The following is a 57671-nucleotide window of genomic DNA, read 5'->3' as shown; positions in this document are numbered from 1 at the left end:
TCGGCGAGACCCCGGCGGTCTACGACCCGGTGCCGTACTTCTGGTCCGAGCAGTTCGGCCGCTTCGTGCAGTACGCCGGCCACCACGCCGCCGCCGACCGGCTGGTGTGGCGGGGCGACCCGAGGGGTCCGGCCTGGTCGGTGTGCTGGCTGCGCGGCGACCGCCTGGTGGCCCTGCTGGCGGTGGGCCGACCGCGTGATCTGGCGCAGGGGCGGCGCCTGATCGAGTCCGGCCGGAGCATGGACCCGCAGGCTCTGGCGGACCCGGCCCGCCCGCTGAAGGACGCCACGGCCGGCTAGTGTCCCGAAGGGGCGCGGGGAACCGCGCCACCAGCCACGACGCACCCGCAGCGGAACGACGGCGCATCCCCGGTACTACCCTGTTGCCGTGACCGAGATTGACGCAAAGATCGATGCTCTCGTCCCCGCCTGGCTCACCCTCCCCGACATCGCCGAACAGCTCGGCGTCGAGGTGACGCGCGTGCGGCAGCTGGTCAAGGAGGGCCAGCTCATCGCCGTACGCCGAGGTGAGAACCGCGCGCTGCACGTCCCCGCCGCCTTCATCGACGGGGACAAGGTCGTCAAGGGCCTGTCCGGCACCCTGACGCTCCTGCGGGACGACGGCTTCACGGACGAAGAGATGATCGAATGGCTCTTCACCCCTGACCCGACCCTGCCCGGCACCCCCGCGCAGGCCCTGAGCGAGAATCGCGGCACGGAGGTGAAGCGCCGGGCCCAGGCGCTCGCCGTCTGAGCCGACCCGCAGCACGCGCGGGGGCGGGCGGGCCGGTGTGCCCGCACGCCCCCGCGCCGGCCGCCCGCACACCCTTCAGGGGGGACCACGTATGTCCGACACCGCACGCGCCGCGCTCGCCGACGCCCGTCTGTACCTCTGCACGGACGCGCGCACGCGCCAGGGCGACCTGCCCGAGTTCCTGGACGCGGTCCTGGCCGGCGGTGTCGACATCGTCCAGCTGCGCGACAAGGGCCTGGAGGCCGCCGAGGAACTGCGGCACCTGGAGGTCTTCGCGGACGCCTGCGCCCGGCACGGCAAGCTCCTCGCGGTGAACGACCGCGCGGACGTCGCCCACGCCGCCCGCGCCGATGTGCTGCACCTCGGACAGGGCGACCTGCCGGTCCCCGCGGCCCGCGCCATCCTCGGCGAGGAGGTGCTCGTCGGCCGCTCCACGCACGCCGAGTCCGAGGCCGCCGCGGCCGCCGTGCAGGACGGCGTGGACTACTTCTGCACCGGCCCGTGCTGGCCCACCCCCACCAAGCCCGGCCGCCACGCCCCGGGCCTCGACCTGGTCCGGTACACCGCCGGCCTGGGGACCGACCGCCCCTGGTTCGCGATCGGCGGCATCGACCTGCCCCGCCTCGACCAGGTGCTGGACGCGGGCGCCCGCAGAGTGGTCGTGGTCCGCGCGATCACCGAGGCCGACGACCCGGGAGCGGCCGCCGCGGAGTTCGCGAAGCGGCTGCGGCAGGCCTAGCGGCGCCTGCCGCGCCGTCCTGTCCACGCTGTTGTCCAAGGAGTGGACAGAGAAGCGGCAATTCGGGCAAATTTCCGGCATTCGGTTGGGGGACCGCCCACCCCTGGCTAACCTGCCCGTATGGCCCTCGGAACCGCATCCACCAGGACTGATCGCGCACGCACCGTGCGCGAGATCCTCGCCACCGGCAAGACGACGTACTCGTTCGAGTTCTCGGCGCCGAAGACCCCGAAGGGCGAGCGGAACCTGTGGAGCGCGCTCCGGCGGGTCGAGGCGGTCGCGCCCGACTTCGTCTCCGTGACCTACGGCGCCGGCGGCTCCACCCGCGCCGGCACGGTCAAGGAGACCGAGCAGATCGTCGCCGACACCACGCTCACCCCGGTCGCCCACCTCACCGCGGTCGACCACTCCATCGCCGAACTGCGCAACATCATCGGCCAGTACGCGGACGCCGGGATCCGCAACATGCTGGCCGTGCGCGGCGACCCGCCCGGCGACCCCATGGGCGAGTGGGTCCCGCACCCGCGGGGCCTGACCTATGCCGCCGAACTCGTCCGGCTCATCAAGGAGTCGGGCGACTTCTGCGTGGGCGTCGCCGCGTTCCCGGAGATGCACCCCCGCTCCACGGAGTGGGACACCGACGTCGCCCACTTCGTGGACAAGTGCCGTGCGGGCGCCGACTACGCCATCACACAGATGTTCTTCCAGCCGGAGTCGTATCTCAGGCTGCGCGACCGTGTGGCGGCCGCGGGCTGTGACACCCCGGTGATCCCGGAGGTCCTGCCGGTCACCAGCGTGAAGATGCTGGAACGGTTGCCCAGACTCAGCAACGCCGTCTTCCCGGACGCCCTGAAAGAGCGGATCCTCGCAGCGAAGGACGATCCGGCGGCGGTACGCTCCATCGGTATCGACTTCGCCACGGAGTTCTGCGCTCGGCTGCTCGCCGAGGGGGTGCCCGGACTGCACTTCATCACGCTCAACAACTCCACGGCGACGCTGGAAATCTACGAGAACCTGGGCCTGCACCACCCCCCGCAGGCCTAGACCGGCCGCACCGCGATACGACACACTGCGTAGCGGTCACTGGGAGAGGGGCGTACATGGGCTGGACGGTCCTCTACATCGCGTTCGGCATCGTCGCACTGTGGTTGCTGGGCGAGGTGCTGCTGCAGTACAAGGCACGCCTGCGCTGGCGGCTGCTCGCGTTCACCGGCTTCCTCGGGGTCGTGGTCGGCGTGCTGATGCCGTCCGTGATCGTGATCGGCGTCGGCGCCATCGCCTTCGCGGTCGGCCAGACCTATGTCACGCTCTCGTTCCGCCGGGGCTTCGCCGCGGGCTGGGCGGTCAAGCGCCCGGACGCCGAGACCGCCGGCGCCAGCAAGCGCCGCCGCGGCAAGGCGGTCCGGCACGACCCGCAGCCGGAGGCCCCCGGCCTGGAGCCCGGCGGCCCGGACGACGACCGGGACCTGGGCGAGGCCGTCTACCAGCAGGGTCACGACGACGACTACGACCGCGACGACGTCTTCACCCCGGCCCCCCGGCCCGGGGACCCCACCGCCGCCGAGACCACCGCCGTCTACGAGCCGCAGCCCCTGCCCGAGGAGACCGGCTCCTACGGCGTCTACGGCGACACCGCCTACGCGGGCGCCGCCCAGGCCCAGACCCAGGGCGCGGAGCAGCAGAGCTACGCCTACGACTACTCGGGCTACGGCCAGCAGGGCTACGGCTACGACTCCGGTGGCCAGCAGGCCTACGCCAACTACTCCGACCCGTACATCGGCAGCCAGCCCTACGGCGGCGCCTCGTACGACACCGGCGCCTCGGGGCAGTACGGCCAGCAGGGCTACGCCCAGGACCCGTACGCCGGCGGCGGTTACGGCGAGACCCCGGCGGGCGGGGTGTGGGTACCGCAGCAGCGCACCGACGAGACCTACGGCGGCGAACTCCCGCAGGAGCAGCCCTACCCGTACCAGGGGCAGGGGCACGGCCACGCCCAGCAGCCGCAGCCGGGCGCCGGGTACGACGAGCAGTACCGTTTCTGAGGCCTGAGCCCGCTCGCCCCGGGCCCGCTCACTGGGAGCCGCGGAACCCCGGCCCCTCCACGATCAGACCCGCCACCAGCGCGCCGGACATGCCCGCGTGCGGCAGTCCACCGCCGGGGTGCGACCAGCCGCCGGCGGTGAAGAGGCCGGCCAGCCTCGTGCTGTTGCCCGGGTGCAGCAGGCGCCCGGCACCGGCCGCGAGTGCCGGGGCCGGCACCGCGCCGCCCGCCGCGCCCGTGGCCTCCTCGACGGCGGCAGGGGTGCGCACCTCCTTCCACAGGATGCGGTCCCGCAGCCCGGGTACGGCCCGCTCGGCCACCTCGATCACGGCCTCGGCGTGCTGGTCGAAGACGGCACGCCCGGTCCGGCTCTCCTCCCGGGCCAGGGCGGGGACCACCGAGGACAGCACGACCGACTCATGGCCGGCGTCCGGCACCAGCGCCGGGTCGCCGGGCCGCAGCACGGTGACGGTCGGGCGCGCCGCCGTCCCCTCGAAGCCGCCGAACAGCCGCTCCAGCTCGCTGTCCCGGTCCTCCGCGTGCACCACGGTCCGGTGGGCCGCACCGTGCGGCCGCTCGCCGCGCAACGCCAGCAGCACCGTGAGCCGGCTCGGCGTCCCGCGCTGCGGCGCGACCTCGCCGTCACCGCGGAGGGCCGTGCCGGTCACGAACCGGCCGAGGGCGTCCGGGGCGACACCGGCCACCACGAAGTCCGCCTCGGCCACCGTGCCGTCCGCCAACTCCACGCCCGCCGCACGGCCTTCCTTCTCCAGGATCCGGACGACTTCCGCGCCGAAGACGAACTCGACCCGCCGCTGCACGCACCGCTCGTACACCGCGCGCGCCAGCTCCCGGATGCCGCCGCGCACATACCAGGTGCCGAAGGCGTGCTCCATGTAGGGCAGCACGGCCGCGCTCGCCGGAGCGGTCCGCGGATCGAGGCCGTGGGCGAGTGCGGAACCCTCCAGCAGAGCCGCCAGGCGCTCGTCGCCCAGCTCCAGGGAGCCGATCTCGGACAGCGTGCGCGCGTACCGGGTGCGCAGCAGGCGCCGGTGCGGGACGGCCGGATACGGCTCCTTCTCGGCCAGCACCTGCCAGTTGGGCCACAGCGGCTCCTCCAGCAGCGGTCTGCGCGTGCGGTCCCAGGCCTCCCTGGCCCGCACCAGGAAGCCACCCCAGCGCTCGCCCGCCCCCGCACCCAGCGCCTCGTCCAGGGCCGCCACCACCCCCGCGCGCGAGGCGTTCGGCAGGGACACCTCGGTGCCGTCCGCGAAGACATGCCGCGCGGACGGATCGACCTGGACCAGCTCGACGCAGTCCTCCAGCGGCTCCTTGCCGGTCTTGACGAACAGATCGCGGTACACGGCGGGCAGCGTCAGCAGTCCCGGGCCGGTGTCGAAGGCGAACCCGTCCCGCTCGAACCGGCGCACCGCGCCGCCGTATGTCTCCGTACGCTCGTACACCGCCACCCGGTGGCCCGCGACGGCCAGCCGGGCAGCGGCCGCCATCGCGCCCATCCCGGCGCCGATCACCGCAATCCGTGCCATGCCTGCGACTTTATCGACCGCCACTGACAATCCGGTCCCCGGGCGTGGGGTCGCGTGCGGGCTCCTGAGTATCCGTACTCAGTTCGCGAGATGAGTACGTGCGCGGATGGGCCGCGGCCCGTTCGAACGGGAGAGTGGAGGCACGGCACAGGAGCGAGGTCCGGCACCGCCGACACGGGGCGGCGGAACGGCGCCCGCCACCTGGCCGCTCCTTCCGCCGATCCGTCGGCGGAAGCGAGTCGGGGGACCCGGGGGACGACCACCCACGGGGGACCATCGGGGGAAGACCGTACGGGGGAGTACGGGGGAGTACGGGGAATATGAAGGCGCCGGTCCGGCAGCGGACCGGCGCCTTCCTCGTACGCTCAGCCCTTGCCGCTCACGCGTCCCTGGAGCAGCCGGGACAGGGCCGCGTGAACGTCGTCGAGCGAGCGCTCCGGCTGGAACGACTTCCAGTCCAGCGCGGCCACCAGGACCATGCCGACCAGCGCGGCCGCCGTCAGCTGGACATCGATCTCGTCGCTGAACTCGCCGCCCGCCACGCCCTCGCGCAGCACGCCCTCGACGACCGCGACGGCCTCCTGCCGGACCACCATCAGCGTGGACTGCCAGGCCCGGTTGGTGCGCCACAGCTCGGCCACGTACAGCTGGGTGAAGGCCGGGTAGCGGTCGATGAAGACCAGACCCGCGCGGACCATCGCGTCCAGCGCGTCGACCTTGCCGCCGCCCTCGGCCGCGGTCTGCTCGGCCGCCTCCTTCAGGGAGGCGGTGAGCAGGCCCACACCGTGCCGCAGCAGCTCCTCGAAGAGGACCGACTTGCTCGCGAAGTTGTAGTAGACCGTGCCTTTCGCGACCCCGGCCCGCTCCGCGATCTCGTCCACCGTGGTGGCGGAGAAGCCCTGCTCGGCGATGAGCGTGACGGCCGCCTCGTAGAGCTTCTGCCGGGTGGCCTCGCGGCGCGTGCTGCCGCCTGACCTGGCGCTGCTGCTTTCCATGGCCTTGATTCTCACAGGTACGCGCGCATGCGGTGGCCGCTTGCCGATCACAGGCTCAGCTCGGGGTGCAGCCGGTCCAGCGTCCACACCTGGCGCCGCCGGGCCGCGAGGGCGGTCAGCGCGAGCGCGCCCGCGGTGAACGCGGCGAGCACACCGCACGCCTGCCACACCGGGCCGAGCCCGCCGCCCGTGATCAGCCGGCGCAGCGCCGCCACGATGTAGCTCATCGGCAGGAACGGGTGGATCGCGTTGAAGAAACCCGGGCTGGTCTGCACCGGGTAGGTGCCGCCCGCCGAGGTCAGCTGGAGCATCAGCAGCGCGAGGACCAGGATCCGGCCGGCCGCGCCGAAGCGGGCGTTCAGCCACTGCACGATCGCCGCGAAGCACGCGGTGACCAGGCACAGGAAGCCGATCGTGCCGGCCGCGCGCAGCATCTGCAGACCGATCGCCCAGTGCAGTACGGCCATCAGCGCGACCACCTGGAGCACGCCCACCGCGACCACCGGCAGCCAGCCCGCGAGCGCGATCCGCCAGGCCGGTGAACCGGCCGCCAGGGCGCGCCGGTTGAGCGGCGGGATCAGCATGTAGGCGACCATCGCGCCCACCCACAGCGACAGCGGGATGAAGTACGGGGCGAAACCGGTGCCGTAGTTCGGTGCCTTGTGCAGGTCGTGGGAGGCCAGCTGGACCGGGTCGGCCATCACGCCGGTGTGCTGGTCGCGGTCCTTCTTGCCGTAGTCCGGGATCTTCCCGGCGCCGTCGTGCAGTCCGCCGGCGAGCCTGTCCGAGCCGTCGGACAGCTTGTACAGGCCACCGTTCAGGGTCTGGGCGCCCGAGGCGGCCGTGCCGATGCCCTTGTCCAGCGTGGTCGCGCCGGTCTGGGCGGTGCCGAGTCCGGTGTGCAGCTTCCTGGCGCCGGCGGCGACCTTCTGCGCGCCGTCGTTCAGCTTGTTGATCTTGTTGACGGCGTCGTCGACGTCCTCGTACAGGTGCGGTGCGCGCCTTTCGAGTGCCGTGGCCTGCTTCTGCAGGGTGCCGAGGTTGTCCCGCATGGTCTTGAGGTCGCCGTTCTGGTCGGCGATCAGCGTGTTGAGGTCGTCGGCCACGGTGGCCACCTCGGCGGTGGCCCTCCTGGCCCGCTTGAGGTCGGCGCAGTTCGGGTCGGGGAGCGTGGCGGTCTCGCAGCGCGCCTTGTAGATCGCGTCCAGGATGCCGGCGTTCGCGTGGGCGAGCTTCGCGGCGTCCGGGGCGTGCTCCACCAGCTCGTCGAGGTTGTCCTTGACGGCCCTGGCCGAGTCGGAGACCAGGCGGGCGGTGTCCCCGATGGTCTTCCCGTTGTCCTTCAGGAACGGGCCGGCCGTGCCGTAGACGCCGTTGACCTTGTCGGCGAGCGTCTTCGTGCCGTCGGCGACCCGCCGGGAACCGTCCTGGAGGTCACCGGCCCCCGTGTTCAGCTGCTGCAGGCCCGTGACCAGCTTGCCGCTGCCGCTGCTGGCGTCCCGCAGGCCGTCGGCGAGGTCCTTGGAGCCCTTCTCCGCCTTCCCGATGCCGGTGTTCAGCTTGTCGGCGCCCTCGGCGGCCGTGACGGTCTTGTCGTGGATGTCGGAGAAGGAGACGAAGATCTTGTCCAGGAAGGTGCGCGAGGTCTTGGTGGAGGCGGCCGTGCGGACCTCGTTGAAGACGGTGCGTGAGATCTGGCCGACGATGTAGTTGTTCGCGTCGTTGGTGCGCACCTGGAGGGCGCCGGTCTGCGGGGAGGCGCCGGAACTGGAGGCGATCCGCCGGCTGAGGTCGGACGGCAGGGTCAGCGACAGGTAGTACGTGCCGTCCTCGACGCCCCTGCGGGCCTCCTCGTCGCTCACCCGGTGCCACGCGAAGGTCCGGCTGTCGCGCAGCCCGTCGACGATGTCCGCACCGGCACTGATCCTCTTCCCGCCCGCTGTGGCGCCCTTGTCGTCGTTCACCAGCGCCACCGGAATGCGGTCCAGACGGCCGTACGGGTCCCAGAAGGACCACAGGTACAGGGCGCCGTAGAGCAGGGGCAGCACGAGCAGCGCGACGAGGGCGGCGCGCGGCAGCCTCCCGCGCCCGAAGCGCCTCAGCTCCAGCGCGGCCAGCCTAGGCGAGCGCATCGACGTCCTCCTTCGGGTCGTTGTTCCCGCCGCTCATGTGGGCGTCCGCTCCGGCGTCCGTCCCGCCGCTCCGGCCGGCCTCCGCCCGGCCGTGCCTCTCGCCGCTCCGGCCGGCCTCCGCCTCGGTGTCCGCGGGCCCGGTCGGTACGACGACGCAGTCACCGGGGGCGGTGCGGCAGACGACCGCCACCGTCGTCCCCGCGCGCGTGAGGGACCGCAGCAGGTCCCACAGCTCGGCGCGTTCGGTGTCCGAGAGCTTCATGTCGATGTCGTCGACGCCGAGCAGTCCGGGCCGGCCGAGCAGCGCGAGCGCGATGGACAGGCGCAGTTCCTGCGGCCGTTCCAGGTCACGCACGGCCGTCCGGGAGCCCTTGGGCAGCGTGTCGAGGTCGAGCCGGGCGGTGGCCAGGGCGGCGTCGACGCGCAGCCGTGCCTCGTGCGTGCGCTGGGCGCGGGGGTGCAGCAGGTCGCGCAGGGAGTCCCCGAAGCGGCTCTGCAGCAGGGCCCGTTCGCGCAGGTGCTCGGCGACGGTCAGGGCCGGCTCCAGGTCCGTCACCCCGGTCACGTTGGCGACCGCGCTGACACGGCGCAGCCGGGCCATGTGCCGGGGGAGTTTGAATCCGCCGACGGTGGCCACTCCCTCGGTGGGCTTCATCCGTCCCGTGAGTGCGAGCAGCAGACAGGTACGGCCGGAGCCGGACGGTCCCTCGATCGCGATGAGTGAGCCGGGGGCCGCGTCGAGGGTGATGCCGCGGAAGGCCCACCCCCGCGGCCCCTTGAGCCCGAGGCCCTCGGCCCTGACGTGCACGCCGTCCACAAGTCCCCCTGCGGATTCAGGTTTTTGAACTGACTGGTCAGTTCAAAAATACGCCGAACCTGTGATCGAGGCAAAGCCCCAGGTCAGAACGGATTGTCAGTGCCATACCTCACGATGGGCACATACGGCATTCGTGCCGTCACCCAGACGACAGGAGGTTCGTCATGGCCAATCCCTCCGCAGCCGCCGCCCGCCGGCGCCGCGCCACCGGCCCTGCCCCCTCACTGACCGGCCCGGCGAGCGACGTGCACCCCGTGCTCCGCCGGGCCACGGCCCCGCCCGCCGCCCTCGACCTGCTCGCCCAGGCCCGCGCCGGACTGGAGGAGGCCACCGTCCTGGAAGCGCCGAACGAGCGCTATGCGACGGCCCACCTCGCCGCCCTGCGCACCGCCGCCGCCGTGCTCGCCGCCCGGGGCCGCCCCGAGACCTCCCCGCGCCGTCGCGCCCGGATCCGCAGCGCCTGGGAAGTGCTCCCCGAGATCGTCCCCGAACTGACCGAGTGGAGCGCGCTGTTCGCCTCCGGCGCCGCCCGCCGTGCCCGTGCCGAGGCCGGCATCCGGGGAGCGGCGAGCCGACGGGACGCCGACGACCTGATACGGGACGTGGGGGTGTTCCTGCGCATCGTCGAGCGCATGCTCGTCCTCCAGCCGGTCCTGCCGCAGCCCCGCCAGGATTCCGGTGGATCCGACCGCCCGGGAACACGCGGCGGCCTGCCGGACGCGGGCTGACCACCGGACGGGAGCACGCGTGACCACGAGCGCCGTTCGAGACCCGCCCGGGCGTACCCGTCCGAGGTGACCAGGCAGGGCACCGGAGGCCATAGGGTGGAGTCATCCGAAGCCGTCCAGCCCTGCCGAGGAGTCAACTGCCGTGTCGGACCCGATGCGACCCCGCGCTTCCCTCCGTACCGCCGTGGTCTGGGAGGTCCTCCAGGACGCCCTCGACCGGCGGGTCAAGGCCACGGGACGGGAGTCGCTGGACGTCCTCGACACCGGCGGCGGCAGCGGCAACTTCGCCGTGCCCGTCGCCCGGCTCGGCCACCGTGTCACCGTGGTCGACCCCAGCCCGAACGCCCTGTTCGCGCTGGAGCGCCGGGCCGCCGAGGCCGGCGTCGTCGACCGGGTCCGGGGCGTCCAGGGCGATGCGCACGGGCTGTTCGACGTGGTCGAGCGCGGTGCCTACGACGCCGTGCTGTGCCATGGCGTCCTGGAGTACGTCGACGACCCGGCCGAGGGTGTGCGCAACGCGGTCGCCGCGCTGCGCTCCGAGGGCGTTCTCAGCCTGCTCGCCGCGGGCCTCGGCGGTGCCGTGCTCGCCCGCGCCCTCGCCGGCCACTTCACCGAGGCCCGGCAGGCGCTGACGGACCCCGACGGCCGCTGGGGCGCCGGTGACCCGATGCCCCGCCGGTTCACCGCCGAGCAGCTCACCGCGCTGGTCGAGGGCGCCGGCCTGAAGGTCGGTGCCGTGCACGGCGTGCGGGTCTTCGCCGACCTCGTCCCCGGCGTCCTGGTGGACACCGAGCCCGGCGCCCTCGACGCGCTCCTGAAGCTGGAGGCCGCCGCGGCCGAGCAGCCCGCGTTCCACTCCGTCGCCACCCAGCTGCATGTGCTCGGCGAGACGCGGGGTGCCGCCGAGGCCTGAGCGACTGAGGTGACCCGCCGCTGATCAGGGCCTCGGCAGCGGATGGAGTACGCCACAAGACGCCCGATCGTGGGGTTTGCGCCGTATGATCGAGGTACACCACCCGGCATGACGGGTCGGTCGCCGGGGAATGGAAGCCTCAGCGAGCCGGGACGGCCATGACGGTTCCGGTTGGCCAATTGGCGTAGAGGGGCGGGTTTCACGGGGGCGATTCCCTGCCTATCCTGAAGGGACCCCCCGGGTCGCCCCGGCGACTGCACGATGAGGAGGACTCCGTGCCGCTCTCGGAGCACGAGCAGCGCATGCTCGAGCAGATGGAGCGAGCGCTGTACGCCGAAGATCCCAAGTTCGCGTCGGCGCTTGAGGGAAGCGGGCTGCGTTCGTACACCCGGCGGCGGGTCTACCAGGCGGTCGCAGGCTTCCTCGTGGGTATCGCGCTCCTCATGGCCGGAATGGTCGCGCAGCTGATCTGGGTCAGCGTGGTGGGTTTCCTCGTCATGCTGGGCTGTGCCGTACTCGCCGTCACGGGCTGGCGCAAGGCCCCGAAGCCCGGCGAGCAGCCCGCGGGCGCCGTCGGCCGTCAGGTGCGGCCGAAGCGCTCCATGATGGATCGGATCGAAGAGCGCTGGCAGCGCCGCCGGGACGAACAGGGCCGGTAACCGTCCGGCGGTCTCCGCGGGGCCGCCGACAGACACCGCCGACAGACGACGTCGAGGGGCGACCACCACCGGTGGTCGCCCCTCACCTTGTCTCAGCCCTGCCTTGACCTTTGTCTCAGCCGTTCCCTGCCTTGACCTTTGTCTCAGCCCCGCTGCTGCGACGGCCGGCGCAGGCCGGGCCTCGCAGCCGCCCGTGCCCGGAGCGCCGACCAGCGGGCAGCCACCGCCCAGAGCACCCGCACCGACGAGCGGGGCAGGAACAGCGCCCGCAGCCGGGTGCCGGTGCCCACCGCGCCGCGCAGTCCCTCGATCACCCGGTGCACGTCCTCGGCCATGCCCGCCGCGGGGCGCGGCCGGGGCGCGTACAGCACCTGCTCCACCGCGTCCGCGATCCGGTGCACCGCGGCACCGGCCGCCGGGTCCAGCTGTCCGAGCCCGACGATCCGGTCGGCCGCCCCGCGCGGGGTCAGCGACTCGTCCGGCGGGATGCCGTGATCCCAGGCGCTGTCCGTCAGCTCCTGCCAGGCGGCCAGGGTGTGCGCCGCCGCGCCCTGTTCGGTCCGGGCGTGCCCGCCCAGCCGCACCGACCGCACCCGCAGCCGCCACAGCAGAGGCGCGAACGGCACCGCCAGCACCACCAGCGCGGCCAGGCCGATCAGCAGATACCACCCCGGTCCCGGGCCGCCGTCGCCGCTGCTCGGGGCCGCCGCGGCGGACGCGGTGTCGCACCCCTGGAGCTTGACCAGCTGGGGCGTGCAGCTCTCACTCGCCGAGGGCGCCGCCGAGGGCGCCGTGGACGAGTGGTGCGAGGGCAGGTCCTGGTCCGGCAGCGAGGTGCCGGGCGTGTCCGGCCGGGTGTACGACGGCGTCGTACCGCGGGTCGGGGTCGGCTCGAAGCGGGTCCAGCCGACGCCCTCGAAGTACAGCTCGGGCCAGGCGTGCGCGTCCTTCTGGCTCACCGTGATGCTGCCGTCCGCCTGCGGGGTGCCCGGGGCGAAGCCCACCGCGACCCGGGCCGGGATGCCCAGGGTGCGGGCCATCGCCGCCATGGCGAAGGAGAAGTGGACGCAGAAGCCCTCCTTCCTCTTCAGGAAGTTCGCGATGGCGCCCGGGCCGCGGCCGACCTGCACCTGGGTGTCGTACTGGAAGCCGCCGGTGACGGAGAAGTAGTCCTGGAGCTTGACCGCTTCCTCGTAGTGGCTCCGCGCGCCCGCCGTGATCTGCCTGGCGGTCCTGGCGACGACTTTCGGCAGCGCGGACGGCACCTGGGTGTACTCGCGCTTCAGGGCCGCGGGCGGCTCCGGCGCGGAGGACAGCTGCTCCGCGGTCGGCTGTACATCCAGGCTGGTCACCTGGTAGGCCGCGCCGCGCGTGGTCTGGCCGGGGTCGCCGACGACGGCCATGCCGACGGGCTCGTAGCGCCAGCGTCCGCCGATCTTCACCCCGCTCGGCGGGTACGGCATCGGCAGCCAGTCCTGGGCGTACCAGTCCGCCGCCGTGACCGTGGTCGTCACCGTGCTGCGCCTGACGTCCGCGCCGAGGCCGATGGGTGTGGGGAACCGGTCCGGTACCCCGACGATGTGCCGCTGGGCCGGCTTCCAGGTGGTGCCGTCGAAGTCGTCCAGCGAGGCGATCCGCAGATACAGGTCCGAGGCGTCGTCGCCGCTGGTCTTCAGGGACAGCACCTGACGGTCGTTGTCCGTGTTCAGGTTGTCCCGCAGGGCCACCAGCAGGTTGACCGCGCCGCCCCCGGTTCCCAGGCCGCTGCCCACCCCGACGCCGGTGCCCGCCGTGTCGAGCAGGCCGCCCTGCATCGCGGGCAGGGCCAGCGGGACCATCAGGGCCACGCCCAGCGCGACCGCGCCGATCCGCCGTCCCGTGCGCACCGGGGCCAGCGCGCCGGCCTCGGGGGAGCCCGGAGAAGCGGGCCCGCCGCCGAAGACCCGGCCCCACTGGGCCAGCCGGTCCCGGCCCTCCGCGAGCAGCAGCATCAGATAGCCGGCCGCCGCCACCAGGAACCACAGCCAGTCGGCCGCGCCATGGGACAGCCCGGCGGCCACCGAGTACAGCGCGAGCAGCGGCAGCCCGGCCGGGGCCGCGCTGCGGAAGGTCACCGCGAGCGTGTCCACCAGCAGGCCGATCAGCAGGGCGCCGCCGATCAGCATCAGCTTGATGCCGTCGGTGAGGGGCGCCGGTATCGCGTACTCGCTGACGTCGTTGGAGCCCTGCTGGAGCAGGTCGGCGAAGTGCCGGAAGGCGTCCGGGCCGGGGACCAGTCCGATGATCGCGTGCTGCCGTGCGAAGACCAGGGTCAGCAGCACCAGCGTGGCCAGCGCCTGCGCCGCCACGGTCAGCGGCCGGCCCAGCGGCACCCGGCGGGCCGCCGCGCCCACGCCGGTCTGCACGGCCACCAGCGGCACCAGCTGCAGCAGCCAGGTCGGCTCGGCCACCAGGGGCAGCAGCGCGCAGGAGGCCATCAGCGTGGCCGCGGCCGCGCACAGCGCCAGTCGAGCCCGCCCGCTCATCGCGATGCCTCCCCGCTCACGGCGGTCAGCCCGGAACGACCGCTGATGCCCTTGCCTGCCGCGTTCACGGCGTTCAGCCCGGAACGACCGCTCATCCCCTTGCCTCCCCGCACAAGGCGGTCAGTCCGGAACGGCCGCTCATGCGCTCGCCTCCCCGCTCACGGCGGCCAGACCGGAACGCTCCCGGTCCGCCTGCTGCCACAGTCCGTTCAGCGGGGCGCCGCGCGGCACGCTCAGTGCCGTCCAGCCCGCCTCGCGCAGCAGGCGCAGCCGTTCGTCGTGCCGCTCGCCCGGCCCGGGCACGTCGGTCGACTCGCGCACCCAGGTGTCCGGGTCCAGCACGAAGGCGACGGCACCGCCGCTGCGCCGGCTCATCTTGGCGACCGTCGCGGCCTGCTCCTCGTCCAGATCGCCCAGGAAGGCGACCAGCAGGCCCTCGTTGCCGCCGCGCAGCACGTCGTAGGCGCGGGACAGGCCCGTGCCGTCGGAGTGGTCGATCACCGCGAGGGTGTCCATCATCAGCCCGGCCGCCTCCGCGGTCTCCTGTCCGGTGCCCGCGAACCCGTCGGCCCCCTCGCCGGGCACCACGCTGCCGCCGTCGGTCAGCAGCCGTACCGAGAAGCCGCGTTCGAGCATGTGCGCCAGCACCGAGGCGGCACCGGAGACGGCCCACTCGAAGGCCGAGTCGGGGCCCGCGCCCTCGTAGGCGCCGCCCCGGGTGTCCAGCAGCACGGTGCAGCGCGAGCGCCGGGGCTGCTCCTCGCGGCGCACCATCAGCTCGCCGTAGCGCGCGGTGGACCGCCAGTGCACCCGGCGCAGATCGTCGCCGTAGCGGTAGCCGCGCGGGATCACGTCGTCCTCGCCGGCCAGGGCCAGGGAGCGCTGCCGCCCGTCGCCGTACCCCTGGGCCTCGCCGCTGAAGCGGACCGGGGCGAGCGGTTCCACGCGCGGGACGACCGTGAGGGTGTCGAACGTCGAGAAGGACCGGGTCAGTTCGCACATCCCGAAGGGGTCCGTCAGGCGCAGTTGCAGCGGGCCCAGCGGATAGCGGCCGCGCAGATCGGAACGGACCCGGTAGGACACCTCGCGGCGGCCGCCCGGCTCCACCCGGTCCAGCACGAACCGGGGACGCGGACCCAGGACGTAGGGCACCCGGTCCTGGAGCATCAGCAGGCCGGTGGGCAGCCGGGAGACGTTGTCCATCCGCAGGTGCACCCGGGCCTCGCTGCCCGCCGGCACGCGCGCGGGGGCGAGCCGGCGGGTGCCGGCCACCCGGTAGCGCGTGCGGTACACCACGGTCGCGCAGATCAGCGGCAGCGCGGCCAGCAGCAGGCCGACCCGCAGCAGATCGCTCTGGCCGAGGACATAGGCGCAGATCGAGGCGGCGATGCCGGCCGCCAGGAAGGAACGGCCACGGGTCGTCAGGCCCGCCAGGGCCGTACGGACGCCGCCCGACTCCCCGCGGTCGGCCTCCGCCTGCCCGCTCCCCCCGGCGCTCATCACAGACTCCGCGGAGGCTGCTGGGGATAGGCCGGGACGTTCCGCCCGAGGCCGCCGAAGCCCGGTGCCTGCTGTCCCGGTGCCGCGGGCACGGCGGTGCGCTGCAGGATCTCCTGCACGACCTGCTCGGCCGTGCGGCGGTTCAGCTGGGCCTGGGCGGTGGGCAGCAGGCGGTGTGCGAGCACGGCGACGGCGAGCGCCTGGACGTCGTCCGGCAGTGCGTACTCCCGGCCGGCGAGGGCCGCGGACGCCTTCGCCGCGCGCAGCAGGTGCAGCGTCGCGCGCGGGGAGGCGCCGAGTCTGAGGTCGGGGTGGGTGCGGGTGGCGGCGACCAGCTCCACCGCGTACCGCCGGACCGGCTCGGAGACGTGCACGGAGCGCACCGCCTCGATCAGCTTCACGATCTCGTGGGCGTGCGCCACCGGCTGCAGGTCCTCCAGCGGGCTCACCCCGCCGTGGATGTCGAGCATCTGCAACTCGGCCTCCACACTGGGATAGCCGACGGAGACGCGGGCCATGAAGCGGTCGCGCTGGGCCTCGGGCAGCGGGTAGGTGCCCTCCATCTCGACCGGGTTCTGCGTGGCCACCACCATGAAGGGGCTGGGCAGTTCGTACGTCTGCCCGTCGATGGTGACCTGCCGCTCCTCCATGGACTCCAGCAGCGCCGACTGGGTCTTGGGCGAGGCGCGGTTGATCTCGTCGCCGATCACGATCTGCGCGAAGATGGCGCCCGGCTTGAACTCGAAGTCCCGGCGCTGCTGGTCCCAGATCGACACCCCGGTGATGTCCGAGGGCAGCAGGTCGGGCGTGAACTGGATACGCCGCACCGAGCAGTCGATGGACCGCGCCAGCGCCTTGGCCAGCATCGTCTTGCCGACCCCGGGGACGTCCTCGATCAGCAGGTGGCCCTCGGCGAGCAGCACGGTCAGCGCGAGCCGTACGACCTCGGGCTTGCCCTCGATCACGCCCTCCACCGAACCGCGCACCCGCTCCACCGTGGCGGTCAGATCTTCCCCCACCCTCGAATACGCTCGGGCGGGGGCGCCCCCATGGCTCGCTGGATCGTCATAGGTCGACACCCGGCCCTCCTCGGCCCGTACTTTCCCGGGCCGACGCTGCTTGCGAAACCGGCCCACCCCGAAACACGGACACCACGCCGGAATAGTTCCGCGTGATGTCACACCCCGCATTCTTGCCGCCGTTACCGATTCGTGTCACTCGCCTGTGGACAACTGCCCGCACGATGTCGGTCTTACGGCTTTTTCGACCGCATTTTCGATACGGGGGCGGCGGGGTGTCTCCGGGGCGGCCGGCCGGTGTGCCCGGTCAGGCCGGGTCCACCTCGCGCAGCGCACCGGTGCGCACGTCGAACACAAAACCGCGTACGTCGTCGGTGTGCAGCAGGAACGGCGAGGTGCGCACCCGCTGCATGGACTGGCGCACGTCCTGGTCGACGTCCCGGAACGCCTCGACCGCCCACGCCGGACGCTGGCCGACCTCCATCTCCAGGTCGTGCCGGAAGTCCTCGGTGATGGCCTCCATGCCGCAGCCGGTGTGGTGGATGAGCACGACGCTGCGGGTGCCGAGCGCGCGCTGGCTGATGGTCAGGGACCGGATCACGTCGTCGGTGACGACACCGCCCGCGTTGCGGATGGTGTGACAGTCGCCGAGCTTGAGGCCGAGTGCCTTGTGGAGGTCGAGGCGGGCGTCCATGCAGGCCACCACGGCGACCTTGAGAACGGGACGGGCGTCCATGCCCGGGTCGGCGAACTCGGCGGCGTACCGCTGGTTGGCCTCCACCAGGCGATCCGTCACGGTGCCGCCGTTCGTTATGGCGCCTTCGGATCCAGTGGGAACTGCTGCGGAAGTCGTCATACCTATGACGTTACTGGTCACGCCCGGTCCCGGCCCGCTGTGAGTCGGGACAAAGAACGTCATCGCGGCTTGTTGTGAGCCAACCCACAGGTGGGGCAAACCTGGCCCGGACGGGTGAACACCGTCGAATTGCGGCTCCCGCCGGGATGCGCTAGGCGACGCGCAGGCCGGTTGATTGACCGCGCGACACGGTGGACTAAAGTGGCGCGAAGCGGGAGACGTGGCTCTCCCTGCTGGTGAAACCCCCGGAGACCCCGGCTCACACCGGGCCGTCTCCCCACGTGCGCGGCGCGTACGTACGGCTCGGCCTCCTCCCGCTCCCGGTCCGGCTGACGCTTCCGGCGCCGGCAGGCCTCCCCTTCACGAGCTGGCGGGGACCCGGCGGTGCGTGCGACCGCGTCGGAAGATGAGAGGCCCCCTTGAGCCAACGTCGACACGTCCCGGTGATGCTCCAGCGGTGCCTGGACCTGCTGGCGCCCGCCCTGGAGCGCCCGGGAGCGGTGGTCGTCGACTGCACCCTCGGCCTCGGCGGGCACAGCGAGGCGCTGCTGACCCGGTTTCCCGAGGCGCGGCTGATCGGCCTCGACCGGGACAAGGAGGCGCTGCGGCTGTCCGGCGAGCGGCTGGCGCCCTTCGGCGAGCGCGCCACCCTGGTGCACGCCGTCTACGACGAACTGCCCGACGTCCTGCAAAGGCTCCGCATCGCGCGCGTGCAGGGCGTCCTGTTCGACCTCGGGGTCTCCTCCATGCAGCTGGACGAGGCCGACCGCGGCTTCGCCTACGCCCAGGACGCGCCGCTGGACATGCGGATGGACCAGTCGGCCGGCATCAGCGCCGCCGAGGTCCTCAACACCTATCCGGCGGGCGAACTGGTGCGCATCCTGCGCGCGTACGGCGAGGAGAAGCAGGCCAAGCGGATCGTGGCCGCGATCGTGCGCGAGCGCGAGAAGGAGCCGTTCAGCAACAGCGCGCGGCTGGTCGAGCTGATCCGGGACGCTCTCCCGCAGGCCGCCAAGCGCACCGGCGGCAACCCCGCCAAGCGCACCTTCCAGGCGCTGCGGATCGAGGTCAACGGGGAACTGTCCGTCCTGGAGCGGGCGATCCCGGCGGCGGTGAAGGCCCTGGACGTCGGCGGGCGCGTCGCCGTGCTGTCGTACCACTCGCTGGAGGACCGCCTGGTCAAGCAGGTGTTCGCGGCCGGCGCCGCGACCACCGCGCCGCCCGGGCTGCCGGTCGTGCCCGAGCGCTACCAGCCGCGGCTCAAGCTGCTCACCCGGGGTGCCGAACTTCCCACCGAGGAAGAGGTCGCCGAGAACCGCCGGGCCGCACCGGCCAGGCTGCGCGGCGCGGAGCGCATCAGGGAGGACGTCGAGTGAGCGAGACGGGTCGGTTGGATTCCCGAACTGACCGGGGGAGCCGTGAGTAGGACACCCGCGCTGAGGGGGCGGGCCGCGCGGCTCGCCCGGCTCCTCCCGGCCGGCCGCGCCCGGGCCGCCCGCACCCCGTTCGTCCTTCTCGTCGTCCTGCTGCTCGGCGGCGGCCTCATCGGGCTGCTGGTGCTGAACTCCGCGCTCAGCGAGGGCTCGTTCAAACTGGACGCCCTGCAGAAGGAGACGAGGAGCCTCACCGACGAGGAACAGGCCCTCCAGCGGGACATCGACGCCTACTCGGACCCCGCCGCACTCCAGCGCCGGGCCCGCGAACTCGGCATGGTCCCCGGCGGCGACCCGGCCTTCCTGAACCCCGACGGCACCGTCAAGGGCGTACCGGACGTCGCGAGCCCCGGGCCCGCCGCCCTCACCGCACCGGCCGCCCCCGAGGCCCTCACCCCGGCCGCCGCGTTCTCCGCACCCCCGTCCCCGCTCGCCCCCGCCCCATCGGTGCCGGAACGGCCCCAGCCCGTCCCGGCGCTCTCCGCCCCCGCAGCGGCCGCACCCGCGCCGCCCGCCATCCCCCAGCCCATTGCGACCCCGACCCCCGGCAGGTGACGGAAGTGTCCGACAGGGAAGCGCCGCGCCGTCGTGTGCCCGGGCCGGCCAAGCCGCCGCGGGCGAGGAGTGCCGTGCGGCGGCAGCCCGGGCCCGGCGCGCGTCCGGCCCGGCGGCCGAGCGGCGCACGGCCGCCGGCCCAGCGCCCGCTCCGGCTCGGCAGCGCGCGGCCCCGGCTGCGCATGGTCAGCCTCGCCCTGACCCTGGTGCTGCTCGCCTTCGTCGTACGGCTGCTCCAGGTGCAGGCCTTCGACGCCAGCGCGTACGCCGCGCGGGCCGAGCAGAACCGGTATGTCGTGCACAGGCTGGCCGCCGACCGCGGCGGGATCACCGACCGCAACGGCGTGGCCCTCGCCATCAGCGAGGACGCGTACGACATCACGGCCGACCCCACGATGTTCAGCAGGAAGCAGCTGAAGGTCGACGACGGGCCGGAGCAGGCCGCCGCGCTGCTCTCGCCGATCCTCGGGCAGAGCCAGGCAGAGATCGTGAACAAGCTGCGGCCCAAGGACAGCGGCTCCCGGTACGCCCGGCTCGCCACCCGGCAGACCCCGCAGGTCTGGAAGCAGATCAAGGACCTGAAGAGCGCCCTCGCCAAGAAGGCGGAGACGGACAACAACACCGCCAACGTGCTGGCCGGCGTCTTCGCCGACCCCAGCAGCCAGCGGGTGTACCCCAACGGCGACCTCGCCGCCGGGCTGCTGGGCTGGGTCAACTCCGACGGCCAGGGCGGCGGCGGCATCGAGCAGGAGATGAACAAGCAGCTGGCGGGCAAGGACGGCAAGATCCGCTATGCCCAGTCCGGCGGGCGCGAGGTGCCCACGGCCGGGTCCAACGAGACACCCGCCGTGCCCGGCTCCGACGTCGAGCTGACCATCGACCGCGACATCCAGTGGGCCGCGCAGAGCGCCATCACCGAGCAGGTGAGGAAGTCCGGCGCGGACCGGGGGTACGTCGTCGTCCAGGACACCCGCACCGGTCAGATCCTGGCCATGGCCAACGCACCCGGCTTCGACCCGAACAACCTGTCCAAGGCGGACGCGGAGGCCATGGGCAACGCGGCCCTCCAGGACGCCTACGAGCCCGGTTCCACCGCCAAGGTGATGTCCATGGCGGCCGTGCTGGAGGAGAACGCCGCCACCCCGCTCACCCACGTCGTCGTACCCAACCGGCTGCACCGCGGCGACCGGCTCTTCTCGGACGACGTCGACCACGACACCTGGTACCTCACCCTCAACGGCGTCCTCGCCAAGTCCAGCAACATCGGCACCATCCTGGCCACCGGCCAGCTCGGCAGAACGCAGCCCGAGGCGAACAAGGTCCTCTACTCCTACCTGCGCAAGTTCGGCATCGGCAGCTACACCGGACTCGGCTTCCCCGGCGAGACCCCCGGCATCCTCTCGCCGTACCGCAAGTGGTCCACTTCGCAGCAGTACACGATTCCTTTCGGCCAGGGCTTCTCCCTCAACGCCCTGCAGGCCGCCTCCGTGTACTCGACCATCGCCAACGGCGGGGTCCGGATCCAGCCGACCCTGGTGCGCGGCACCAAGGGTCCCGACGGTCGCTTCACCCCCGCGCCCAAGCCCAAGGAGACCAGGGTCGTCAGCCAGAAGACCGCCACCTCCCTCGCCCAGATGCTGGAGTCCGTCGTGGACGACGAGCAGGGCACCGGCATCAGGGCCCGCATCCCCGGCTACCGGGTGGCGGGCAAGACCGGCACCGCCAACCGTGTGGATCCGGCCACCGGCAGGTACCACGGATACACCTCGTCGTTCGCCGGATTCGCGCCCGCGGACAAACCCCGGATCACCGTCTACTGCGCCATCCAGAACGCCACCTCCGGCAGCTACTACGGCGGCCAGATCTGCGGTCCCATCTACAAGCAGGTGATGGAGTTCGCGCTGAAGACCCTGCAGGTGCCGCCGACCGGGGCGCAGCCCGCCAACCTGCCCGTCGACTACAAGCCCTGATCAGCACCTCGGAAACACCAGGAACCAGCCCGTGACAACGATCACCCCGGAACCCGGGAACCAAGGCGCCCCGCGCCCCTCACTTCGCTCCGGAGCGGGTGCGCCGGGTACGCTCACCGCCGTGCCACACGCTGATCAGTCCCAAACCACCCAGAAGGGCGCTTCCGTGACATATCCGGGACCGCCGCGACCGGTCGAGGTCTCCGCCACACCCCTCGCGGAACTGGCCGATCAGCTGGGTGCCGCCGTCCCGGACGCCGCCGCCGAGATCACGGGGATCACCCACGACTCGCGCGCCGTCCGCCCCGGCGACCTGTACGCCGCCCTCCCGGGTGCCCGTATGCACGGTGCCGACTTCGTCACCCAGGCCGCCGGCCTCGGCGCGGCCGCCGTGCTCACCGACCCGACGGGCGCCGAGCGCGCCGCCGCGACCGGACTGCCGGTCCTCGTCGTGGACGACCCGCGCGCGCGGATGGGCCGGCTCGCGGCCACGATCTACGGCCACCCCGGGCGCGACCTGCTCCAGATCGGCATCACCGGCACCTCGGGCAAGACCACCACGGCCTATCTGGTCGAGGGCGGTCTGCGGACCGCGAAGTCCACCGGTCTCGTCGGCACGGTCGAGATGCGCATCGGCGACGAGCGCATCAAGTCCGAGCGCACCACCCCCGAGGCCACCGACCTGCAGGCACTCTTCGCCGTCATGCGCGAACGCGGCGTCGAGGCGGTCGCCATGGAGGTCTCCAGCCACGCCCTGGTCCTCGGCCGGGTCGACGGCTGCGTCTTCGACATCGCCGTGTTCACCAACCTCAGCCCGGAACACATGGAGTTCCACTCCGACATGGAGGACTACTTCCGGGCCAAGGCGCAGCTGTTCACGCCGCAGCGCAGCAGACTCGGCGTGGTCAACGCCGACGACGAGTACGGCCGCCGGCTCGCCGGGGAGGCGACCGTCCCGGTCGTCACCTTCTCCGCCGAGGGCCACCCCGACGCCGACTGGCGCGCCGAGCACGTCCAGGTCGGCCCCATGGACTCGACGTTCACGGTCGTCGGCCCCCACGGTGAGCGCGTCCACGCCAGGTCGCCGATCGCCGGTCCCTTCAACGTGGCCAACACCCTCGCCGCGATCGTCGCCCTCGCCGTGGCCGGCCTCGACCCGCAGGCCGCCGCCGACGGCATCGCCGCCGTACCGGGCGTCCCCGGCCGCCTGGAGCGCGTGGACGCCGGGCAGCCCTACCTCGCGGTCGTGGACTACGCCCACAAGACCGACGCGGTCGAGTCGGTGCTCAAGGCCCTGCGCAAGGTCACCAAGGGCCGGCTGCACGTGGTCCTCGGCTGCGGCGGCGACCGCGACCGGACCAAGCGCGCCCCGATGGGCGCCGCCGCGGCCCGGCTCGCCGACACCGCCGTACTGACCTCCGACAACCCCCGCTCCGAGGACCCCCTCGCGATCCTCGCGACCATGCTCCAGGGCGCGGCCTCCGTGCCCGCGCACGAGCGCGGCGAGGTAGTCCTCTTCGAGGACCGGGCCGCCGCGATCGCCGCCGCCGTGGGGCGCGCCCAGGCCGGCGACACCGTGCTGGTCGCGGGCAAGGGCCACGAGCAGGGCCAGGACATCGCCGGCGTGGTCCGTCCCTTCGACGACCGCCAGGTGCTCCGCGAAGCCATCCAGAAAACCCAGGGATGAAAATCCAGAAGACCCAGGGGATGAACTTGTGATCGCCCTCTCCCTCGCCGAGATCGCAGCAGTCGTCGGCGGGCAGACGCACGACATACCGGATCCGTCCACGCAGGTCACGGGCCCGGTCGTCCGGGACTCCCGAGAGGTGGAGCCCGGCAGCCTGTTCGCCGCCTTCGTCGGCGAGCGCGTGGACGGCCACGACTTCGCGGCGCGGGTCGTCGAGGCGGGCGCGGTCGCCGTACTGGCGTCACGCCCGGTCGGCGTGCCCGCGATCGTCGTCGAGGACGTCCAGACGGCCCTCGGCGCCCTCGCCCGGCACGTGGTCGAGCGGCTCGGCGCGACCCTCGTCGCCCTGACCGGCTCGGCGGGCAAGACCAGCACCAAGGACCTGATCGCGCAGGTGCTCCAGCGCAAGGCGCCGACCGTGTTCACGCCGCAGTCGCTCAACAACGAGATCGGGCTGCCGCTGACCGCCCTCACCGCCACCGAGGAGACCCAGTTCCTCGTGCTGGAGATGGGCGCCCGCGGTATCGGGCACATCCGCTACCTCACCGGCCTCACCCCGCCGAAGATCGGCCTGGTGCTCAACGTCGGCACCGCCCACATCGGCGAGTTCGGCGGCCGCGAGCAGATCGCCCAGGCGAAGGGCGAGCTCGTCGAAAGCCTTCCACCGGAGGAGGACGGCGGCGCCGCCATCCTCAACGCCGACGACCCGCTGGTCAGGGCCATGGCCTCGCGTACCAAGGCGAAGGTGGTCCTTTTCGGAGAGTCGGCCGAAGCGGACGTACGCGCCGAGAACGTACGACTCACGGACAGCGGACAGCCCTCCTTCAGGCTTCTCACACCCTCCGGTGCATGCGATGTGACCATGCGCCTGTACGGTGAGCACCACGTGTCGAACGCGCTCGCCGCGGCCGCCGTCGCCCATGAGCTGGGCATGTCCGCGGAAGAGATCGCCACCGCGCTCTCCGAGGCGGGCACCCTCTCCCGCTGGCGCATGGAGGTCACCGAGCGCCCGGACGGCGTGACCATCGTCAACGACGCCTACAACGCCAACCCCGAGTCCATGCGGGCCGCCCTCAGGGCGCTCGCGGCCATGGGCAAGGGGCGCCGCACGTGGGCGGTGCTCGGCCAGATGGCCGAGCTGGGGGACGAGGCGCTCGCCGAGCACGACGCCGTCGGACGGCTCGCCGTCCGGCTCAACGTCAGCAAGCTCGTCGCCGTCGGGGGGATCGAAGCCTCCTGGCTGCAACTGGGCGCATATAACGAGGGTTCGTGGGGTGAGGAGTCGGTGCACGTGTCCGACGCACAGGCGGCGATCGACCTGTTGCGCAGCGAGTTGCGCCCGGGGGACGTCGTACTCGTGAAGGCGTCCCGTTCGGTGGGTCTGGAGAGCGTTGCCCAGGCGCTCGTCGAGACCGGTGCCGAGGGTGAGGTTGCCGCCCGATGATGAAGCAGATCCTGTTCTCAGGAGTCATTGGCCTCTTCCTGACGCTGATCGGCACCCCGCTGCTGATCAAGCTCCTCGCCCGCAAGGGCTACGGCCAGTACATCCGTGACGACGGCCCGCGCGAGCACGCCAGCAAGCGCGGTACGCCGACCATGGGCGGCATCGCCTTCATCCTGGCGACGATCGCCGCGTACTTCCTGAGCAAGCTCATCACCGGTTACCCGCCCACCTACTCCGGGATCCTGGTCCTCGGCCTGATGTTCGGCATGGGCCTGGTCGGCTTCCTCGACGACTACATCAAGATCGTCAAGCGGCGTTCGCTGGGTCTGCGGGCCAAGGCGAAGATGGCCGGCCAGCTGATCGTCGGCATCTCCTTCGCCGTGCTGTCGCTGATGTTCGCCGACGCCCGCGGCAACACCCCGGCCTCCGACAAGCTGTCGTTCATCACCGACTTCGGCTGGAAGATCGGCCCGGTCCTGTTCGTGATCTGGGCGCTGTTCATGATCCTCGCGATGTCGAACGGCGTGAACCTCACCGACGGCCTGGACGGTCTGGCCACCGGCGCCTCCGTGCTCGTCTTCGGCGCCTACACCTTCATCGGCACCTGGCAGTTCCAGGAGTCCTGCGCCAACGCGCAGACCCTGACCAACCCGGCCGCCTGCTACGAGGTGCGCGACCCGCTCGACCTCGCGGTGATCGCCTCCGCGCTGATGGGCGCCTGCCTGGGCTTCCTGTGGTGGAACACCTCGCCGGCGAAGATCTTCATGGGCGACACCGGCTCGCTCGCCCTCGGCGGTGTCCTCACCGGTCTGGCCATCCTCTCCCGCACGGAGCTGCTGCTGGCCATCATGGGCGGCCTGTTCGTCCTCATCACCATGTCGGTCGTCATCCAGGTCGGCTCCTTCCGGCTCACCGGAAAGCGCGTCTTCCGGATGGCGCCACTGCAGCACCACTTCGAACTCAAGGGCTGGTCCGAGGTCCTGGTCGTGGTCCGGTTCTGGATCATCCAGGGCATCTGTGTGATCGTCGGACTGGGCCTCTTCTACGCAGGATGGGCAGCGGACAAGTGACCTCCACCTCGGAGCTCTCCGACTTCCAGGGCAAGCACGTCACCGTCGCCGGGCTCGGTGTCTCCGGCGTCCCGGCGGCCAAGGTGCTGCACGCGCGCGGGGCGGTCGTCACGGTCGTCAACGACGGCGACGACGCACGCGCGCGTGAACAGGCCGCGGAGCTTGAGGCGCTCGGCATCAGCGTGCGCCTGGGCGATGGCGCGACCCTGCCGGAGGGCACCGAGCTGATCGTCACCGCGCCCGGCTGGAAGCCCGACAAGCCGCTGTTCCTGGCGGCCGCGGAGGCGGGCGTGCCCGTCTGGGGAGACGTCGAGCTGGCCTGGCGCCTCAGGGGCCCCGACGCGGCGCCCTGGCTGGCCGTCACGGGCACCAACGGCAAGACCACGACCGTGCAGATGCTGGCCTCGATCCTGAAGGCCGCGGGCCTGCGCACGGCCGCCGTCGGCAACATCGGGGTCTCCCTGCTGGACGCGGTCCTCGGCGAGGAGGCGTATGACGTCCTCGCCGTAGAGCTCTCCAGCTACCAGCTCCACTGGGCGCCCTCCCTGCGGGCGCATTCGGCCGCGGTCCTCAACCTCGCGCCGGACCACCTGGACTGGCACGGCTCCATGGAGGCCTACGCCCGCGACAAGGGCCGTGTCTACGAGGGCAATCGCGTCGCCTGCGTCTACAACGTCGAGGACAAGGCCACCGAGGACCTGGTGCGCGAGGCCGACGTGGAGGAGGGCTGCCGGGCCATCGGGTTCACCCTCGGCGCCCCCGCGCCCTCCCAACTCGGCGTCGTCGACGGCATCCTGGTCGACCGCGCCTTCGTGGAGAACCGGCAGAAGAACGCGCAGGAGCTGGCCGAGGTCTCCGACGTCAACCCGCCGGCCCCGCACAACATCGCCAACGCCCTTGCCGCGGCGGCCCTCGCGCGCGCCTTCGGGGTGCCCGCCAAGGCCGTACGCGAGGGCCTCAGGGCCTTCCAGCCGGACGCCCACCGCATCGCACACGTCGCCGACATCGACTCGGTGGCGTACGTCGACGACTCCAAGGCGACCAACACGCATGCCACCGAAGCATCGTTGGCGTCATATGAGTCGATTGTATGGATTGCGGGTGGTCTGGCGAAGGGCGCGACCTTCGACGAGCTCGTCGCCAAGTCGGCGAAGCGACTTCGCGGTGCCGTCCTGATCGGCGCCGATCGCGCCCTGATCCGCGAGGCCCTCGCGCGACACGCGCCGGAAGTACCCGTCGTGGACCTCGACCGGACCGACACTGGGGCGATGCTCCAGGCGGTGACGGAAGCGAAGCGGCTCGCGCAGCCCGGTGACACGGTGCTGCTGGCCCCGGCCTGTGCCTCCATGGACATGTTCACCAACTACAACCAGCGCGGTGACGCGTTCGCGGCGGCGGTCCGCGAACTCGAAGCGGGCGCCTGACGGCGGGTCTCGGCCACACAGGGTGCTTCGGGGCCTTGAGGAACGGGAGACTCGGATGTGGCTGAGGTCGGGAGGAGCCGGTGATGTCCGGTAGCCGTACAGGTCGTCCTCCGGTCCAGGGGGCCGTCAAGCGGCCCCCCGCGCAGCGCCTTCCGCGGGAGAACCCCGTCCAACGGGCCTGTACCCGCGCACGGAAGGCCTGGGACCGCCCGCTGACCGCCTACTACCTGATCCTCGGCGGCAGTGTGCTGATCATCGTGCTGGGCCTGGTGATGGTCTACTCGGCCTCCCAGATCACCGCGCTGCAGATGTCGCTGCCGGGGTCGTACTTCTTCCGCAAGCAGCTGCTGGCCGCCGTGCTGGGCGGGATACTGCTGTTCGCGGCCTCCCGCATGCCGGTGAAACTGCACCGGGCGCTGGCCTACCCCATCCTGGCCGGTGCCGTCTTCATGATGGCCCTGGTGCAGGTGCCGGGGATAGGGATGGCGGTCAACGGCAACCAGAACTGGATCTCCCTGGGCGGTTCCTTCCAGATCCAGCCCAGTGAGTTCGGCAAGCTGGCCCTGGTGCTGTGGGGCGCGGACCTGATCGCGCGCAAGCAGGAGCGGAAGCTGCTGACCCAGTGGAAGCACATGCTGGTGCCGCTGGTACCGGTCGCCTTCCTGCTGCTCGGGCTGATCATGCTCGGCGGCGACATGGGCACCGCGATCATCCTCACGGCGATCCTGTTCGGCCTGCTGTGGCTCGCCGGGGCGCCGACGCGGCTGTTCGCCGTGGTGCTGCAGATCGCCGCCCTGATCGGTTTCGTCCTCATCAAGACCAGCGCCAACCGGATGGCCCGGCTCTCCTGCATCGGGGCGACCGAGCCCAAGGCGGGCGCCGCCGACTGCTGGCAGGCCGTGCACGGCATCTACGCCCTCGCCTCCGGCGGACTCTTCGGTTCCGGGCTCGGCGCAAGTGTGGAAAAATGGGGCCAACTCCCGGAAGCCCACACCGACTTCATCTTCGCGGTCACCGGTGAGGAACTGGGCCTGGCGGGGACGCTGTCGGTGCTCGCCCTGTTCGCGGCTCTAGGCTATGCGGGTATCCGCGTGGCCGGACGCACGGAGGACCCCTTCGTGAGGTATGCCGCGGGAGGCGTGACCACCTGGATCACCGCCCAGGCGGTGATCAACATCGGTGCGGTGCTCGGTCTGCTGCCGATCGCCGGCGTCCCCCTCCCGCTGTTTTCCTACGGAGGGTCCGCCCTGCTGCCGACCATGTTCGCCATCGGGCTGCTGATCGCCTTCGCGCGCGACGAGCCCGCTGCGCGGGCGGCGCTTGCGATGCGGCAACCCCGCTTTGGTAGAAAGCGGGCGGGAGGCCCCGGCTCCGGCCGGAAGCCTCGGAGATGGAACACGATGCGACGGCGTGCCTCAGCGGCGCGTCCGTCCGGAGAGCGGTGAATTTCGGTGCATGTCGTACTCGCCGGCGGGGGCACCGCGGGCCACATCGAGCCCGCGCTCGCCCTCGCGGACGCCCTGCGCAGGCAGGACCCGACCGTGGGGATCACGGCCCTGGGCACGGAACGCGGACTGGAGACCCGGCTCGTCCCGGAGCGCGGCTACGAGCTGGCGCTGATCCCCGCGGTGCCGCTGCCCCGCAAGCCAACCCCCGAGCTGATCACCGTTCCGGGCCGGCTGCGCGGCACGATCAAGGCCGCCGAGCAGATCCTGGAACGCACCAAGGCGGACGTCGTGGTCGGCTTTGGCGGCTATGTCGCCCTGCCCGGCTATCTGGCCGCCAAGCGGCTCGGCGTGCCCATCGTGATCCACGAGGCGAACGCCCGCCCGGGCCTGGCCAACAAGATCGGCTCCCGGTACGCCGCCCGGGTCGCCGTCTCCACGCCGGACAGCAAGCTGCGTGACGCCCGCTACATCGGCATCCCGCTGCGCCGTTCCATCGCCACCCTGGACCGCGCCGCCGCCCGCCCCGAGGGCCGCCACCGGTTCGGCCTCGACCCGAACCTGCCCACGCTGCTCGTCTCCGGCGGCTCCCAGGGCGCCCGGCGGCTGAACGAGGTCGTCCAGCAGGTCGCGCCCTGGCTCCAGCAGGCGGGCATCCAGATCCTGCACGCGGTCGGCCCGAAGAACGAACTGCCACAGGTGCAGCAGATGCCGGGGATGCCCCCCTATGTCCCGGTAAGTTACCTGGACCGGATGGACCTCGCGTACGCCGCGGCCGACATGATGCTCTGCCGCGCGGGCGCGATGACCGTCGCCGAACTCTCCGCCGTCGGACTCCCGGCCGCCTACGTCCCGCTGCCCATCGGCAACGGCGAACAGCGGCTCAACGCCCAGCCGGTGGTCAAGGCCGGCGGCGGACTCCTCGTCGACGACGCGGAGCTGACGCCCGAGTGGGTGCAGCAGAACGTCCTGCCCGTGCTCGCCGACCCGCACCGGCTGTACGAGATGTCCCGCGCGGCAAGCGAGTTCGGCCGCCGGGACGCCGACGAGCTGCTCGTCGGCATGGTGTACGAGGCGATCGCCTCGCGCCGTTAGGACCGTATGACGAAAGGGCAGTGAGGGTGGCCGGACCGACTACCGCCGAGCGCGGTGAACGCCAGCAGAAGTCGTCCGGCCCGCCGCCCGGCCGACGGTCCGGGAAACTGCGCCTTCGTACGATCGTCATCCTGGCTGTGGCCGGCGCCGTACTCCTCGGCGCCGGTGTGACCTGGGTGTTGTACGGCTCGTCCTGGCTGCGCGTCGACCACGTGTCGGTGTCCGGCACGCGCGTGCTGACGTCCGCCGAGGTGCGCGACGCGGCGGCCGTGCCGGTCGGGGCACCGATGATTTCCGTCGACACCGGGGGCATCGAGGCCCGATTGCGCCGGAAACTGCCCCGGATCGACACGGTTGACGTGGTCCGTTCCTGGCCCCATGGAATCGGGCTGAAAGTGACCGAGCGCACTCCGGTTCTGCTGCTCCGAAAGGGCGGGAACTTCACCGAAGTCGATGACGAAGGTGTCCGGTTCGCTACGGTTTCGCAGGCGCCGAATGCCGTTCCGATGCTGGAATTGTCCGTCTCCCGCACGGGTTCCGGCGCCGCCGGCTTCCGGCGTTTCGGCACCGACCGGCTGGTGCGCGAGGCGGTCCGGGTGGCCGGCGATCTGCCGGCCGCCGTGGCGAAGCGGACCCGGACCGTCCAAGTCCGTTCCTTCGACGCCGTCTCGCTGGTGCTGGCCGACGGCCGCACGGTCCTGTGGGGCAGCGGCGAGAACGGCCGCGCCAAGGCACGGACCCTCACAGCTCTCATGAAAGCAGCTCCCGGCGCGCGGCACTTCGATGTCAGCGTCCCCACCGCCCCTGCGTCATCGCGGAGTTGACGCACATCAGCGCAGGCCAGCACCCTGGTTGGGCACTGCTACGGCTGATCACATAGGGTGAAAAGAAAAACGGGAGGTTCGGCGTGTTCGTTGAACGGGCGCCACTTGTCGACTTAGTGTCCTGTTCAGAAGACTCCAGGGAACAGACACACTGGTAACCCTAAACTTCAGGGTTAGGGTTCGGGTCGGCGCTACGGACCGTCCCATTCGGCATCCGTCGTCCCGGCGCGGGGCACCGCACGGCGGCGACAACGTAATTCGAGGCGAGAGGCCTTCGACGTGGCAGCACCGCAGAACTACCTCGCAGTCATCAAGGTCATCGGTGTCGGCGGCGGTGGTGTCAATGCCATCAACCGGATGATCGAGGTCGGTCTCAAGGGTGTCGAGTTCATCGCCATCAACACCGACGCACAGGCGCTGTTGATGAGCGACGCCGACGTCAAGCTCGACGTCGGCCGGGAACTCACCCGCGGACTCGGCGCCGGAGCCAACCCGGCCGTCGGCCGCAAGGCCGCCGAGGACCACCGCGAGGAGATCGAGGAGGTCCTCAAGGGGGCCGACATGGTCTTCGTGACGGCCGGTGAAGGCGGCGGCACCGGCACCGGCGGCGCACCCGTCGTGGCCAACATCGCGCGCTCCCTCGGCGCCCTCACCATCGGCGTGGTCACGCGCCCGTTCACCTTCGAGGGACGGCGCCGCGCGAACCAGGCCGAGGACGGCATCGCCGAGCTGCGCGAAGAGGTCGACACCCTCATCGTGATCCCCAACGACCGGCTGCTGTCCATCTCGGACCGCCAGGTCTCGGTCCTGGACGCCTTCAAGTCCGCCGACCAGGTCCTGCTCTCCGGTGTCCAGGGCATCACCGACCTCATCACCACCCCCGGCCTGATCAACCTCGACTTCGCCGATGTGAAGTCGGTCATGTCCGAGGCCGGTTCGGCGCTCATGGGCATCGGCTCGGCCCGCGGCGACGACCGCGCGGTGGCCGCCGCCGAGATGGCGATCTCCTCGCCGCTGCTGGAGGCGTCCATCGACGGCGCCCGCGGCGTGCTGCTCTCCATCTCCGGCGGCTCCGACCTCGGCCTGTTCGAGATCAACGAGGCCGCCCAGCTGGTCAGCGAGGCCGCCCACCCCGAGGCCAACATCATCTTCGGCGCGGTCATCGACGACGCCCTCGGCGACGAGGTCCGGGTCACCGTGATCGCGGCCGGCTTCGACGGCGGCCAGCCGCCGGCCCGCCGGGACAACGTCCTCGGCTCGGCCTCGGCTTCGACGGCCCCCCGTCGCGAGGAGCCGGCCCCGGCCCGGCCGGCCGAGCCCAGCAGGCCGGCCTTCGGCTCGCTCGGCAGCGTGACGCCCAAGGAGGAGCCGGAGCCGGCGCCCGAGCCGGTGCCCGACCTCCCGGTCGCCCCGCCGGTGACGCCGGCGCCGCGGACCTACTCGGACAGTACGGCCGAGGAGCTGGACGTTCCGGACTTCCTCAAGTGATAGGACGGCGCGAGAGCGTGAGCGGCGCGCACTTCGCCTTCACCGACCGGTGGGGCGGGGTGAGCGCCGCTCCGTATGAGGAGCTGAATCTGGGCGGCGCGGTCGGCGACGCCCCGGAGGCCGTGCGGGCCAACCGGGACATCGCCGCCAAGTCGCTCGGCCTCGACGCGGGCCGGGTCGTCTGGATGAACCAGATGCACGGCGCCGACGTGGCCGTGGTGGACGAGCCCTGGGGCGACCGCCCGGTCCCGCAGGTCGACGCGATCGTCACCACCCGCCGCGGACTCGCCCTCGCCGTCCTCACCGCCGACTGCGTGCCGGTGCTGCTGGCCGATCCCGTCGCCGGGGTCGTGGCGGCCGCCCACGCCGGACGGCCCGGCATGGTCAAGGGGGTCGTCCCCGCCGCCGTACGGGCCATGGCCGGACTCGGTGCCGAGCCCGGCCGGATCGTCGCGCGCACCGGACCGGCCGTCTGCGGGCGGTGCTACGAGGTGCCGGAGGCGATGCGGGCCGAAGTGGCCGCCGTCGAGCCGGCGGCGCACGCTGAGACGAGCTGGGGTACGCCGGCGGTCGACGTGAGCGCCGGGGTGCACGCGCAGCTCGACCGGCTCGGGGTGTGCGACCGGGCGCAGTCACCGGTGTGCACGCTGGAGTCGGACGATCACTTCTCGTACCGCCGTGACCGCACGACCGGGCGGCTCGCGGGCTATGTGTGGCTGGACTGATGGGGCATGACGGACCGTAAGACCGAACTCGCCGGAAATCTGGCGAAAGTGGAGGAGCGCATCACCGCCGCGTGCGTGGCGGCGGGGCGCGAGCGGGAGGAGGTGACCCTGATCGTGGTCACCAAGACCTACCCGGCGAGCGATGTGCGGATCCTGTCGGAACTCGGTGTGCGCCATGTCGCCGAGAACCGTGACCAGGACGCGGCTCCGAAGGCCGCCGCGTGCGCCGATCTGCCACTGAAATGGCACTTTGTCGGTCAATTGCAGACCAACAAGGTGCGTTCGGTGGTCGGTTACGCCGATGTCGTGCAGTCCGTCGACCGCGCCCGGCTCATCACCGCGCTGTCGAAGGAGGCGGTGCGGGCGGAGCGCGAGGTCGGCTGCCTGATCCAGGTCGCGCTGGACGCGGGCGTGAGCGGTCGGGGGGAGCGCGGAGGCGTCTCCCCGGACGGAATCGAAGAGTTGGCCGACCTCGTCGGCGAGGCGCCGGGGCTGCGGCTCGACGGACTGATGACCGTCGCCCCGCTCACCGGGGAGTACGCGGGACGCGAACGGGAGGCGTTTCAGCGGCTCATGGATTTGTCGACTGACCTGCGCCGAGCCCATCCGGCTGCAACCATGGTGTCAGCAGGGATGAGTGCGGACCTCGAACAGGCCGTGGCCGCCGGGGCGACACATGTGCGCGTCGGCACTGCGGTACTCGGAGTCCGCCCCAGGCTCGGGTAACGTCGCCAGGAAGTCGGACCACAGCAGAAAATATGGTCAGTACCTGCGAAGGCGGGCACAACGACCACGTGGATCGCGGGCACTTGGCAGTCGTCAGCCGATCCACCACAGAGCGGAGGACTCAGAGCATGGCCGGCGCGATGCGCAAGATGGCGGTCTACCTCGGCCTCGTGGAGGACGATGGGTACGACGGCCGCGGATTCGACCCCGACGACGACTTCGAACCCGAGTTGGACCCGGAGCCCGAGCGGGACCACCGACGGCATGAATCGTCACACTCGTCGCACAGCGCACATCAGCCCCAAAGGGATGAAGAAGTGCGAATCGTGCAACCGCCCGCGCCGCGTGAGCCGGTGGCCCGTTCTACGGCGCTCGCCGCGGAAACCGGACGTCCGGCGCGCATCGCGCCCGTGGCATCCATCACACAAGAACGTCAGTCCCTCGAGAAGAACGCACCGGTGATCATGCCCAAGGTTGTGTCCGAGCGAGAGCCTTACCGGATCACCACGCTTCACCCCCGGACCTACAACGAAGCCCGTACCATCGGGGAACACTTCCGTGAGGGCACCCCAGTGATCATGAATCTGACTGAGATGGATGACACAGACGCGAAGCGACTTGTCGACTTTGCGGCCGGTTTGGTGTTTGGTCTTCACGGCAGCATCGAGCGGGTGACGCAGAAGGTGTTCCTGTTGTCTCCTGCTAACGTCGATGTCACGGCGGAGGACAAGGCCCGCATCGCAGAGGGCGGGTTCTTCAACCAGAGCTGAGACGCAACAACCGGATCGAGGCTCGGAAGAGCATGGAACAGGGGAGAGGGAAGCGCAGGCCATGAGCGTGTTCGTCACGGTGGTCCACACCGCGCTGCTGGTGTTCCTCGCCGTGCTCATCTTCCGGCTGGTCATGGATTACGTGTTCCAGTTCGCCCGCTCGTGGCAACCCGGCAAGGCGATGGTGGTCGTACTGGAGGCCACCTACACTGTCACCGATCCACCGCTGAAGCTTCTGCGGCGGTTCATCCCGCCGCTGCGTCTCGGGGGCGTGGCGCTCGACCTGTCCTTCTTCGTACTGATGATCATCGTCTACATCCTCCTCTCGATCACGGGGAGCTTCGTGGGATGAGGATGGACGATACGGTCTTGCCGACTGCCGATGACTACGTTGAGGTGAAGAGATGCCGTTGACCCCCGAGGACGTGCGGAACAAGCAGTTCACGACCGTCCGCCTCCGAGAAGGCTATGACGAGGACGAGGTCGATGCCTTCCTCGACGAGGTCGAAGCCGAACTGACCCGTCTGCTCCGCGAGAACGAGGACCTGCGCGCCAAGCTGGCCGCGGCGACCCGTGCGGCCGCGCAGAACCAGCAGAACATGCGCAAGGGCCCGCCGGAGCAGGACCAGCAGCAGCATCCTCAGCAGCAGGGCATGCGAGGTCCCGGCCAGCCGGTGCCCGCCGGGATATCGGGCCCGCCGCAGCAGCAGATGGGCGGCCCCATGGGTGGCCCGCCCCAGCTGCCGAGCGGTGCCCCGCAGCTGCCCGCCGGTCCCGGCGGCCAGGGCGGCCCCCAGGGTCCCGGCCAGATGGGTCAGGGCCCGATGGGCCAGGGTCCGATGGGCCAGGGCCCGATGGGTCAGGGCCCGATGGGTGGTCAGCCGCCCATGCAGCAGCAGATGGGTGGCCCCATGGGTGGTCCCATGGGCGGCCCCGGTCCGATGGGCCAGGGTCCCGGTGGCGACAGTGCCGCCCGTGTCCTCTCGCTGGCCCAGCAGACCGCCGACCAGGCGATCGCCGAGGCCCGCTCCGAGGCCAACAAGATCGTCGGCGAGGCTCGCAGCCGCGCCGAGGGTCTGGAGCGTGACGCCCGTGCCAAGGCCGACGCCCTGGAGCGGGACGCGCAGGAGAAGCACCGCGTCGCGATGGGCTCCCTGGAGTCCGCCCGCGCCACGCTGGAGCGCAAGGTCGAGGACCTGCGCGGCTTCGAACGCGAGTACCGCACGCGCCTGAAGTCGTACCTGGAGTCCCAGCTGCGCCAGCTGGAGACCCAGGCCGACGACTCGCTGGCCCCGCCGCGGACCCCGGCCACCGCGTCTCTGCCGCCGTCCCCGGCGCCTTCCATGGCCCCGGCCGGCGCGAGCGCCCCGTCGTACGGCGGCAACCAGACGATGGGCGGCAACCCCGCCCCGTCCGCCCCGTCCTACGGTGGTCAGCAGCAGATGACCCCGGCCATGACCCAGCCCATGGCCCCGGTCCGTCCGCAGGGTCCGTCCCCGATGGGCCAGGCACCCTCGCCGATGCGCGGGTTCCTGATCGACGAGGACGACAACTGAGCACCGGGCACTAGTACGACAACGGCGTCGGCAGCGCTCAATAGGGCGGGCCCCTTGGACTTCGGTCCCGGGGGCCCGCCCTTTTTACGCGGGTTGCGTTCCTCGCCTTCCCCCGCGTCGCGTTCCTCGCACTTCAAGAAGGACTGACAGAAGGGCCCGGCCTCCTCAGTGGAGACCGGGCCCTTCGCGGAGCAGTCGGCGCTTACGCCTTGCGCAGCCGGAACGTCAGCGCCAGTCCCTCGTCGGTGAACGGCTCGCCGTAGCCGGCGTCGGCCTCACCCTGCTGGAAGTCCGTCGACAGGACCTCCTCGGCGATCAGTCCCGTGTGCTCGCTGAGCGCGGCGACCACCGCCGGGTCCGTGGACGTCCACCGCAGGGCGATCCGGTCGGCCACGTCCAACCCGCTGTTCTTGCGGGCCTCCTGGATCAGCCGGATCGCGTCACGGGCCAGGCCCGCCTGCCGCAGCTCCTCGGTGATCTCCAGGTCCAGCGCCACCGTGGCACCGGAGTCGGACGCCACCGACCAGCCCTCGCGCGGGGTTTCCGTGATGATCACCTCGTCCGGGGCGAGGGTGACCGTCTCACCGTCGACCTCCACGGAGGCCGTGCCCTCGCGCAGGGCGAGGGAGAGCGCGGCGGCGTCGGCACCGGCGATCGCCTTGGCCACGTCCTGCACCCGCTTGCCGAACCGCTTGCCCAGCGCACGGAAGTTGGCCTTCGCGGTGGTGTCCACCAGCGAGCCGCCCACCTCGGACAGCGACGCCAGCGCCGAGACGTTCAGCTCCTCGGTGATCTGCGTGTGCAGCTCCGGGTCCAGGGACTCGAAGCCGGTCGCCGCGATCAGCGCGCGGGACAGCGGCTGGCGCGTCTTGACGCCCGACTCCGCGCGCGTGGCCCGGCCCAGCTCCACCAGCCGGCGGACCAGGACCATCTGCCTGGACAGCTCCGGGTCGATGGCGGACAGGTCCGCCTCCGGCCAGGAGGCCAGGTGCACGGACTCCGGCGCGCCCGGGGTCACCGGCACGACCAGGTCCTGCCACACCCGCTCGGTGATGAACGGGGTGATCGGAGCCATCAGCTTGGTGACCGTCTCCAGCACCTCGTGCAGCGTGCGCAGCGCGGCCTTGTCGCCCTGCCAGAAGCGGCGCCGCGAGCGGCGGACGTACCAGTTGGACAGGTCGTCGACGAACGCGGACAGCAGCTTGCCGGCGCGCTGGGTGTCGTACGCCTCCAGCGCCTGCGTCACCTGGTCGGTGAGCGCGTGCAGCTCGGACAGCAGCCAGCGGTCCAGCACCGGGCGCTCGGCCGGGGCCGGGTCCGCCGCGGACGGCGCCCAGTTCGACGTACGGGCGTACAGCGCCTGGAAGGCCACCGTGTTCCAGTACGTCAGCAGGGTCTTGCGGACGACCTCCTGGATGGTGCCGTGGCCCACCCGGCGAGCCGCCCACGGGGAGCCGCCGGCCGCCATGAACCAGCGCACCGCGTCCGCGCCGTGCTGGTCCATGAGCGGGATCGGCTGCAGGATGTTGCCCAGGTGCTTGGACATCTTGCGGCCGTCCTCGGCGAGGATGTGGCCGAGGCAGACCACGTTCTCGTACGACGACTTGTCGAAGACCAGGGTGCCGACGGCCATCAGCGTGTAGAACCAGCCGCGGGTCTGGTCGATCGCCTCGGAGATGAACTGCGCCGGGTAGCGGCTCTCGAACAGCTCCTTGTTCTTGTACGGGTAGCCCCACTGCGCGAACGGCATCGAGCCCGAGTCGTACCAGGCGTCGATGACCTCGGGCACGCGCGTGGCCGTCTTGCCGCAGCCGTCGTGGCGGCAGGCGAAGGTGACCTCGTCGATGTACGGGCGGTGCGGGTCGAGCCCCGACTGGTCGGTGCCGGTCAGCTCGGTCAGCTCCGCGCGGGAGCCGACGCAGGTGAGGTGGTCGTCCTCGCAGCGCCAGATCGGCAGCGGGGTGCCCCAGTAGCGGTTGCGGGACAGCGCCCAGTCGATGTTGTTGTTCAGCCAGTCGCCGAACCGGCCGTGCTTGACCGTCGCCGGGAACCAGTTGGTCTTCTCGTTCTCCTGGATGAGGCGGTCCTTGATCGCCGTCGTGCGGATGTACCAGGAGGGCTGCGCGTAGTAGAGCAGCGCGGTGTGGCAGCGCCAGCAGTGCGGGTAGCTGTGCTCGTACGGGATGTGCTTGAAGAGGAGGCCGCGCTGCTGGAGGTCCTCGGTGAGCTTTTCGTCCGCCTTCTTGAAGAAGACGCCGCCGACCAGCGGGACGTCCTCCTCGAAGGTGCCGTCCGGGCGGACCGGGTTCACGACCGGCAGGCCGTAGGAACGGCACACCTTGAGGTCGTCCTCACCGAAGGCGGGGGACTGGTGGACCAGACCCGTACCGTCCTCGGTGGTGACGTAGTCGGCGTTGACCACGTAGTGGGCCGGTTCGGGGAACTCCACGAGTTCGAAGGGACGCTGGTACGTCCAGCGCTCCATCTCGGCGCCGGTGAAGGTCTGGCCGGTCGTCTCCCAGCCCTCGCCGAGCGCCTTGCCCACGAGCGGCTCGGCGACGACGAGCTTCTCCTCGCCGTTGGCCGCGACGACGTAGGTGACCTCCGGGTGCGCGGCGACCGCCGTGTTGGACACCAGGGTCCAGGGGGTCGTCGTCCACACCAGGAGCGCGGCCTCGCCGGCGAGCGGACCGGAGGTGAGCGGGAAGCGGACGTACACGGACGGGTCGACGACCGTCTCGTAGCCCTGCGCCAGCTCGTGGTCGGACAGGCCGGTGCCGCAGCGCGGGCACCAGGGGGCCACACGGTGGTCCTGGACCAGCAGGCCCTTGGTGAAGATCTCCTTCAGCGACCACCAGACCGACTCGATGTACTCGGGGGCCATCGTGACGTACGCGTCGTTGAGGTCGACCCAGTAGCCCATCCGGGTCGTGAGCGCTTCGAACGCGTCGGTGTGGCGGAGCACGGACTCCCGGCACTTGGCGTTGAACTCGGCGATGCCGTACGCCTCGATGTCCTGCTTGCCGGAGAAGCCGAGCTCCTTCTCGACCGTCAGCTCCACCGGGAGGCCGTGGCAGTCCCAGCCGGCCTTGCGGGCCACGTGGTAGCCGCGCATGGTGCGGAAGCGCGGGAAGACGTCCTTGAAGACGCGCGCCTCGATGTGGTGGGCGCCGGGCATGCCGTTGGCGGTGGGCGGGCCTTCGTAGAACACCCATTCAGGGCGGCCCTCGGACTGCTCCAGGCTCTTGGCGAAGATCTTCTGGTCGCGCCAGAAGTCGAGCACGGCGTGCTCAAGAGCGGGCAGGTCGACCTGTGCGGGCACCTGGCGGTACGTCGGCGCTGTCATCTGCGAGCATCCTCCAACGGACTTGCTGCCTTCCGTCGGAGGGACGAGAGCTTCGATCCTGCCTACGCCGTGTGCGGCGCGCTCCCGCGGTACCACCCTCCTTGGCCCTCCGTCGCGCCGTACGCGGCGGTGAGCCCCCTCATTGGGGTCGCGAAGCCGGTTCTACTCGCTCTCGCCCTGCGGCTGCGGCTTTCTTCCGGCGGCTCCGGGGTGATCTTCACGTCGCGCTCGCCCCCGGGCTCACACCGTCCCCGGGTCGCTCTCGGCCGCGTACGCCGCTACTCGTCCCCATCCACGCTTTTCGCTCCGCCCAGTGTACGGCGCCGCGCGGACAGCGGCCGACCGGATTTCCGTGCGGTGCCGCGGCGGGCGGTGCGAGGGGCCGGGATGACCCGAATGGCGAGGGGCGTGCGTCCGGGTCCGGTGAGGCCCGGCTCCGGCGGATTACCCGGCGGGGAGCTGGGCACAACGGAGGCAGGCTCGCTGCGCGGGGGTGCGGGCGGGCGAATCGGGCGGTGTGCCCCGTTGCCGCGGGACCCAAGTCGATTTATCGTCCCAGCACGATTCGCGAGCAAGATCACAATATGTGAAGGGGCCGCGGCCATGGTGGCGAAAAAGACCGCCGTACAGCAGCCGGCGACCGGCCGGCGCAGGGGCGCGGCTGCCTCCGGCGCGGCTGCGTCCGGCGGTGAGGCCAAGGGAGTGGCCGGGAAGAAGAGGGTGACCGGGGGGAAGGGCACCGGGGGAAAGGACGCCGGGGGAGCGGGCGCAGAGCAGGCCGCTGAGAAGGCGGTGGTGAAGGCGGTGGTGAAGAAGACGGCTGGGAGGGCGACGGCCGCCGCCGGGAGAACGGCCGGGAAGACGACCGCGAAGAAGACCGCGGCGAAGCAGACGGCCGCGAAGCAGACGGCCGTGAAGAAGGCCACGGCGAAGCAGACGGCTGCCGGGAAGAAGGCTGCCGGGAAGACCGCAGCCAAGGACAGCGCCGCCGAGAAGTCCGGGGCGAAGGCGGCGGCCGGCAAGAAGGCGCTGGTCAAGGAAGCGGCCGTCGAAAGACAGGCCGGAAAGAAGGCGGCCCCGGCTGCCAAGAGGGCGGCCCCGAAGGAAACGGCGGCCAAGACGGGCGCTGTCGGCGAACGCACGGCAAAGGACAAGACCGCCGCCGCCAAGGCACCGGCCGGGAAGGCGCCGGCGCCGGCTCAGAGGGCGCTCGCCGGCGAGGCGGTGGCGGACAGGGCGGCGGTTCCGAAGAAGCAGGTGTCCGGGAAGGCCGTCGGGGCGAGGACGGCGGCGAAGGCGAAGGGGGTGGCGGACGCGGAGGTGACGGCTGTCGAGAAGCCGGCGGTGAAGGAGGCCGTCGGGGCGAGGACGGCGGCGAAGGCGAAGGGGGTGGCGGACGCGGAGGTGACGGCTGTCGAGAAGCCGGCGGCGAAGGGGGCCGTCGGGACGAAGACCGCGGCGAAGGCGAAGGGGGTGGCGGAGGGGGCGGCCGTCGAGAAGCCGGCGGCGAAGGGGGCCGTCGGGACGAAGACCGCGGCGAAGGCGAAGGGGGTGGCGGAGGGGGCGGCCGTCGAGAAGCCGGCAATGAAGAAGGTGGGCGGCAGGAAGGCGGCCGCCGGGGGCGTCTCCACGGAGGCGGACCACACGAGCAGGGCCAAGAAGGCGGGCGCGGCGCGGGCCGCGAAGCAGACGGGAGCCACGACAGTGGTTGCGAAGAAGACTCCTGGCACGGCCACGGCGGAGACCGCCGTTCCCAAGGCGCGGGTCGCCGCGGCGGAGCCCGGCGAACTGGCGGTGCGCCCCGGCGAGGAACCCTGGACCCCGGAAGAGGTCGCGAAGGCCCGTGCCGAACTGCTGTCCGAGGTGGAGCGGCTGCAGAACGAGATCAGCTCCTCCGAGGCGTCCCTGGCGGGCCTGATGCGGGACTCCGGCGACGGCGCGGGGGACGACCAGGCCGACACCGGTACCAAGAACATCACGCGCGAGCACGAGCTGGCGCTGGCCGCCAACGCGCGCGAGATGCTGGTCCAGAACGAGCACGCCCTGGAGCGGCTGGACGCGGGTACCTACGGCCTGTGCGAGAACTGCGGCAACCCCATCGGCAAGGCCCGGATGCAGGCCTTCCCGCGGGCCACGCTGTGCGTGGAGTGCAAACAGAAGCAGGAACGCCGCTCCTGAGCGTGCCGGGCCGTGCCGTAGTCTCGTCCTCAGTCAGGCACCTAGGTTGAGGGACTCACGTGGCAGAGGCGGAGCGCATCATCGGTACGCCGGACACCCCGGACGACAGCGGCGAGCAGACGACGGTGGCCGGGGCGCACGAGCAGGCCCCGGCCCAGGTACGGGCCCGCCGCGGGCGCCGGATCGCCCTGCTGTTCGCGGTGGCCGCGTTCGCGTACGCCCTCGACCTGATCAGCAAGACGCTCGTGGTCGCCAAGCTGGAGGGGCACGAGCCGATCAAGCTGATCGGGGACTGGCTGGAGCTGAACGCCATCCGCAACCCGGGCGCGGCCTTCGGCTTCGGCGCGGCCTTCACGGTCATCTTCACGCTGATCGCCGCGGCCGTGATCGTGGTGATCATCCGTCTGGCACGCAAGCTCTACAGCTACCCCTGGGCCATCGCGCTCGGCCTGCTGCTCGGCGGCGCCCTCGGCAACCTCACCGACCGGATCTTCCGGTCGCCCGGCGTCTTCGAGGGCAAGGTCGTGGACTTCATCGCGCCCAAGGGCTTCGCCGTGTTCAACCTGGCGGACTCGGCGATCGTGTGCGGCGGCATCCTGATCGTGCTGCTGTCCTTCCGCGGCCTGGACCCGGACGGCACGGTCCACAAGGACTGAGCGCCGCCGTCCCGCGCCGGAGTTGTCCACAGGCGCGTTCGGGGCGGTCCGGCCCGTCCGGCATACTCGACGGGTGAGCACGATTCCCGAGATCCGTACCCTGCCCGTGCCCGACGGCCTGGAGGGCGAGCGCGTCGACGCCGCCATCTCCCGCATGTTCGGCTTCTCCCGCACGAAGGCGGCGGAGCTTGCCGCGGCCGGCAAGGTCCAGGTCGACGGCGCGGTGGTCGGCAAGTCCGAGCGGGTGCGCGGCGGCGCCTGGCTGGAGGTCGAGATGCCGCAGGCGCCCGCGCCGGTGCAGGTGGTCGCCGAGCCGGTCGAGGGCATGGAGATCGTGCACGACGACGAGGACGTGGTCGTGATCGTCAAGCCGGTCGGCGTGGCCGCGCACCCGTCCCCGGGCTGGTCCGGTCCGACGGTCATCGGCGGTCTCGCCGCCGCCGGGTACCGGATCTCCACCTCCGGCGCCGCCGAGCGCCAGGGCATCGTGCACCGCCTGGACGTCGGCACCTCGGGCCTGATGGTGGTCGCCAAGTCGGAGCGGGCGTACACGTCGCTCAAGCGCCAGTTCAAGGAGCGCACGGTCGACAAGCGCTACCACACCCTCGTCCAGGGCCACCCGGACCCGACGAGCGGCACGATCGACGCGCCGATCGGCCGCCACCCGAACCACGACTACAAGTGGGCGGTCACGGCCGACGGCAAGCCTTCCGTGACGCACTACGACCTGATCGAGGCGTTCCGCGCCGCCTCGCTGCTGGACGTGAAGCTGGAGACCGGCCGCACCCACCAGATCCGCGTCCACATGTCCGCCCACCGCCACCCCTGCGTCGGCGACCTCACCTACGGCGCCGACCCCACCCTCGCCAAGCGGCTGCGCCTGACCCGCCAGTGGCTGCACGCGGTGCGCCTCGGCTTCGAGCACCCTGGGGACGGCCAGTGGGTGGAGTTCGCCAGCGACTACCCCGAGGACCTGCAGAAGGCCCTCGACCAGGTCCGCGAGGACACCTACGCGTGAGCGCGCCGTACACCGTCCGGATCGCCGGGGGCCCCGCCGACCGTGAGGCCTGCTTCGCGGTCCGCAAGCAGGTCTTCGTCGTCGAACAGGGCGTCGCCGAGGACATCGAGTACGACGCCTACGACGCGGTCGCCGTGCATGTCCTGGCGGTCCGCGAGGACGGTGTGCCGCTCGGCACCGGGCGCCTGCTGTACGGCGAGGCCGCGGCGGCGAAGACGGGCGGGGACGTCTCGGTGGGCTCCCTGGGGCGGCTCGCCGTCTCCCGCGAGGCCCGCGGGCTCGGCGTCGGCGCAGCGCTGGTGCGGGCGATCGAGGACGCGGCACGCGCGCGTGGCCTCGCCGCGGTGGACCTGCACGCGCAGACCCACGCCCTGGGCTTCTACGAGCGCCTCGGTTACGCGGCGTACGGCCCGGAGTTCCCGGACGCCGGTATCCCGCACCGGGCGATGCGCCGCGCCCTGTAGGCGCCTGCCGGGCCGTCGGGCGGCGGGCGTTCCCGGCGCCCGGGTGGCAGGCTTGAGGCCTGCCGTGTGATCGTCGACCCCCGGAGCGCCGGCCGTGGATCAGTTGGCCCTGTTGTTCGTACTGCTGCTCGGGGCCCTGGTGAGCGTCCCGGTGGGGGACCGGTTCGGGGTTCCGGCGCCGGTGCTGATGACGCTGCTCGGCGGGGTCCTCGCGGTGGCCGACTTCGTGCCCAACGTGGACATCCCGCCGGACCTGATCCTGCCCGGGCTGCTCCCGCCGCTGCTCTACGCCGCCGTACGGCGCACCTCCTGGCGGCAGTTCGCGGCCAACGTCCGCCCGATCCTCCTGCTGGCCGTCGCCCTGGTGTTCGTGACGACGGTGTGCGTGGCGTTCGTCGCCAACGCCATCGTGCCGGGGCTGCCGATCGCCGCCGCCGTCGCGCTGGGCGCGCTGATCGCCCCGCCCGACCCGGTCGCCGCGACCAGCGTCGCCGGGCAGCTCGGGCTGCCGCGCCGCCTGGTGTCGATCCTGGAGGGCGAGGGTCTCTTCAACGACGTCACGGCCATCGTGCTGTACCACGTGGCGATCGCCGCGGCCGTGAGCGGTTCGTTCTCGCCGTGGGAGGCCGGCCTGGACCTGGTGCTGTCCGCCGTCGTCGCGGTGGCCGTGGGCCTGGTGCTCGGCTGGGGCGCGAACAGGCTGATGGACCTGCTGGGCGATCCGACCCTGCAGATCGGCATGACCCTACTGGTGCCGTACGCCTCGTACGTGCTCGCCGAGAAGCTGCACGGCTCGGGGGTGCTCGCGGTGCTCACCACGGCTCTCTTCCTCGCCGAGTACGCCACCGACGCCGACGACGTGATGACCCGGCTGGCCGGGCACACCTTCTGGGACATCATCGACACCCTCGTCACGGGCGTCGCCTTCGGGCTCATCGGCCTGGAGCTGCACAACGCCATCCGCACGGCCCAGGGGCGGTGGGGCGAGATGCTCGGCTGGGCCGCCGCCGTCGTGGGCGTGGTGATCGTCGTACGGCTGCTGTGGCTGCTGCCGGCGACCTGGCTGACCAAGCGGCTGCACGCGCGGCGGGACTACGACGAGGAGATCCCGGTGAGCTGGCGGGAGACCCTCGTGATGTGGTGGTCCGGGATGCGCGGGGTGGCCTCGGTGGCGCTGGCGCTGGCCGTTCCGCTGAAGACCGCTGACGGCTCCCGGTTCCCCGACCGGGACGAGATCATCTTCATCGCCTTCGGGGTGATCATCGTCACACTGGTCCTGCAGGGGCTCACCCTGCCGTCGCTGGTGAGGTGGCTCGGAGTGCGGGCCGACTCGGAACGGGAGAAGGAGTTCGAGAAGGAGCTGGCGGTGCGGGCGGCCAAGGCGGCCAAGCGCCGGCTGCGGGAGATCGAGCAGGTGGAGGACCTGCCCGAGGACCTGTCCGAGCAGATGCTGCGGCGCGCCTTCGACATCGGGATCCGGATCAGTCCCGACATGGGGGAGGAGGAGCGCAGGGAGGCGCAGCACCAGCGGGCCCGGCGGCTGAAGCGGGTGCGGCGCATCCAGAACGAGATGCTGAGCGCGGCCCGGCACGAGGTGCTGGCGGCCCGCAGCGAACCGGGGGCGGATCCGGAGATCGTGGACCGGGTGCTCCGGCATCTGGACGTGCGGAGCCTGCGGTGATCACGGCCATGACTGGTGGTCCTTGCGGAGCAGGACGCGGTCGGGGGCGGGGAGGCGCTGCGGCGGGAGCACCGCGTCGGAGTGGTTGACGCGGGGAAGCGCATAGGGGTGCTCGGCCACCAGCCAGGTGATCATCTGCTCGCGGACCGTGACCCGCACCGTCCAGATGTCGTCCGCGTCCTTCGCGGTCACCAGGGCGCGCACCTGGATGGTGTTGGGTGTGCTGTCCGTCACCACCAGGCCGTAGGCGCGGCCGTCCCACGCCGGGCACTGGCGCAGGATGTCGCGCAGCTTCTCGCGCATCGCCTCGACGGGCGCGCTGTGGTCGAGGTGCCAGTAGACGATGCCCGTCATCTGCGGGGTCCCGCGTGACCAGTTCTCGAAGGGTTTGGAGGTGAAGTACGACACCGGCATGGTGATCCGCCGCTCGTCCCAGGTCCGTACCGTCAGAAAGGTCAGCGTGATCTCCTCCACCGTGCCCCATTCGCCGTCCACGACGACCGTGTCGCCGATGCGCACCATGTCACCGAAGGCGATCTGCAGCCCGGCGAACATGTTGGACAGGGTCGACTGGGCGGCCACACCGGCGATGGCGGCGATGATGCCCGCCGAAGCGAGCAGGGAGGCCCCGGCCGCGCGCATCGCGGGGAACGTCAGCAGCATGGCGGCGACCGCCACGACGATCACGATCGCGGACACCACCCGCATGATCAGCTCCACCTGCGTACGCACCCTGCGCACCCGGGCGGGGTCCCGGTGCGCGCGGGCGTAGCGGCTGTAGGTGGTCTCGACGATCGCCGCCGCGATCCGGATCACCAGCCAGGCGACGGAGCCGATCAGCACCAGCGTCAGCGTCCGGCCGATGCCGGCCTGGTGCCGCTCCAGCAGTTTCGCCTGGTCGTACGACCCTCGCAGCAGCGCGGCGCACAGCACGAGCTGGTAGGGGACGCGGCCACGCCGCAGCAGCCCCCACAGCGGGGTGTCGCGGTCGCGCGCGTCGGCCTTGCACAGCAGCCGGTCGGTGGCCCAGCCGACGGCCAGGGTGATCAGCACCGAGCCGCCGATCACGATCACAGGTCGGAGCAGGTTCTCCATGCCTCCGCTTCTAACCGGCGCTCCGCGGCCATGAACATGTGAGTTCGGCGGGTTCGTGGGTACGGCGGCTCCGGCGGCGGCGCCCCGGCTGGCACCATGGCCTCATGAACATCATGCTTTTTCACTCGACCTACGGCCTCAGGCCCGCGGTGCGCGACGCCGCGGACCGGCTGCGCATGGCGGGCCACGAGGTGTGGACGCCCGACCTCTTCGAGGGGCGCACGTTCGGCACCGTCGAGGAGGGCATGGAGTTCAACGAGCGGATCGGCAAGGAGGAGCTGCTGAAGCGGGCCGTGCTGGCGGCGGCGCCGTACTCGGAGCGGGGGCTGGTGTACGCCGGGTTCTCGCTCGGCGCCTCCATCGCCCAGACCCTCGCCCTCGGCGACGACAAGGCACGCGGGCTGCTGCTCCTGCACGGCACGTCGGACATCGCGCCGACCGCGCACGTGGACGGGCTGCCGGTGCAGCTGCATGTGGCCGAGCCGGACCCGTTCGAGACGGACGACTGGCTGAGCGCCTGGTATCTGCAGATGGGCCGGACCGGAGCCGATGTGGAGGTCTACCGCTACGCCGGCGCCGGGCACCTCTACACCGACCCCGAGCTGCCGGACTACGACCGGGAGGCCGCCGAGGCCACCTGGCGGGTGGCGCTCGGCTTCCTCGACAGCCTGCAGTCGGTGTAGCCGGCGGCTACACCGGGTCGTAGGTCCGCTCGACCTTCTGCGTGCCGCTGCGGGTGCGGTAGGAGCGCACCCACTTGGCGCTCGCGTTCGCGTCGGTGCGGTCGGACAGGACGTAGTAGTCCATCTGCGCACGGTCGGCGGTGATGTCCAGCACGCCGTAGCCGTGCCGGTCGGTGTCCACCCAGTGGACGTGCCGGTTGGCGGCCTCGATGACCGGCGCGGCGACCGCGGAGACTGTGCCCTCGGGGACCTTGACGATGTCGTCGAGGTTGTCGGAGGTCACCGAGGTGATGACGAACTCGGTGGCCGCCGACGGCGACAGCGGGTAGGTGCCCGCGTCCACCGGCACGTCGTTGGCCCAGGACATGTGGATGTCGCCGGTCAGGAAGACGGTGTTGCCGATGGCGTTCGCGCGCAGGTGGTCGAGGAGTTCGCGGCGGTCGTGGGTGTAGCCGTCCCACTGGTCGGTGTTGACGCCGATGCCGTCCTGCGGCAGGCCGAGCAGCTTGGCGAGCGGCTTGAGCAGGTCGGCGGTGAGGGAGCCGATGACGAACGGCGCGATCATCACGGAGTTGCCGACCAGCCGCCACCTGGTGTCGGAGGCCGCCAACCCGGCCTTCAGCCAGTCCAGTTGGGCCCGGCCGGTGATCGTCCGGTTCGGGTCGTCCACCGAACCGCTGCCGGTGGAGGCCTGCTGGGAGCGGAAGGAGCGCAGGTCCAGCAGGGACAGGTCGGCGAGCTTGCCGAAGCGCAGCCGCCGGTAGGTGGTGCCCTCGATGGCCGGGCGGACCGGCATCCACTCGAAGTAGGCCTGCTTGGCGGCGGCCTTGCGGGCGGTCCAGGTGCCCTCGGCGCCCTCGGTGTGGTTCACCGCGCCGCCCGACCAGGCGTTGTCGGCGAACTCGTGGTCGTCCCAGATCGCGACGACCGGCGCCTTCAGATGCAGGGCCTGCAGATCGGGGTCGGTCTTGTACGTGGCGTGCCGGATGCGGTAGTCGGCGAGCGTGATGGTCTCGTTCGCCGGGGCGTGCGGGCGGACGACCTTGCCGCGCGCCGCGTACTCGCCGGACTTGTACTCGTAGATGTAGTCACCGAGATGCAGCCAGGCGTCCAGGTCGTTGCGGGCCGCGAGGTGGCGGTAGGCGGCGAAGTAGCCGCCCTCCCAGTTGGCGCAGCTGACCACGCCGAAGCGCAGCCCGGCCACGCTCGCGTCCGCCGCCGGCGCGGTGCGGGTGCGGGCCACCGGCGATTCGGTGCCGCCGGACGAGAACCGGAACCAGTAGTCGGTGGCCGGCGCAAGGCCCCGGACGTCGGCCTTCACGGTGTGGTCTGAGGCGGCGGTCGCGGTGACGGAGCCCTTGGCGACGATGCTGGTGAACGCCTTGTCCTTGGCGACGACCCAGTCCACCTCGGTGTCCGGGCCGACGCCCGAGCCGGGCGTGGCCTCCGGGGTCGGGGTCACCCGGGTCCACAGCAGGACGCCGTCGGGCAGCGGGTCACCGGAGGCGACACCGTGCAGGAAGGCGGGGTCCTGGTCGGTGGCGCGCGCCGGAAGGGCGGCGGCGAGCGGGCCGGCCAGGACAGCGGTCGCCGCCGCGGCCTTGACGACCGTACGGCGGCGAGGTGAGAACGAGTTGCGGCCTTCGGTGGCCGGAAGTGATCTTTTTCGACTGGTCACGGCCGATCAGGTTACTGATCGGTACACCCCCACGAGCGGGCGAACTCCCAATGTTCGCCCGCTCTTCACGGGAAGGACGGATTCCGCCGGACGGTCAGCCCTTGAGGGCCGCGTCCACCAGCCGGTTGAAGTCGGCCACCGTCATGGGCGGGTGGCCCTGGCTGTCGATGACGAGCATCTTGCCGTTCATGACGAAGCTGGGGGTGCCGGTCACGCCGTCCTTGTTGGTGTCCCAGGTCTTCGACATGGCCAGCGCCCAGGCGTCGTAGGTGCCCTTCTTCACCGCCTGCTGGAACGCGGCGTTGTTCTTCAGTGCCGGGACGGTGTCGGCGACCTCGATGAGGTAGTCGTCGCTCTTGAACTTGTCGTCCGTCTCGGCGGGGTGGTACTTCGCGGAGTACAGCGCGCTCTTGTACTCCAGGAACGCCTCCGGGCTGACGTTCAGCGCGGCACCCATTGCGCTCATGGCGTTCTTGGAGCCCTCGCCGTTGGCGCCGATCCTGCCGTTCTTCAGCGAGTCGCCGTCGAGGAAGGTGCCGCCGATGTACTGGATCTTGAACTTGCCGTCGTCGATGTCCTTCTTGACGGTCGGGCCGACAGTCTGCTCGAAGGAGGCGCACACGGGGCAGCGCGGGTCCTCGTAGACCTTGAGGGTCTTCTTGGCGGTGTCCTTGCCGATGACGACCGTGGTGCCGTTCGCGCCCGTGGTGTGGGCCGGAGCGACGACCTTGGCGTCCTTCAGGCCCTCCCAGTGGCTCGGCTTGTTCGCCTGGACGATGGCGTAGCCGATGCCGCCGGCCGCGGCCAGCACGGCCACCACCGAGGCGGCCACGACGAGCTGCCGCTTGGCCTTGTCCCGCTTCGCCTGCCGCTCGCGCTCCTGGCGCAGCCGCTCCCGGGCCGCCGTCTTCGCCGCCTGGGCGTTCCGCTTGCTCATGTTGGTGATCTCCATGTGGGACGCGCACATGTCGTGCGCGGGATACGTGTGGGGGACTGCTGGTACTCAGGTGCTGCCGCTCACGCGGCGGCAGCGGGCGAGCACGGCGGTCCCCGCCGTCCCAGGGAGTGCACGAGGAGCCGGTCGCGGGCGGCGGCCCGGCGCGGGGCCGGACGCGGCAGCCGGCGGGCCGGGCCCGGCCGGACGGTGACCGCGGCCACCGCGAGCAGCAGCGGCCGGAAGGTGGTGGCGCCGACCGCGCGCAGCAGCTGGACCAGCGCCCGCTCGCCCCGGCGCAGCCAGGCGGCGGCGAGCAGGCCCACCCCGATGTGCGCGGCGAGCAGCAGCCAGGCGGCCGCGGGACTGGCGTGCGCGAGCAGCGCCCCGGGGCGGCCGTGGGCCCCGGTCACCTGGGCCAGCGGGGTGCCGACGGCGCCTCCCTCGCACAGCACCTTGAAGCCGAAGGCGTGCAGCGGGCCGGCGACCGGGCCGCCCGCCCGGCCGTAACAGGTGTCCTGACCGGTGGTGAACACCGTGTCGGCGGCCAGCTCCAGCGGGACCAGCAGGGCCGCGATCCGGCCGAAGCCGCGCTCGCGGCCCGCGAGCGCGTAGGCGGTGACGAACACGCCGGCACCGACCGTCAGCACGGTCGCCGCCGGCAGCGGGGCTCGCGACAGCAGCACGTGCGACGCGGTGCTGAGCGTCACGACGACGGCCGTGAACAGCGCCGCGCGCACGGCTCTGAGCTGAGTCCCGGATATGCCCGTCCCGGATATGTCCATAGCGAAAGAAGAGTCTGGCACGTACGCGGTTAAGGGACCCCTAAAGGGCGCCTGTGAGTGCGCGAAGGTTACAGCCCCGGAATCCGGCCGTTGCGGAACAGGTCGACGAAGATCTGGTGGTCGGCACGCGCGCGTGCGCCGTAGCTGTGCGCGAAGTCGACCAGGAGGGGCGCGAAACCCTCCTCGTCGGCCGCGAGCGCCGCGTCGATGGCCCGCTCGGTGGAGAACGGCACCAGGGACTCGCCGGACTGGTCGTCCGCCGCCGCGTGCATGGTGGCGGTGGCCCGGCCCAGGTCGGCGACGACGGCCGCGATCTCCTCGGGGTCGTCGATGTCGCCCCAGTCCAGGTCGACGGCGTACGGCGAGACCTCGGCGACCAGCTGGCCCGCGCCGTCCAGCTCGGTCCAGCCCAGCCACGGGTCCGCGTGCGCCTGCAGGGCGCGCTGGGAGATCACCGTGCGGTGGCCCTCGTGCTGGAAGTAGCCGGCGATCGCCGGGTCCGTGATGTGCCGGGAGACGGCCGGGGTCTGGGCCTGCTTGATGTAGATCACGACGTCGTTCTCCAGGGCGTCGCTGTGGCCCTCCAGCAGGATGTTGTACGACGGCAGGCCGGCCGAGCCGATGCCGATGCCCCGGCGGCCGACGACATCCTTCACGCGGTAGGAGTCCGGGCGGGCCAGGGAGGAGTCCGGCAGGGTCTCCAGGTAGCCGTCGAAGGCGGCCAGGACCTTGTAGCGGGTCGCGGCGTCCAGCTCGATGGAGCCGCCGCCGGGCGCGAAGCGGCGCTCGAAGTCGCGGATCTCGGTCATCGAGTCCAGCAGCTCGAAGCGGGTGAGCGAGCGGGCGGCACGCAGCGCGCCCAGCAGCGGGCCCTCCGCGGTGTCCAGCGTGAACGGCGGCACCTCGTCGCTCTTGGCGCCCGTGGCGAGGGCGTGGACGCGCTCGCGGTAGGCCGCCGCGTAGACCGTCACCAGCTCGGTGATCTGGTCGTCACTGAGCGCCTTCGCGTACCCGATGAGCGCGATCGAGGCCGAGAAGCGCTTCAGGTCCCAGGTGAACGGGCCGACGTAGGCCTCGTCGAAGTCGTTGACGTTGAAGACCAGGCGGCCGTTGGAGTCCATGTACGTGCCGAAGTTCTCGGCGTGCAGATCGCCGTGGATCCACACGCGCGAGGTGCGGTCGTCCAGGTACGGCCCGCCGCGCTTCTCGGCGTCGAGGTCGTGGTAGAAGAGGCACGCCGTGCCCCGGTAGAACGCGAAGGCCGAGGCCGCCATCTTCCGGAACTTCACCCGGAACGCGGCCGGGTCGGCGGCCAGGAGCCGGCCGAAGGCGGTGTCGAAGACGGCGAGGATCTCCTCGCCGCGCTGCTCGTCGCTGAGCTGGGGGACCGACATCGCGAGATGCCTCCTGGTGCGGGAGTGGTGCATGAATGTGCATGTACGGGTACGACGGCGCTTCCGCCGTCTCCAACGGGCGACGCCACGCGGGAGTGCCCGGTTCCCGCATGAAGGTACGCGGGGAAGCCCGCCGAGTGTCAGTGCCGGGGCATAGACTTCGACGCTGACCCCAGAACCGTCCGCCAGCCCGTCGCCGAGTGCCCACCCGTCACCCGACCGCCGCCCCTCATCGAGGCGCTACGCGCCGCTGCGTTTAATTGTTGGAGGCCATACCGTGTCAAAGCCGCCGTTCACGCACCTGCACGTCCACACCCAGTACTCGCTGCTGGACGGTGCCGCGCGGCTCAAGGACATGTTCAACGCCTGCAACGAGATGGGCATGACGCACATCGCCATGTCCGACCACGGCAACCTCCACGGGGCGTACGACTTCTTCCACTCCGCGAAGAAGGCCGGAGTCACCCCGATCATCGGGATCGAGGCGTATGTCGCCCCCGAGTCCCGGCGCAACAAGCGCAAGATCCTCTGGGGCCAGCCGCACCAGAAGCGGGACGACGTCTCCGGTTCCGGCGGCTACACCCACAAGACGATGTGGGCCGTGAACAAGACGGGTCTCCACAACCTCTTCCGCCTCTCCTCGGACGCCTACGCCGAGGGCTGGCTGCAGAAGTGGCCACGGATGGACAAGGAGACCATCGCCCAGTGGTCCGAGGGCATCGTCGCCTCCACCGGCTGCCCCTCGGGCGAGGTGCAGACCCGGCTGCGCCTCGGCCACTTCGACGAGGCCCTCAAGGCCGCCGCCGAGTACCAGGACATCTTCGGCAAGGACAAGTACTTCCTGGAGCTGATGGACCACGGCATCGAGATCGAGCGCCGGGTCCGCGACGGCCTGCTGGAGATCGGCAGGAAGCTCGGCATCCCCCCGCTGGTCACCAACGACTCGCACTACACCTACGCGCACGAGGCGGGTGCCCACGACGCCCTGCTGTGCATCCAGACCGGCAAGAACCTCTCCGACCCGGACCGCTTCAAGTTCGACGGCACCGGCTACTACCTGAAGTCGACGGACGAGATGTACGCCATCGACTCCTCGGACGCCTGGCAGGAGGGCTGCGCCAACACGCTCCTCATCGCCGAGATGGTCGACACCACCGGCATGTTCGAGAAGCGCGACCTCATGCCCAAGTTCGACATCCCCGAGGGCTACACCGAGGTCACCTGGTTCAAGGAGGAGGTCCGCCGCGGCATGGAGCGCCGCTACCCCGGCGGCATCCCCGAGGACCGCCAGAAGCAGGCCGACTACGAGATGGACACCATCATCTCGATGGGCTTCCCCGGCTACTTCCTCGTCGTCGCCGACTTCATCATGTGGGCCAAGAAGCAGGGCATCGCGGTCGGCCCCGGCCGAGGCTCCGCGGCCGGCTCGATCGTCGCCTACGCCATGGGCATCACCGACCTCGACCCGATCCCGCACGGCCTCATCTTCGAGCGGTTCCTCAACCCCGAGCGCATCTCCATGCCCGACGTCGACATCGACTTCGACGAGCGCCGGCGCGTCGAGGTGATCCGCTATGTGACGGAGAAGTACGGCGCCGACAAGGTCGCCATGATCGGCACCTACGGCACCATCAAGGCCAAGAACGCGATCAAGGACTCCGCGCGCGTGCTGGGCTACCCGTACGCGATGGGCGACCGCATCACCAAGGCCATGCCCGCCGACGTCCTCGGCAAGGGCATCCCGCTGTCCGGCATCACCGACCCCAGCCACCCCCGCTACTCGGAGGCCGGCGAGGTCCGCGGGATGTACGAGAACGAGCCGGACGTCAAGAAGGTCATCGACACCGCGCGCGGTGTGGAGGGCCTGGTCCGGCAGATGGGTGTGCACGCCGCCGGCGTGATCATGTCCAGCGAGACCATCACCGAGCACGTCCCCGTCTGGGTGAGGCACACCGACGGCGTGACCATCACCCAGTGGGACTACCCGAGCTGTGAGTCGCTCGGCCTGCTGAAGATGGACTTCCTGGGCCTGCGCAACCTCACGATCATGGACGACGCGGTCAAGATGGTGAAGGCCAACAAGGGCCTCGACATCGACCTGCTCTCCCTGCCGCTGGACGACCCCACGACCTTCGAGCTGCTCCAGCGCGGCGACACCCTCGGCGTCTTCCAGTTCGACGGCGGCCCCATGCGCTCGCTGCTCAGGCTGATGAAGCCCGACAACTTCGAAGACATCTCCGCCGTGTCGGCCCTGTACCGGCCGGGCCCGATGGGCATGAACTCCCACACGAACTACGCGCTGCGCAAGAACGGGCAGCAGGAGATCACGCCGATCCACCCCGAGCTGGAGGAGCCGCTCAAGGAGGTCCTGGACGTCACCTACGGCCTGATCGTCTACCAGGAGCAGGTGCAGAAGGCCGCCCAGATCATCGCGGGCTACTCGCTCGGCGAGGCCGACATCCTCCGCCGCGTCATGGGCAAGAAGAAGCCGGAGGAACTGGAGAAGAACTTCGTCATCTTCCAGGCCGGCGCCCGCAAGAACGGCTACAGCGACGAGGCCATCCAGGCACTCTGGGACGTGCTGGTCCCCTTCGCCGGCTACGCCTTCAACAAGGCGCACTCCGCCGCGTACGGCCTGGTGTCGTACTGGACCGCCTACCTCAAGGCGAACCACCCCGCCGAGTACATGGCCGCGCTCCTCACGTCCGTCAAGGACGACAAGGACAAGTCCGCGGTCTACCTCAACGAGTGCCGCCGCATGGGCATCCGGGTGCTCCCGCCGAACGTCAACGAGTCCGAGTCGAACTTCGCCGCCCAGGGCGACGACGTGATCCTCTTCGGCCTGTCCGCCGTGCGCAACGTCGGCACCAACGTCGTCGAGTCGATCATCAAGTGCCGCAAGGCCAAGGGGAAGTACGCCTCCTTCCCCGACTACCTCGACAAGGTCGAGGCGGTGGTCTGCAACAAGCGCACCACGGAATCGCTGATCAAGGCCGGCGCCTTCGACGAGATGGGCCACACCCGCAAGGGGCTCATGGCGCAGTACGAGCCGATGATCGACAACGTGGTCGCGGTCAAGCGCAAGGAGGCCGAGGGGCAGTTCGACCTCTTCGGCGGCATGGGCGAGGACACCGGCAGCGAACCCGGCTTCGGACTCGACGTGGAGTTCTCCACCGACGAGTGGGACAAGACCTATCTGCTCGCCCAGGAGCGGGAGATGCTCGGCCTGTACGTCTCCGACCACCCGCTCTTCGGTCTGGAACACGTCCTCGCCGACAAGGCCGACGCCGGCATCGCCCAGCTCACCGGCGGCGAGCACGGGGACGGCGCGGTCGTCACCATCGGCGGCATCATCTCGGGCCTGCAGCGCAAGATGACCAAGCAGGGCAACGCCTGGGCGATCGCCACCGTCGAGGACCTCGCCGGCTCCATCGAGTGCATGTTCTTCCCGGCGACCTACCAGCTGGTGTCGACCCAACTCGTCGAGGACGCGGTCGTGTTCGTCAAGGGCCGCCTCGACAAGCGCGAGGACGTGCCCCGGCTCGTCGCCATGGAGCTGATGGTCCCGGACCTGTCCAACGCGGGCACCAACGCGCCGGTGATCCTCACCATCCCGGCCGTGAAGGTCACCCCGCCCATGGTCAGCCGCCTCGGTGAGATCCTCAGCCACCACAAGGGCGACAGCGAGGTCCGCATCAAGCTCCAGGGCCCGCGCAAGACCACCGTGCTGCGCCTGGACCGGCACCGGGTCAAGCCCGACCCGGCGCTCTTCGGCGACCTGAAGGTGCTGCTCGGCCCGTCCTGCCTGGCCGGCTGATCCGATGACGTGCGAAGGGGCGCACCCCGTTCGGGTGCGCCCCTTCACTGTGCCTGGGCTTCAACTGCTCTTTAGTTGTGGCCGAAGCTCTTCTGCTTCTTGCGAGGACCATCCGCGGGGCTGCCCTGGATGTGCGCCACCGGAGACTCGTGCGCCTCCTGCGACCGCTGCGCGTGCTCGTGAGCCTGCTCGCCCTGCGGGGCGCGGTTCTGCGGGCCACCCTGCTTGCGGTTCTTGTTCTTGGCCATGGTGATCTGCCTCCTGTGGGGGATCTAGGGGCCAGGGCCGGGACCAGATTCACATACGCTGACATCAGGCGCATGTCGGATAATTACCGTGTGTAACAGGGGTGGTGGGCGAGCGGGATTCCACAAACGCCACGCCGAAGATCGAGTTCGGGCCGTTAACCTCCGCGAGGTCGGGCAGACTCGAAGGAAGTCCGAAGCAAAACCTCCCGGGAAGAGGGTGAGTCGCGTGGACCGCTGCATCGTCCTGGTGGACGCCGGGTACCTGCTGGGCGCCGCCGCCAGCCTCCTCGCCGGTGAGCCCTCGCGGTCCCGGATCACCGTCGATCACACCGCGCTGATCCAGGCCCTGCGCGAACGCGCCGAGTCGGAGACCGAGCGCCCGCTGCTGCGCATCTACTGGTTCGACGGCGCCCCCGACCGTGTCCCCCAACCGGAGCATCGCCGGCTGCGCGTGATGCCCCGCGTCACCGTTCGCCTCGGCGCCCTCACCCGCAGCGACGGACGCTGGGCGCAGAAGGGCGTGGACGCCGCCATGCACGCCGAGCTGACCGAGCTGGCCCGCAACCGCGCCTGCTCCGACATCGTCCTCGTCACCGGCGACGGCGATCTGCTGCCCGGCATGATGGCCGCCAAGGAACACGGCGTCGCCGTCCACCTCTGGGCCGTACAGGCCGCCGACGGCGACTACAACCAGTCCGAGGACCTGGTCGCCGAGGCCGATGAGCGGCGCGTCCTGGACCGCGCCTGGATCACCCAGGCCGTCCGCGCCAAGGAACTGACCGGCGTCTGCGCCCCGCCGCCCGCGCCCCGCCCCGAGATCGCCGCGATCCTCTCCGCTCCGCTGCCCGAGTCCGCCCTCGCCGCGGCGGCCGAGCGGTCGGCCGAGCAGGGCGCGCCCCCGCCGGCCGCCGCGACGGGCAACGGCACCCAGGAGCGGGCCTCCGCCTCCAAGGGCGTACCGACGCCGAAGGACCTGGCCGCGCTGCGCGCCGCCGGCAGCCAGCCCGTCCAGCACCCCACGACCGCGACCCTGCGCTGGTCCTCCGACAAGGGCTGGGTGGACCGGCCGGGTGGGGTCGCCGAGCCGCCCGATATCGCCTCCATGCCGACGCTCGCCCAGCTCACCACGGCCGAGCAGCGGTGGGCCGACCGCGAGGAGGACATCACCACCGTCGGCGGCGACCCGTACGAGGTGGGGCAGGTCTTCGCCCGCCGCTGGATGTCCCGGCTCGGCGACCAGGGACATCTGCAGAAGCTGTCCCAGATGTATCCGCGCATCCCGCACCGCATCGACGGGGAGCTGCTGCGGTACGCCGCGCGGTTCGGGCTGCTCGCGCACAAGGACGACCAGATCGACGAGCACGACCGCTACGCCATTCGGGCGGGCTTCTGGCGGGAGATCGACGTTCCGGCCGCGGCGGAGAGCATGGCGGGGGAGTGAGCCGGCTTCGTCGTCACGGCTGACGCCGTTGCGGCGGACCTCCTTACGGGTCACGTACAGAACCGGCCCCAAAGGCGAGTAAAGGCCCCCGACCCCGTACTCTCGTCCCTTGTGAGTACGCGCGCGGCACAGGCACTTCGGCAGGACGAGGTCGTACGCGTGCGCGGGCTCCGGAAGACCTATCCGGCCGTGAAGGGACGGCGCGGCGCGCCGGGGACCCCCGCGGTGCGGGCCACCGACGGGGTCGAGCTGGACGTGCGGCGCGGTGAGGTGTTCGGGCTGCTCGGGCCGAACGGCGCCGGCAAGTCCACGCTCGTACGGCAGCTCACCGGACTGCTCCGGCCGGACGCGGGCAGCGTCGAGATCCTCGGGCACGACATCGTCAGGCACCCGGAGCGCGCCGCGCGCCTGCTCGCCTACCTGGGCCAGGAGTCCTCCGCACTGGACGAGCTGACCGTCTCCCTCGCCGCCGAGACCACCGGACGCCTGCGCGGCCTGGACGTACGGCGGGCACGGGCCGAGCGGGACGCCGTACTGGAGGAGCTGGGGCTCACGCCGATCGCCGGGCGGGCGCTGAAGAAGCTGTCCGGCGGGCAGCGACGGCTCGCCTGCCTCGCCGCCGCCCTCGTCGGTGAGCGGCCGCTGCTCGTGCTGGACGAGCCGACCACCGGCATGGACCCGGTGGCCCGGCGCGCGGTCTGGGCGGCCGTGGACCGGCGGCGCGCCGAGCGCGGTACGACCGTGCTGCTGGTCACCCACAACGTCATCGAGGCCGAGACCGTGCTCGACCGGGTCGCCGTCGTCGACGAGGGCCGCG

General features: G+C 71.4%; 48 protein-coding genes (2 of these 48 running past the window's edge). 33 read left to right on the top strand and 15 right to left on the bottom strand.

Annotated elements, in window-relative coordinates:
- From ABT171_RS24405 to ABT171_RS24385, 5 genes are all read left to right on the top strand, one after another.
- Positions 1-299, top strand: the 3' portion of a protein-coding gene (locus tag ABT171_RS24405; RefSeq protein WP_351247143.1) for an NAD(P)/FAD-dependent oxidoreductase. Its footprint begins 934 nt before the window's first position; only the last 299 of its 1233 coding nucleotides appear in the window; the start codon falls outside the window, past its left edge; its stop codon occupies positions 297-299.
- An 88-nt stretch (positions 300-387) separates the two neighbouring features.
- On the top strand, positions 388-753 hold the full coding sequence (locus tag ABT171_RS24400; protein ID WP_030742629.1) for an Rv2175c family DNA-binding protein: 366 nt from the start codon (positions 388-390) through the stop codon (positions 751-753).
- 91 nt (positions 754-844) lie between these two features.
- Positions 845-1492 carry a thiamine phosphate synthase gene (gene thiE / locus ABT171_RS24395; protein WP_351247140.1) on the top strand — a complete coding sequence of 216 codons (648 nt, stop codon included), beginning with the start codon at positions 845-847 and terminating at the stop codon, positions 1490-1492.
- Between the two features lie 120 nt (positions 1493-1612).
- Positions 1613-2536, top strand: coding sequence for a methylenetetrahydrofolate reductase [NAD(P)H] (metF, locus tag ABT171_RS24390; protein ID WP_351247138.1), 924 nt, complete (start codon positions 1613-1615; stop codon positions 2534-2536).
- A gap of 56 nt (positions 2537-2592) precedes the next feature.
- The gene (locus ABT171_RS24385) at positions 2593-3534 is read left to right on the top strand and encodes an SCO2102 family sporulation regulator (RefSeq protein WP_351247136.1); all 942 of its coding nucleotides are present in this window, start codon (positions 2593-2595) and stop codon (positions 3532-3534) included.
- A gap of 28 nt (positions 3535-3562) precedes the next feature.
- Here the strand turns inward: ABT171_RS24385 and ABT171_RS24380 are convergent, their stop codons facing one another.
- The 4 genes from ABT171_RS24380 to ABT171_RS24365 form a co-directional block, all read right to left on the bottom strand.
- Entirely contained in the window at positions 3563-5080 is a 1518-nt protein-coding gene (locus ABT171_RS24380) for a phytoene desaturase family protein (RefSeq protein ID WP_351247134.1), read from the bottom strand.
- Between the two features lie 365 nt (positions 5081-5445).
- The gene (locus tag ABT171_RS24375; protein WP_351247132.1) at positions 5446-6075 is read right to left on the bottom strand and encodes a TetR/AcrR family transcriptional regulator; all 630 of its coding nucleotides are present in this window, start codon (positions 6073-6075) and stop codon (positions 5446-5448) included.
- 47 nt (positions 6076-6122) lie between these two features.
- A complete protein-coding gene (locus ABT171_RS24370) occupies positions 6123-8207 on the bottom strand; it encodes a YhgE/Pip family protein (RefSeq protein ID WP_351247130.1) in 2085 nt (694 codons plus the stop codon).
- On the bottom strand, positions 8194-9024 hold the full coding sequence (locus ABT171_RS24365; RefSeq protein ID WP_351247128.1) for an ATP-binding cassette domain-containing protein: 831 nt from the start codon (positions 9022-9024) through the stop codon (positions 8194-8196). Before ABT171_RS24365 ends, ABT171_RS24370 begins: the two co-directional genes overlap by 14 nt.
- A gap of 164 nt (positions 9025-9188) precedes the next feature.
- Here ABT171_RS24365 and ABT171_RS24360 point away from each other — a divergent pair, with 164 nt between their 5' ends.
- From ABT171_RS24360 to ABT171_RS24350, 3 genes are all read left to right on the top strand, one after another.
- Positions 9189-9752, top strand: a complete 564-nt coding sequence (locus tag ABT171_RS24360) for an SAV_6107 family HEPN domain-containing protein (RefSeq protein ID WP_351247126.1) — start codon at positions 9189-9191, stop codon at positions 9750-9752.
- Positions 9753-9894: 142 nt separating this feature from the next.
- Entirely contained in the window at positions 9895-10665 is a 771-nt protein-coding gene (locus ABT171_RS24355) for a methyltransferase (RefSeq protein WP_351247124.1), read from the top strand.
- A 275-nt stretch (positions 10666-10940) separates the two neighbouring features.
- Positions 10941-11324 (top strand): SCO2097 family morphological protein, encoded by a 384-nt coding sequence (locus tag ABT171_RS24350; RefSeq protein ID WP_351247122.1) that lies wholly within the window; start codon positions 10941-10943, stop codon positions 11322-11324.
- Between the two features lie 143 nt (positions 11325-11467).
- Here ABT171_RS24350 and ABT171_RS24345 read toward each other — a convergent pair whose 3' ends face one another.
- From ABT171_RS24345 to ABT171_RS24330, 4 genes are all read right to left on the bottom strand, one after another.
- On the bottom strand, positions 11468-13849 hold the full coding sequence (locus ABT171_RS24345; RefSeq protein ID WP_351247120.1) for a transglutaminase TgpA family protein: 2382 nt from the start codon (positions 13847-13849) through the stop codon (positions 11468-11470).
- A 138-nt stretch (positions 13850-13987) separates the two neighbouring features.
- The gene (locus ABT171_RS24340) at positions 13988-15349 is read right to left on the bottom strand and encodes a DUF58 domain-containing protein (RefSeq protein WP_351247118.1); all 1362 of its coding nucleotides are present in this window, start codon (positions 15347-15349) and stop codon (positions 13988-13990) included.
- Entirely contained in the window at positions 15349-16428 is a 1080-nt protein-coding gene (locus ABT171_RS24335) for an AAA family ATPase (RefSeq protein WP_503076308.1), read from the bottom strand. The genes ABT171_RS24340 and ABT171_RS24335 overlap by 1 nt, the downstream gene beginning before the upstream one ends.
- Before the next feature lie 247 nt (positions 16429-16675).
- Positions 16676-17224 (bottom strand): beta-class carbonic anhydrase, encoded by a 549-nt coding sequence (locus tag ABT171_RS24330; protein ID WP_351247114.1) that lies wholly within the window; start codon positions 17222-17224, stop codon positions 16676-16678.
- Between the two features lie 419 nt (positions 17225-17643).
- Here ABT171_RS24330 and rsmH point away from each other — a divergent pair, with 419 nt between their 5' ends.
- The 16 genes from rsmH to ABT171_RS24250 all read left to right on the top strand — a co-directional run bounded on the left by rsmH (position 17644) and on the right by ABT171_RS24250 (position 35436).
- Entirely contained in the window at positions 17644-18600 is a 957-nt protein-coding gene (rsmH, locus tag ABT171_RS24325; RefSeq protein ID WP_351247112.1) for a 16S rRNA (cytosine(1402)-N(4))-methyltransferase RsmH, read from the top strand.
- Between the two features lie 42 nt (positions 18601-18642).
- A complete protein-coding gene (ftsL, locus tag ABT171_RS24320) occupies positions 18643-19212 on the top strand; it encodes a cell division protein FtsL (protein ID WP_351247110.1) in 570 nt (189 codons plus the stop codon).
- Between the two features lie 5 nt (positions 19213-19217).
- The gene (locus ABT171_RS24315; protein WP_351247108.1) at positions 19218-21182 is read left to right on the top strand and encodes a peptidoglycan D,D-transpeptidase FtsI family protein; all 1965 of its coding nucleotides are present in this window, start codon (positions 19218-19220) and stop codon (positions 21180-21182) included.
- Between the two features lie 166 nt (positions 21183-21348).
- Entirely contained in the window at positions 21349-22869 is a 1521-nt protein-coding gene (locus tag ABT171_RS24310) for a UDP-N-acetylmuramoyl-L-alanyl-D-glutamate--2,6-diaminopimelate ligase (protein ID WP_351247106.1), read from the top strand.
- A 28-nt stretch (positions 22870-22897) separates the two neighbouring features.
- On the top strand, positions 22898-24313 hold the full coding sequence (locus tag ABT171_RS24305) for a UDP-N-acetylmuramoyl-tripeptide--D-alanyl-D-alanine ligase (protein ID WP_351247104.1): 1416 nt from the start codon (positions 22898-22900) through the stop codon (positions 24311-24313).
- A complete protein-coding gene (gene mraY / locus ABT171_RS24300; protein WP_351247102.1) occupies positions 24310-25383 on the top strand; it encodes a phospho-N-acetylmuramoyl-pentapeptide-transferase in 1074 nt (357 codons plus the stop codon). The genes ABT171_RS24305 and mraY overlap by 4 nt, the downstream gene beginning before the upstream one ends.
- A complete protein-coding gene (gene murD, locus ABT171_RS24295) occupies positions 25365-26807 on the top strand; it encodes a UDP-N-acetylmuramoyl-L-alanine--D-glutamate ligase (protein ID WP_351247100.1) in 1443 nt (480 codons plus the stop codon). The genes mraY and murD overlap by 19 nt, the downstream gene beginning before the upstream one ends.
- A gap of 83 nt (positions 26808-26890) precedes the next feature.
- Positions 26891-28252, top strand: coding sequence for a putative lipid II flippase FtsW (gene ftsW, locus ABT171_RS24290; RefSeq protein WP_351247098.1), 1362 nt, complete (start codon positions 26891-26893; stop codon positions 28250-28252).
- Between the two features lie 6 nt (positions 28253-28258).
- On the top strand, positions 28259-29347 hold the full coding sequence (murG, locus tag ABT171_RS24285) for an undecaprenyldiphospho-muramoylpentapeptide beta-N-acetylglucosaminyltransferase (protein ID WP_351247096.1): 1089 nt from the start codon (positions 28259-28261) through the stop codon (positions 29345-29347).
- Between the two features lie 26 nt (positions 29348-29373).
- Positions 29374-30171 carry a cell division protein FtsQ/DivIB gene (locus ABT171_RS24280; RefSeq protein WP_351247094.1) on the top strand — a complete coding sequence of 266 codons (798 nt, stop codon included), beginning with the start codon at positions 29374-29376 and terminating at the stop codon, positions 30169-30171.
- Between the two features lie 279 nt (positions 30172-30450).
- Positions 30451-31659 (top strand): cell division protein FtsZ, encoded by a 1209-nt coding sequence (gene ftsZ / locus ABT171_RS24275; RefSeq protein ID WP_351247092.1) that lies wholly within the window; start codon positions 30451-30453, stop codon positions 31657-31659.
- The gene (pgeF, locus tag ABT171_RS24270; RefSeq protein WP_351247090.1) at positions 31656-32384 is read left to right on the top strand and encodes a peptidoglycan editing factor PgeF; all 729 of its coding nucleotides are present in this window, start codon (positions 31656-31658) and stop codon (positions 32382-32384) included. Before ftsZ ends, pgeF begins: the two co-directional genes overlap by 4 nt.
- Before the next feature lie 6 nt (positions 32385-32390).
- On the top strand, positions 32391-33110 hold the full coding sequence (locus tag ABT171_RS24265) for a YggS family pyridoxal phosphate-dependent enzyme (RefSeq protein WP_351247088.1): 720 nt from the start codon (positions 32391-32393) through the stop codon (positions 33108-33110).
- 128 nt (positions 33111-33238) lie between these two features.
- On the top strand, positions 33239-33880 hold the full coding sequence (locus tag ABT171_RS24260) for a cell division protein SepF (RefSeq protein WP_351247086.1): 642 nt from the start codon (positions 33239-33241) through the stop codon (positions 33878-33880).
- A gap of 61 nt (positions 33881-33941) precedes the next feature.
- Entirely contained in the window at positions 33942-34232 is a 291-nt protein-coding gene (locus ABT171_RS24255) for a YggT family protein (RefSeq protein ID WP_351247084.1), read from the top strand.
- 52 nt (positions 34233-34284) lie between these two features.
- Positions 34285-35436 (top strand): DivIVA domain-containing protein, encoded by a 1152-nt coding sequence (locus tag ABT171_RS24250; RefSeq protein WP_351247082.1) that lies wholly within the window; start codon positions 34285-34287, stop codon positions 35434-35436.
- Between the two features lie 202 nt (positions 35437-35638).
- On the opposite strand, the gene ileS is transcribed toward ABT171_RS24250, so the two are convergent.
- Positions 35639-38782 (bottom strand): isoleucine--tRNA ligase, encoded by a 3144-nt coding sequence (gene ileS, locus ABT171_RS24245; protein WP_351247080.1) that lies wholly within the window; start codon positions 38780-38782, stop codon positions 35639-35641.
- A gap of 603 nt (positions 38783-39385) precedes the next feature.
- Between ileS and ABT171_RS24240 the strand changes: the two genes are divergently transcribed.
- From ABT171_RS24240 to ABT171_RS24220, 5 genes are all read left to right on the top strand, one after another.
- On the top strand, positions 39386-40960 hold the full coding sequence (locus ABT171_RS24240; protein WP_351247078.1) for a TraR/DksA C4-type zinc finger protein: 1575 nt from the start codon (positions 39386-39388) through the stop codon (positions 40958-40960).
- Between the two features lie 59 nt (positions 40961-41019).
- A complete protein-coding gene (gene lspA / locus ABT171_RS24235; protein ID WP_351247076.1) occupies positions 41020-41616 on the top strand; it encodes a signal peptidase II in 597 nt (198 codons plus the stop codon).
- Between the two features lie 73 nt (positions 41617-41689).
- The gene (locus ABT171_RS24230) at positions 41690-42634 is read left to right on the top strand and encodes an RluA family pseudouridine synthase (RefSeq protein WP_351247074.1); all 945 of its coding nucleotides are present in this window, start codon (positions 41690-41692) and stop codon (positions 42632-42634) included.
- Positions 42631-43098 (top strand): GNAT family N-acetyltransferase, encoded by a 468-nt coding sequence (locus ABT171_RS24225; protein WP_351247072.1) that lies wholly within the window; start codon positions 42631-42633, stop codon positions 43096-43098. The genes ABT171_RS24230 and ABT171_RS24225 overlap by 4 nt, the downstream gene beginning before the upstream one ends.
- A 94-nt stretch (positions 43099-43192) precedes the next feature.
- Complete coding sequence (locus tag ABT171_RS24220) at positions 43193-44779, top strand: Na+/H+ antiporter (RefSeq protein ID WP_351247070.1); 1587 nt, start codon at positions 43193-43195, stop codon at positions 44777-44779.
- Here ABT171_RS24220 and ABT171_RS24215 read toward each other — a convergent pair whose 3' ends face one another.
- Positions 44780-45874 carry a mechanosensitive ion channel family protein gene (locus ABT171_RS24215; RefSeq protein ID WP_351247068.1) on the bottom strand — a complete coding sequence of 365 codons (1095 nt, stop codon included), beginning with the start codon at positions 45872-45874 and terminating at the stop codon, positions 44780-44782. It abuts the gene before it with no gap.
- A 104-nt stretch (positions 45875-45978) separates the two neighbouring features.
- On the opposite strand from ABT171_RS24215, the gene ABT171_RS24210 reads away from it, so the two are divergent.
- Positions 45979-46557, top strand: coding sequence for a dienelactone hydrolase family protein (locus ABT171_RS24210; protein ID WP_351247066.1), 579 nt, complete (start codon positions 45979-45981; stop codon positions 46555-46557).
- Positions 46558-46564: 7 nt separating this feature from the next.
- Here ABT171_RS24210 and ABT171_RS24205 read toward each other — a convergent pair whose 3' ends face one another.
- The 4 genes from ABT171_RS24205 to ABT171_RS24190 all read right to left on the bottom strand — a co-directional run bounded on the left by ABT171_RS24205 (position 46565) and on the right by ABT171_RS24190 (position 51348).
- Positions 46565-48235: an alkaline phosphatase D family protein gene (locus tag ABT171_RS24205; protein ID WP_351247064.1), complete on the bottom strand. Its 1671-nt coding sequence runs from the start codon at positions 48233-48235 to the stop codon at positions 46565-46567.
- Positions 48236-48329: 94 nt separating this feature from the next.
- Positions 48330-49172, bottom strand: a complete 843-nt coding sequence (locus ABT171_RS24200) for a DsbA family protein (RefSeq protein WP_351247063.1) — start codon at positions 49170-49172, stop codon at positions 48330-48332.
- Between the two features lie 80 nt (positions 49173-49252).
- Positions 49253-49954, bottom strand: coding sequence for a hypothetical protein (locus ABT171_RS24195; protein WP_351247061.1), 702 nt, complete (start codon positions 49952-49954; stop codon positions 49253-49255).
- A 68-nt stretch (positions 49955-50022) separates the two neighbouring features.
- Positions 50023-51348, bottom strand: a complete 1326-nt coding sequence (locus ABT171_RS24190) for a DUF2252 domain-containing protein (protein ID WP_351247059.1) — start codon at positions 51346-51348, stop codon at positions 50023-50025.
- A gap of 277 nt (positions 51349-51625) precedes the next feature.
- On the opposite strand from ABT171_RS24190, the gene dnaE reads away from it, so the two are divergent.
- A complete protein-coding gene (dnaE, locus tag ABT171_RS24185) occupies positions 51626-55165 on the top strand; it encodes a DNA polymerase III subunit alpha (protein ID WP_351247057.1) in 3540 nt (1179 codons plus the stop codon).
- A gap of 71 nt (positions 55166-55236) precedes the next feature.
- Here dnaE and ABT171_RS24180 read toward each other — a convergent pair whose 3' ends face one another.
- Complete coding sequence (locus ABT171_RS24180) at positions 55237-55413, bottom strand: hypothetical protein (protein ID WP_351247055.1); 177 nt, start codon at positions 55411-55413, stop codon at positions 55237-55239.
- A 226-nt stretch (positions 55414-55639) separates the two neighbouring features.
- On the opposite strand from ABT171_RS24180, the gene ABT171_RS24175 reads away from it, so the two are divergent.
- On the top strand, positions 55640-56854 hold the full coding sequence (locus ABT171_RS24175) for an NYN domain-containing protein (protein WP_351247053.1): 1215 nt from the start codon (positions 55640-55642) through the stop codon (positions 56852-56854).
- A gap of 111 nt (positions 56855-56965) precedes the next feature.
- Positions 56966-57671, top strand: the 5' portion of a protein-coding gene (locus ABT171_RS24170) for an ABC transporter ATP-binding protein (protein WP_351247051.1). The gene runs 308 nt beyond the window's last position; 706 of the gene's 1014 nt are visible here — the first part of the coding sequence; its start codon is at positions 56966-56968; its stop codon lies off the right edge, out of view.

Source organism: Streptomyces sp. NPDC001851, assembly GCF_040297165.1.
Lineage (GTDB): Bacteria > Actinomycetota > Actinomycetes > Streptomycetales > Streptomycetaceae > Streptomyces.
The sequence above is the reverse complement of the archived record's forward strand: the minus strand, read 5'-3'. Positions and strand labels throughout refer to the sequence as shown.

Bases quoted from the DNA above. Each gene is read 5' to 3' on its own strand.
- thiE (WP_351247140.1), top strand. From the start codon at position 845: ATGTCCGACACCGCACGCGCCGCGCTCGCCGACGCCCGTCTGTACCTC.
- metF (WP_351247138.1), top strand. From the start codon at position 1,613: ATGGCCCTCGGAACCGCATCCACCAGGACTGATCGCGCACGCACCGTG.
- ABT171_RS24385 (WP_351247136.1), top strand. From the start codon at position 2,593: ATGGGCTGGACGGTCCTCTACATCGCGTTCGGCATCGTCGCACTGTGG.
- ABT171_RS24380 (WP_351247134.1), bottom strand. From the start codon at position 5,080: ATGGCACGGATTGCGGTGATCGGCGCCGGGATGGGCGCGATGGCGGCC.
- ABT171_RS24375 (WP_351247132.1), bottom strand. From the start codon at position 6,075: ATGGAAAGCAGCAGCGCCAGGTCAGGCGGCAGCACGCGCCGCGAGGCC.
- ABT171_RS24370 (WP_351247130.1), bottom strand. From the start codon at position 8,207: ATGCGCTCGCCTAGGCTGGCCGCGCTGGAGCTGAGGCGCTTCGGGCGC.
- ABT171_RS24360 (WP_351247126.1), top strand. From the start codon at position 9,189: ATGGCCAATCCCTCCGCAGCCGCCGCCCGCCGGCGCCGCGCCACCGGC.
- ABT171_RS24345 (WP_351247120.1), bottom strand. From the start codon at position 13,849: ATGAGCGGGCGGGCTCGACTGGCGCTGTGCGCGGCCGCGGCCACGCTG.
- ABT171_RS24340 (WP_351247118.1), bottom strand. From the start codon at position 15,349: ATGAGCGCCGGGGGGAGCGGGCAGGCGGAGGCCGACCGCGGGGAGTCG.
- ABT171_RS24330 (WP_351247114.1), bottom strand. From the start codon at position 17,224: ATGACGACTTCCGCAGCAGTTCCCACTGGATCCGAAGGCGCCATAACG.
- mraY (WP_351247102.1), top strand. From the start codon at position 24,310: ATGATGAAGCAGATCCTGTTCTCAGGAGTCATTGGCCTCTTCCTGACG.
- murD (WP_351247100.1), top strand. From the start codon at position 25,365: ATGGGCAGCGGACAAGTGACCTCCACCTCGGAGCTCTCCGACTTCCAG.
- ftsW (WP_351247098.1), top strand. From the start codon at position 26,891: ATGTCCGGTAGCCGTACAGGTCGTCCTCCGGTCCAGGGGGCCGTCAAG.
- ABT171_RS24265 (WP_351247088.1), top strand. From the start codon at position 32,391: ATGACGGACCGTAAGACCGAACTCGCCGGAAATCTGGCGAAAGTGGAG.
- ABT171_RS24260 (WP_351247086.1), top strand. From the start codon at position 33,239: ATGGCCGGCGCGATGCGCAAGATGGCGGTCTACCTCGGCCTCGTGGAG.
- ABT171_RS24255 (WP_351247084.1), top strand. From the start codon at position 33,942: ATGAGCGTGTTCGTCACGGTGGTCCACACCGCGCTGCTGGTGTTCCTC.
- ABT171_RS24250 (WP_351247082.1), top strand. From the start codon at position 34,285: ATGCCGTTGACCCCCGAGGACGTGCGGAACAAGCAGTTCACGACCGTC.
- ileS (WP_351247080.1), bottom strand. From the start codon at position 38,782: ATGACAGCGCCGACGTACCGCCAGGTGCCCGCACAGGTCGACCTGCCC.
- ABT171_RS24240 (WP_351247078.1), top strand. From the start codon at position 39,386: ATGGTGGCGAAAAAGACCGCCGTACAGCAGCCGGCGACCGGCCGGCGC.
- ABT171_RS24215 (WP_351247068.1), bottom strand. From the start codon at position 45,874: ATGGAGAACCTGCTCCGACCTGTGATCGTGATCGGCGGCTCGGTGCTG.
- ABT171_RS24210 (WP_351247066.1), top strand. From the start codon at position 45,979: ATGAACATCATGCTTTTTCACTCGACCTACGGCCTCAGGCCCGCGGTG.
- ABT171_RS24200 (WP_351247063.1), bottom strand. From the start codon at position 49,172: ATGAGCAAGCGGAACGCCCAGGCGGCGAAGACGGCGGCCCGGGAGCGG.
- ABT171_RS24195 (WP_351247061.1), bottom strand. From the start codon at position 49,954: ATGGACATATCCGGGACGGGCATATCCGGGACTCAGCTCAGAGCCGTG.
- ABT171_RS24190 (WP_351247059.1), bottom strand. From the start codon at position 51,348: ATGTCGGTCCCCCAGCTCAGCGACGAGCAGCGCGGCGAGGAGATCCTC.
- ABT171_RS24180 (WP_351247055.1), bottom strand. From the start codon at position 55,413: ATGGCCAAGAACAAGAACCGCAAGCAGGGTGGCCCGCAGAACCGCGCC.